The organism is Flavihumibacter sp. CACIAM 22H1, assembly GCF_001601815.1.
Classification (GTDB): Bacteria; Bacteroidota; Bacteroidia; order Chitinophagales; family Chitinophagaceae; genus Flavihumibacter.
On sequence record NZ_LUKG01000031.1, the window covers coordinates 1 to 43,989 of the forward strand.

Below are 43,989 nucleotides of genomic sequence, written 5' to 3' on the forward strand. Positions count from 1 at the left end.
CAATATTGTTGGTGAATTAACAAATAATAAAAAATTATATATATAAAAATAAGTCTAGATTTTTTAGAATCAAACAGCAGAATGGCGGGTAAAACATGTCTTGTTTGAAGGAATTTGAATTTTATTAACAAAAAATCGGAATTTCGCCGGATTATTCTTTTAATAATCAAATAAAAACTTTAGAAAAACACAGTTATTTTAGTTTAACATTCTCTTAACCGCCAATATATTTGGCAAAACTAACACACGTGAATATGGCTGCAACAAAAAACCTCTCCGGTTGGATCTGGAGTCTCCTGCTCCTTTTCACTGCACTGACGGTGCAGGCGCAGAACCGGCAAATCTCAGGAAAAATTACGGATCGGACGGATGGTACTCCTTTGGTAGGTGCTACCATTACTGTAAAGGGTACTACTATCTCAACCTCTACCGAGGTAGATGGTACGTTCAGATTGTCAGTTCCTTCCACTGCCAAAACGCTTGTAATTACTTCCGTTGGATTTCAATCAACTGAAGTAGCTATAACTGATAATGTATCAGTTAGCTTAACTACAGGTAATGATGCCTTAAGCGAGGTAGTGGTAGTAGGTTACGGTTCTCAGATACAACGGGAATTAACCGGAAATATTTCCAGGGTTAAGTCTAAAGATATTGAGAACCTTCCATTACCTAGTGTTGACCAGGCGCTGCAAGGTAAAGCTGCCGGTGTTTATGTAAACGCGCAGTCTGGAAAACTTGGTCAGGCTGTAACTGTTCGGGTACGTGGTAATTCATCAATTAGTGCAAGTAGTCAGCCCCTGTATGTACTGGATGGCGTTCCCATCACATCAGACGACCAGAGCTCCTATGGTGGTGCAATGAACCCCCTTATTGATCTTAACCCGAATGATATTGAATCAATGGAAGTGCTGAAAGATGCGGCAGCCGGAGCAATCTATGGTTCTCGTGCTGCTAACGGCGTAGTACTGATAACTACCAAAAGAGGGAAAACCGGAAGAACTAATGTATCAGCAAATTTTCAAACGGGTGTTGCGGAAGCTACCCGTCGGGTAGAATTTTTAAATGCCCAGGAATATGCACGTATGTTTTTTCAATCCGCCGGTTATCGTGATAATATCGGTGGAATTGATCCGAATGATCCGGATAGCTGGACTTCCTACGCACGTAGTTTTCTGGATTACAACAGTTTTGGAGAATGGTCAGAAACTTCTACCGCAAACTATGACTGGCAGGATAAAGCATTTCGCAGAGGAAATTATAACCAGGCTGATTTTCAGATCAATGGAGGAACGGATAAAACCAAATTTTTTGCATCTATGCAGTATTTGGATCAAATCGGAACCATTGTTGGAAATAACCTGAAAAGATTGGCAGGTAGATTAACGGTTGATCATACCGCTAACAGCTGGTTAAATGTTGGATTTACAAGTAGCTTATCCAGGACCACTACCCGTCGTTTGCCGGGTGATAATGCATTCTCCAATCCTGTACAGGCATCTGCATTACCGAATATTACGCCATTTACCGATCCTGAAACCGGATTATTAACTGGTACACCTCCAGGTGACGAATTCAGAACGCTTTATTTCAATCCATTTATTTCTATTCAATACGCTAACTACGTTCAACAGAGTTACCGGAATTTCTCTAATGCATACGCACAGGCTAAAATTTTACCCGGATTAAATTTCCGTTCTGAATTTGGTCTGGATTTACTTGCACAGCAAGAAGAAGGGTATTGGGGAAAAGAAAATAACAGAAATACTTCTGCGCCAAATGGTGTTGGAGAATACCGTTCTACATTTGTATTTAATTACAACACCAATAACTACTTCTCTTACACCAAAGAGTTCGGTAAAAGTAATATCGAAGCCGTTCTGGGTATGCAGTTTCAAAAATCAAGAGCAAACTACAGTTTTGTAGAAGGCCGTGATTTTCCCTCCAATGCTTATCAGAAAATAGCTAGTGCTGCTACTAAATCAGATGGTAGTTCCTCTCAAACAGAATTTTCATTCCTCTCTTATTTTGGAAGGGTGAATTATAAGTTTGATGATAAGTACCTGTTATCCTTAAGCTTAAGAAGAGATGCTTCTTCAAGATTTGGTACAAATTCCAGAAATGGTTATTTCCCGGCAGCATCTGTTGGCTGGATCATCTCTGAAGAAAACTTTTTGTCAAAAAGTGATCTGCTTTCTTTCCTCAAGCTCAGAGCGAGTTATGGAATTGTGGGTAACGCAGAAATTGGCAATTTCCCTCAGTTAGGCTTGTATATTGGAGATGCTGGATATGCGGGTTCTGCCGGTCAGCGTCCATCGCAAATTGCTAACCCTGACCTGAAATGGGAAACAACCAAACAATTCGATATTGGACTTGATTTCGGATTATTTAATAACCGAATTAGTGGTGAGTTGGATTACTACGTTAAAAATACATCCGGACTGTTGTTGAACGTGAACGTTCCAGCAACCAGTGGTTTCCTGTCTCAGGTGCAGAATGTTGGTAAACTGGAAAACAAAGGAGTTGAACTCGTATTAAATACACAGAACTTAACGGGCGCATTTAAGTGGTCTACAAATATTAACCTTGCCCGAAACAAGGGTAAAGTTATCAACCTTAACGGACAAGTTATTGAAGGTGGTGTGGGAAGCATGAACCGTGTTATGGAAGGCCAGCCTGTTGGTGTTTTCTATACCGTGGAGTACGCAGGTGTTGATCCTCAAAATGGAGATGCCTTATTCTACCGCAATACCAATAACAATGGCCAGGTAGATAAAACAACAGTTAATGCATCGGGATATAATTCTGCTCAAAGAATTGTAACAGGAGATCCTAACCCTGATTGGGTTTTTGGATTTACCAATAACTTTTCTTACAAAGGCTTTGACCTGTCTGTTTTCTTTAACGGAGTAACAGGTAACCAGATCAATATCTATGGTATGGGTCGTTACTCTTCTGCAAACTTCCGTTTCGAAGATAACCAGACACGTGATCAGTTGGATGCCTGGACTACCCCCGGACAAATAACTAAAATACCTCAAGCTCGTTTATACCAGAATAATGGTGCACAAATAAGCAGCCGTTATATTGTAAACGGAGACTTTATGCGGTTAAGAAACTTAACCCTTGGCTACAATCTTCCTTCTTCTGTTGTAAGCAGGTTAAAACTTAATAAACTGCGCGTTTATGTAAGTGGTCAGAACCTCTGGACAATAACCAAATATCCATATTGGGATCCTGAAGTTAATGCTGATGACTTCGATTCCAATATTGCAAAAGGGAATGATTTTTACACAGCTCCTCAGCCGAGAACTCTTTTGTTTGGAATTAATGTTGGTTTGTAATTGTTAGTTGAAGTTTTAAATCTTAATTAGATGATTATGAGAAGAATCCTTTCAATATGTCTTGCAGTGGTTTTCCTGACCGCCTGTGAGAAAAAGCTGGACCTGAGTCCAACGCAAAGCATCTCCCAGGAAAACGCACTCCTGACAGAAAATGATGTGAAAGTAACCCTGATTGGAGCCTATGATGGTTTGCAATCGGTAACCTTATACGGAGGTGATATTCAGGTAATGAATGAATTGCTGGGTAACACCGATAATATTCTGTTTACCGGAACTTTCGCCGGTTTAGCTGATATTCATGCACTGGAAATTACCGTTCAAAATACGTTTGCACGCGATACCTGGCAGGCTGCTTACAATACGATAAATCGTATCAACAATGTATTGACAGCACTTGACAAAGTAACTTCTTCAGAAGATGAGCGCAACAGAATTGAAGGAGAAGCGCTGTTTATACGGAGCGCTCTCTATTTTGAACTGGTAAAACTGTATGCAAAAACATGGGGTGATGGTGATAATAATACCAATCCGGGTGTTCCCCTGGTGTTGACACCAACAACAGGAATTACGGAAGAAAACTATGTTTCACGAAACAGTGTTGCTGAGGTTTACACAAAAATTATCACGGACCTGACTCGTGCAGAAACATTATTGCCTGCTAGCAATACTATTTTTGCCAGCAAAGGAGCTGCCGCTGCAATGTTATCAAGAATTGCATTGATGCAGGGTGAATATGCTGCTGCAAGAGACGCTGCCAACAGGGTTATCACAAGCGGAGAGTATCAACTGGAAACTAATTTCAGAAACCTCTGGTATCTCTACATGAACAATGGTGGAGCAAATCCTGCGGAATATATTTTTTCCATGACAGTTACACAGCAGGATGGGGCCAACAGTCTGAATACTTATTTTGGAATTAGTACCGGTTTAGCAGGTACCGGCGGCCGCGGAGACAGTAAAATTTTAAGCGCACACATTAACAAGTATGAGGAAAATGATGTACGTGGTGAATTCTTTGTGCAGGTGGGTGCAAACTTCTATACACAAAAACATCTCGACATCTTTGGGAACGTTCCGGTTGTTCGGCTTGCCGAAATGTACCTGACACGCGCCGAAGCTAACCTTCGTCTGAACACTACCGTTGGTGCTACACCACTGGATGATGTAAATGAAATTCGTGAGCGTGCAGGACTTGAGCCACTTGCAGCGGCTACACTCCAAAACATTCTTAATGAGCGTTTTCTGGAGCTTGCATTTGAAGGTCAAGGCCTATCTGATGCGAAAAGAACCCGTAGTAACTGGTCTGGAAGACCCTGGAATTCAGAATTGCTGATTCTGCCTATTCCCCAGCGAGAAATGGATGTGAATAAAAACCTGGTACAAAACGAAGCATACGATTAATACAGGTGATCTCTTTATAAAAAAAGCCGGCTTTTCAAAAGCCGGCTTTTTTTATAAAGAGTTTTCTACAGTTTAATCTCCTCTTCGTGTGCATCAAAAAAATGAAACTCAGTGAGATGATAGTTGGTGTTGGCCTGTAGTTTGATATTTTGTTTGAAATGACGTTTCCACTTCCAGAATTTACTGAATATCCAACCCTTGGTAAGATAGGCATGCATAATCGGGTGTACCGCAAGGGTAAGATTACTGTGTTTATGTGTAATCAGGTAGTTCAGGTTCTTTTCAATCTCATCTTCCAACACCAGGGACGAAGAAATTTTTCCTGTGCCATTACAACTTGGGCAAACCTCCATGGTATTGATGTTCAGTTCCGGCTTCATACGCTGCCGGGTAATCTGCATCAATCCGAATTTTGAAATGGGAAGAACAGCATGTTTGGCCCGGTCGGGTTTCATCATGCTTTCCATGGCATCCATCAGCTTCTTTTTATTCTCTGGTAACTTCATATCAATGAAGTCTACCACAATTATTCCTCCCAGATCACGCAACCTCAACTGACGGGCAATTTCCTCTGCCGCTTCCATATTGGTTTCCAGCGCATTCTGCTCCTGATTGTTGCTGACACTTTTATACCCACTGTTTACATCAATTACATGCAGTGCTTCAGTATGTTCAATGATCAGGTAAGCCCCACTTGGCAGATTTACTGTTTTACCAAAAGCCGCTTTTACCTGTTTGGTAACCCCGTATTGATCAAATATCGGCGCTCCATTATGATAAAAAGATACAATATCGGCCTTGTCCGGGGCAATTCGCTGTATATAGGTTTTGGTATCGTTGTAAAGATTCCGGTCATTTACCACTATCCGGTTGAAATCTTCATTGAGCAGATCCCGCAACATACTGGTTGTTTTGGTTTGCTCACTCAGAATTTTTGCCGGGGCAACCGCATTTCTGAGGTTCTGCTGTATGGTTTTCCAGGTTTCTACCAGCGCCAGTAAATCTTCATGTAATTCTGCCGTATTCTTGCCTTCTGCTGCAGTACGTACAATTACCCCGAAATTCTTAGGTTTAATAGCTTCTATGATCTTCTGCAGGCGCTTGCGCTCATCAGCAGAATGAATCTTACGGGAAACCGCTACCACATCATTAAAAGGGGTAATCACTACAAATCTGCCCGGTAGAGAAATCTCACAACTTAAACGCGGACCTTTGGCAGCTATAGGCTCTTTCAGGATCTGCACCAGTACATTGGGCTTTCCGCCCAATACTTCGTTGATTTTACCGGTTTTTACGATTTCAGCCTCCACTTCGAATTTTCCGAAGTCAAAACTGCCATTGGTGTCTGCAATGGATTGCTGGGTAAATTTGAGGAGGGATTTGGCGTAGGGACTAAGATCCGTATAATGCAAAAACGCATCCTTTTCGAATCCTACATCCACAAATGCAGCATTCAAACCAGGTATGAGTTTCCGTACCTTTCCTAAATATAAATCCCCGACCGCAAAACTGGCATCTGCTTTTTCATTGTGCAGTTCTACCAGTTTTTTGTCTTCCAGGAGAGCTATCTCTACACCCTGTGGTGCCGAGTTGATAATTAATTCCTTGTTCAAGCGAGTAATCTTTTAACATCAGTCCAATCTCACCAAAAGGAACTCAGCCGTGTTTGATAGGAACGATGGTTGTTGAGAATTTGCAATAATCACTTACAACCACGTAAAACGAACAGCTGAAAGGGAATAAAGCCGGAATAAGTTAGTTCATTCCGGCTTTATATAAAGGCGTTGAAAGAAGGAAATTATTTCTTCTTCTTATGACGATTCTTTCTCAATCTTTTTTTCCGTTTGTGCGTCGCAATCTTATGACGCTTTCTTTTTTTACCACAAGGCATCTTCAGTACTATTTACAATGTTAACAATTCAAACTATTTCAGTTGCTTAATGCGCTTTTCCAGTTCTGCTTTTAAAGCCGGATTCTGAATATGCTCGGCAGCACGCTCATACCAATTGCTGGCTTTCGCTTTATCTCCTTTCCGCTCATACCCTTCGGCCAGCATCAGCAATACTTCCAGATCATGTGGTTCAGCCTCGGCTACCTTCTCCAGGCGTTCTACCGCTTTGTCGTACTGACCGGAAACAATACCTCCGATGCCCAACATTTTCTGCGCATACAAATTGGTTGAATCTTTTCTGCTCACTTCCAGGATCTTCTGAATTCCCTGCATTACAGCCTGCGGATTTTCAGCGGAAGCCCCAAATATATAAGTACTTCCTAACCCTACCTGCAGCGAATCACTGCCCGGATTCAACACAATTGCCTTTTCAAATAACTCCTTCGACTCACTGGCCAGCCAGGTTTTTAAACCCGGTTGATCTACTCCGCGTAGATTATCCAGTAAGATTCGGGCTGCAAATGTGAGACTTTTTTCAGAATTTTCCAACTTGGCAGCTTCTGCCGTATAATATGCGAAAGGAATAAACGCCCTGGCAGTGTCACTCCAGAAGCTGGCCAGCTGCCTGTAATTCTTGATTTTTTGCTCCTTTACATCGCCCCGTACAACAGCTTCCGAGAGCCCGTTTACATAAGCTTGCTGACTTTCTGTTAAATTGGCCGTTGCGCCTTTTATAACTGTTTGAATATCAAACTTTTCGACTGGTACAGACGCGGTTGCACCCGTACCTGCTTTTACCGGCGGTTTCATATTGCCAAACAGGAGCAGTACCACTAGTAGTACCACACCACCTCCCACTACAATTATTTGCTGCTTTTTCAAATCAAGTAATTAAGGCAGCAAAATTACATCTCTTCGTCGGGGTTTGGTTGCCCTTCCTTAACAGTTTTAAGTTTTTTAACCTCCTGCACAAACTCTTTGGCAGGTTTGAAGGCGGGAATAAAATGTTCGGGTATTTCCACCGCAACATTCTTTTTAATGTTACGCCCGATTTTAGCAGCTCTTTTCTTGGTAATAAAGCTGCCAAACCCGCGGATATAAATGTTCTCTCCCTGCGATAACACATCCTTCACCTCTTTGAACATTGCTTCCAGGGTTACCAGCACATCCACCTTGGGGATGCCGGTTTTTTCTGCAATTTGATTGATGAGGTCGGCCTTTCTCATAATTACACCTGTTTTGAATCTTTTGTCAAGTGGCGGAATGCTGGCCAGTTAACCCGGATTCCACAACAATGCGGTTTTGTTTTGTTAATATAAAATAAACTTCTAATCCGTGCAACTCTTATGCAATTTATTGATTTTGAATTAAATTGAAATATTTTTCCAACATTGTGAAGAACCTGCCTGAGTTTACCAAAAACCTGCTGGACTGGAACCAGCAATTTAATACCCGCCAGATGCCCTGGAAAGGGGAAACAGATCCTTATAAAATCTGGCTGAGCGAAATAATTTTGCAGCAAACCCGCGTGGAACAAGGACTTGCATATTATGAAAAATTCATAAATCGCTTTCCAACCGTGCGAGATTTAGCCCTCGCGGAAGACAGCGAAGTATTCAAATACTGGGAGGGACTTGGTTATTATAGCCGGTGCAGGAACCTGTTGGCTACCGCCCGATGGGTTGCTTTCGAAAATAAAGGCCAATTTCCGTCCTCTTACCAGGGCCTGTTGCAGCTCAAAGGGGTAGGGCCTTACACCGCTGCTGCCATCGCCTCCTTTGCCTTTGGTGAGCACAAAGCCGTGCTGGATGGGAATGTTTTCAGGGTGCTTGCCCGCTATTTCGGCATAACTACACCCATTGATAGTGCCGCCGGAAAAAAATTATATGCCTTGCTTGCTGATTCTTTACTGCCCGACCAAGGTACTGGTGCCTATAACCAGGCTATCATGGATTTTGGTGCGGTAATCTGTAAGCCCCAATTACCGCTCTGCAGTTCCTGTATTCAAAAAGCTGATTGTGAGGCATTAAGGCTGGGCGTGGTGACAGAGCTGCCCATTAAAGAAAAATCCATTCAACGCCGTACCCGCTATTTTTACTATTTCCTGCTCAACTGGAAAGGAGCATTTTATGTCCGGCAGCGGCAGGGCAATGATATCTGGCAGGACCTGCATGAATGGGTGCTGGTCGAAAGCCCGGCGCAGCTCAATGATGACCCCCAAACCTATGTTAAACTGCTTAAAAACGCAGTAGGACCGGTGAAACTGAAAAAAATACAGCTTTCCGGGGAAGTAAAACAGCAGCTTTCTCACCAAACTATTACCGGGCGTTTTATTACGGCTGACCTTACCGCCCCGCTGTCACCGGCTACGGGTTATCAATTGCGCTCGCCCCAGGAATTGTCCAAACTTGCCTTCCCCCGCTTTATTACGGCCTTCTCACCCAAACTATAAGCTCTTCAGCGGTTGGTTAGCACCGGTTGGGGTATACCCGCCCGGCGAAGGTTAAAACTGCTTTAATATAGCTGAAAAGCGGGTTTTCCAATGAAAAAAAATTAATTTTAAAGAGTCCGAACAGGTAGCAGACGATTATAAACTCAAATGGAACAATATGAGAGGCGTTAATAGGGTGATGTTGATCGGAAACCTGGGTAAAGATCCCGATGTTCAGTACCTGGAAGGAAATATTGCAGTAGCAAAATTTTCTCTGGCAACCACTGAAACCTACAAGGATCGTACAGGTAAACTGATCTCACAAACTGAATGGCATACTGTTGTTTTGTGGAGAGGACTGGCGGAGCTGGCGCAGAAATACCTGCATAAAGGAAGCCTGGTCTATATTGAAGGCCGGCTTCGTACCCGAAGCTGGGAGGATAAAGAAGGAAATAAAAAATTTGCTACCGAAGTGGTGGGGGATAACCTCATTATGCTCGATAAACGGAACGATGTACACGGTCAGGGCTTTAATGGAGGTCCAGGAGAAGGACTGGAAGGCTTTACCGGAGCAGATGCTCCCCCGGAATCGAATCCGGATCTTCCTTTCTGATTTAAGAAAATAGTGCAATTTTGCTTCTATTGTAAACAAAACCCACTGCTTTGGACTACGCATCGGTTGATCCCTTATTGAATTCTGTGTTAAGCCTTATTTTTCTTGCTTCCAATGTGCAGGGAACCACTTTCCTGGTGATCATGATCCTTGTACTCCTGGTTGTTTCCTATTTTATTTCCGGCTCCATGGTGGCTTTTTTCAGTCTTACCCACCGTGATATCAATATGCTTAAAACCAAGCAGGGGGCTGCCTGGAAAAGAATCGTACATCTTCTTGAGGAACCAAAAATTTTACTGGGTTCAATGCGTATCGGGAATGCCTTTGTCAACATCGCTATCATCATGTTGTCAAATTTCCTGATCGATCAACTAATGACCCTCCAGGATATTTACTGGGTATTTGAACTTAGTTTGAAAGTTCTTATCGTAACTTTTTTTCTTATCCTCTTTGGCGAAGTACTGCCCAAAGTATATGCTGCCCAAAATAACCTGCGCTTTGCCAGGGATGCCTCCTTCCTTATTGAAATTGTGTATTACCTGTTCCGGAGATTCAGTAAATGGCTGGTGGGAATGTCTGAGGGCGTTGAAAAATCCCTGGGTTCTGACGACGGAACCAGCCAGTTTGAAGAACTGGAAGACGATGCTACGGCTTCTGAAGAAGAAAAAAATATTATGCGCGGTATTGCCAAATTTGGCAACATAACCGTTAAACAGATCATGCGTACCCGCCTTGATGTAAGCGGAATCAGTTACGGCGCTTCTTTTCCGGAAGTAATTAAACAAGTGGAAGCCCTCCATTATTCGCGTATTCCGGTATATCGGAACAGCCTGGATGAAGTGATGGGTGTGCTCCACTCCAAAGACCTGCTTCCTTACCTTAAAGAAACCGCCTCCTTCAATTGGCATTCCCTGCTGCGTCAGCCTTATTTCGTTCACGAACAAAAACTCATTGAAGATCTCCTGCAGGATTTCAGGAACCGCAAAACACATTTTGCCGTTGTGGTAGATGAATTTGGCGGAACCAGTGGAATTGTTACCCTGGAAGATATTATGGAAGAAGTAATCGGAGATATTAGAGATGAATTTGATGACGAAGAAACGATTAACCGCCAGATTGATGAACATAACTATCTGTTTGATGGACGTACCATGATTTATGATGTTTGCAAGATCATGGACCTACCCATTTCAACTTTTGATACAGTTAAAGGTGAAAGTGATTCTTTAGCCGGCCTGCTTCTTGAAGTAGCAGGAAAAATTCCTGCTGAGAACGAAGTCATTGAAGTAGGAGATTTCCAGTTTACCGTACTGGAACTCGATCGAAACAGAATCAAAAAAGTAAAAATTACTATCCGACCCGTTTAAGCATTTCCTATGTTATTGAACCGAATTACCGGCAAACCGCTTGCATTTCTCCTGCTTCTGCTGATCGGCATTGCTTTGTTCCCGATCCTTGGCTGCAACAGCCCCTACACCCCCAAACCGCGTGGTTATTTTAAAATACAACTTCCTGAACATACCTACCAGGTTTTCGACCGGCCGGGCTTCCCCTATAGTTTTGAATATCCAGGCTATGGAGTTATCAGCCAGGATAGTACCTATTTTGAAGAACAGCCTGAAAACCCCTATTGGATAAATATTGATATCCCTTCCCTTAACGGACGCATTTATATTAGTTATAACCAGATCGGTGGTAAGGCCAGGTACAAAGTGCAGAGCGGCAATGGTACATACAAAGATTCTCTGGGGGTAAATACCTTCGACAAACTATTAAACGGCTCGTATACCCTGTCTTTCAAACATTCCTATAAAGCCAGTTCTATTGACGATAGTGCGTTTGTTTCTTCCAACGGTATAGATGGTATTTATTTCCGAATCGGCGGCAATACAGCTACCGCCAATCAATTTCTTTTAACCGATAGTACCCGGCATTTTTTGAGAGGCGCCCTGTATTTCGATGCGGCTCCTAATGAAGATTCACTGCGACCCGTAAATAATTTTCTCAAAGAAGACCTGAAGCACCTTATCAATACCCTGCGTTGGAAAAATTAATCCACTGCACTGTTTACCAGGATTTTAAATTTGGTGTGTACCTCTCCATGGCTGTTGGGCCACTGGTTGATAAACAGTTGTGCAGCGATTTTTTTTACCGGATCTATCCAATAGGAGGAACTGAAAGCTCCGCCCCAGTCGAAACTTCCCGGAGATACGCCGTATTTGAGTGACTCTTCTACCGAGGTAATACCGAAACCCAGCCCAAAGGAATTATAGCCGGATTTCAAATGGCCTATTTGGTTCGAGGTCATTAGTTTTATTGAATTAGGACTGAGGATCCTCTTCCCGTTTGCCCTGCCATTATTCAGGAATAGCTGCATAAACAACGCATAGTCATAAGCGGTAGAAACAAGCCCGCCGCCACCTGAATAGAGCCTGCCGGCTTTATTGGGGTAATTGATGTCCATTTTTACACCGCCAAAATCAAGCAGGGGTTCAAGTGTAGTTACGTGCTTAAGCGAATCTTCTCCCTGTAGCGCCACCAGTCGTTTGTGTTTATCTGCAGGTAAATAAAACCAGGTATCTTTCATTCCAAGCGGTTCAAAAATTCTTGTCCTGAAAAAATCAGCCAGTGATTGTTTGCTAACTACTTCCACTAACCGCCCCAGTACATCACTGTTCAGCCCATAAGAGAATCGTTCGCCTGGTTGAAATTCCAGTGGCAGGGCCGCAATTTTGTTCACCTGGTCTTCCAGCGACGCATCGGGTATGCCAATTTGCGCAAATACCCCCGCTTTGCTGGCAATTGCCTGGTATGTGGCTGTACCAATCTGAGCATAGCCGATACCGGATGTATGTGTCAGTAATTGACGGATGGTGATTTTGCCCTTCATGGGTTTAGTACTGTAGCTGGTATCTGCTTCATTGTATTTATCCAGTACAACTGTTCGGGAAAAAGCAGGAATATATTTTTCGATCGGGTCATCCAGCATCAATTTACCTTGCTCCAGCAACAGCAGCACCGCCATACTGGTTATTGCTTTTGTTTGAGAGGCGATCCGGAAAATATGATCTGTTCGCATTTTCTCCCTCGTAGCCAGGTTACTGGTGCCAAATGCTTTATGGTATACAATTTGCCCGTCTTTTACAACAATGGCAGTAGCCCCGGCTATCCACTGACTATCTATATATTCTTTCAGCAGGGTATCTATGCGGGCAGCTGCTGAAGATGAAAAGCCTTTTTGGGAGGAAAGGGTGGCAGATTGCGAAAATGCCAATTGCCCGATTAGTAGGCATAAAAGCAGAAATGGCTGTTTCATATACCCTGATTTATTAAAAAAAGATACTATTAATTTTTCGAAGAATTAACTTTGTCAAAATGCACGCATGATTGTTATTGAACATACCCTGGTGAGCGATGAAGTGCTGGAAGAACAGTTTGTATGCGATCTTTCCAAATGTAAAGGTGGCTGTTGCGAGGATGGTGATACGGGAGCTCCGCTGGAAACAAAAGAGCTGGATATAATTAACGAAGTCTATGAAATCGTAAAACCTTACCTGAATGCAGACGGTATCCGAGAAATTGAACGGGTGGGTCGCTACCAGTACGATAAGGAGTTCGGGTGGGTTACCCCCGCCGTAAATGGGGGTATCTGCGCTTATGGATACCATGATGAAAAAGGGATTCTGAAATGTGCGTTCGAACAGGCCTATTACGACGGTCGTATCGGCTGGAAAAAACCGATCAGTTGCCATCTTTTCCCGATCCGTATCAAGTCTGGAAAAGAATACGATATGCTAAATTATGAACCCCGTGAACTTTTGTGTGCCCCGGCCTGTGTTTTGGGAAAACAATTAAAAGTACCGGTTTACCAGTTTCTGAAAGAAGCATTGATTCGAAAATATGGCCCCGAGTATTATGAGGGATTAGATGCCTATTACCAGCAATACCATGGAAAAAACAAACCGGCATGAGTACAGATAATAAATCGGGCTTCCTGGCCAGAAGCACAATCAAAGCTGCCGATCTGGACCATCGCCGGAAAATCAATTTTAATATTGGCCGCTATAATGCCGTGGTTCCACAGGGAAAACTCCAGTATAGCGACCTGGAACTTGCCCGGGAAAGGGCAAAAAATATCAAATGGCGGGCTATTGAAACCCTGGATCAGCAACTTGAAAATTTTGAAGCAAACTTTACTGCAAGAGGAGGGAAAGTGATCTGGGCAGAAACTGCCGAACAGGCCAGGGACGCTATTCTCCGCGTTTGCCAGGAGAAAAACTGCAAAACCCTGGTTAAGAGTAAAAGCATGGTTACCGAAGAAATCAAATTGAATGAATTTCTGGAAACCCATCACATCGAAAGCGTTGAAACAGACCTGGGAGAATATATTCAGCAACTGGATGGAGAATCGCCTTATCATATTGTTACCCCAGCTATGCATAAAAGCAAGGAGGATGTGGCCAAGCTTTTTGCAGAAAAGCTCGGAACAGAACCTGGTCTTAGTCCGAGGGAACTGACGCTGGAAGCACGTGCCCGGCTCAGAGAAAAATACATACAAGCCGAAGTTGGCGTAACCGGTGCCAATTTCCTGATCAGCGATATAGGTGGCATTGCCGTTACAGAAAACGAGGGCAATGCCCGGTTAAGTTGTGCCTGGCCATCTACGCATATAGTAGTGGTAGGCATAGAAAAAATGATTCCTTCCGTCCAGGATCTTGCAATTTTCTGGCCCTTGCTGGCTACCTACGGTACTGGTCAGTGGCTAACGGTTTATAATTCTATTGTGAGCGGGCCCAGGCAACCGGGTGAAAAAGATGGTCCGGATGAAATGATTGTTATCCTGCTGGACAATGGCCGAACGAATCTGCTAGCCAATCCCAAAACCAGGGAAAGTCTTTACTGTATCCGATGCGGAGCCTGTCTGAATGCCTGTCCGGTTTACAAGAATATCGGTGGACATGCTTATGGTACTACCTACAGTGGTCCGATTGGCAGCGTTATTACCCCTCATCTCAAAAGCATGGAGGAATGGAAACACCTGAGTCATGCTTCCTCGCTCTGTGGTAACTGCACGGAAGTATGTTCGGTAAAGATCAACCTACACGAGCTTTTGTTGGAAAATCGCGCCGAAGCCGTACAGGAAGGGTTCAGTCCCTTTGCCGAAAAAATTGCCTGGAAAGGCTGGAAATTTGCCATGATGCAGCGCAAATGGATGAACAAAGGAAAGGCAGGTATGAAAGACTGGGTGGTGAACCGGGTGGTAAAAGGATGGAATGCACATCGATCCGATCTGCATTTCCCGGAAAAATCGTTTAACCAGCTTTGGCGCGATAAACACCCAACGGACTAAGCATGCTGATATACTGCCCTGAACCATCTCCAAGACTTTCCTATGTGATTGATTTTATCAGTCAGGAGATCTTGTTTGAAAAGGCCGTGGTTTGTACCGATGCGGAGGTATTCCGTTTTTATGAGGGTGTACGGATCAATTACAGCGAAACTGTTTTTCAGGAACCGAATTATCAGATTTATCCGCATGGTTTATTAAAAGAAACCGGAATCGCCAGCCAGCCCGTCAACATGGGTGCCTGGAAGGAATTGCCGGTTTTTTTTGCAAACGGACAAGGGGCCGGGTTTGATTTGTTTGCAGCAATCTTCTATTTACTATCCAGGTATGAAGAATACCTGCCGCATGAGAAAGATGAATACGGCCGGTTTTCGCACCGTTGTTCACTCGCTTTTAAAGAAGGTTTTTTGGACCGTCCATTGGTAAACGAATGGTTGCAACAATGGGAACAGGAGTTGCTGCAATTATTTCCTGCGGCAATATTTCGGAGAGGCAGCTATCGTTTTATTCCAACTTATGATATTGATATGTTATACAGTTACCGGGGCAAACCCTGGTGGCGCAACCTGGGAGGCGCCCTGCGGTCTGTTTTGCAGGGATCATACGCTCAGGCAATCGAACGCTGGAAAGTGCTTCGGGGGCGGCTTCCCGATCCTTACGATGCCTATGAGTGGCTCGATGCCCTGCATTTGTACTGCCGGGTAAAACCCATTTATTTTTTCCTGGTGGCGCAAAGGCAGGTCGGATGGGATAAAAATATTCCTACTTCCTATAAGCCTTTCCAGGAGATGATAAACTATTATGCGTCGGTCTATAAAATTGGTTTACACCCTTCCTGGCAAAGTAGTGTGGAGGACAATCCTACCATTCTTAAAGAGGAGAAAGAGTGGCTGGAAGTGGTGGCTGATATCGAAATAGATAAAAGCAGGCAGCATTATATCAAATTTAATCTGCCCGACGGCTACCAGCGTTTGCTGGATGCCGGAATCAGGAAAGATTATTCCATGGGGTACGGCTCCATCAATGGGTTTCGGGCATCTGTAGCTTCTTCTTTTTACTGGTATAATCTGGAAACCAATGCCCCCACTTCTTTACGGATTTACCCCTTTTGCTTTATGGATGCCAATGCCATTTTTGAGCAACAACTCAGCCCGCAACAAGGTTATACGGAACTGATGAAATATTATGCAGCTGTAAAAAAAGTAAGGGGTTGCTTTATTACCATTTGGCACAATATATTTTTAGGAACCGATCCGCAGTTTAAAGGCTGGCGAGAGTTGTACGAGATCTTTATGAAAGAAGATGCTTACTGGGATGCCACCGGCTGATCAGGCCTGTTAGTTGCTTTTTTCCGGAAAGCTTCGTTTACGAGGTATACGCCCACCAATGCAACCAATCCGCCTATCAGAATATATCCATTCAGTTTTTCATTAAACAGCCAGCTACCCAGCAATAATGCTACGATTGGGTTAATGTATGCATAAATAGACACCTGTTCGGTGGGCAGGTGTTGCAGGGCATACAAATAGGCAATGAAAGCCAGTACGGATCCTGCTATGGCCAGGTATAATATGGCGATCCAGGAAGGCAGGGGAATTTCTGTAATCGGGATATGTTCCCCTGTTATTTGGGTTACGCCAAATAAGGCGATTCCTGAAATCATCATTTGCAATCCGATGGAGAAGTAGGGATTAAAGGCAAGCACCTGCTTTTTAGTATAGAGGGTGGCGAATGCCCAACATAATGTACCTAATACAGAAAGAAAAATGCCCAGTCTGAACCCGGGATTCAGAAAGTCGTGCAAGTGATCGTAAAAAATAATACAGATCCCTAGAAAACCAAGTACAAAGCCGATAATGGATTTTGCGGTCAGTTGCGAATTACCTGCTATCAGGGCAATAATCACCAGCCAGAGTGGAAATACGGCACCGATGATGGCACCTAAACCGCTTGAAATATACTTGACGCCCCAGGTAGATAAGCTATTGCTAAGAAAAAAATTAAGAAAACTCAGGATCAGGATGGGCCACCATTCTTTTCCCCTCGGAAATGCCCTTCCCTTAAAAAGGAAGAATATTATATAAAAGGCTCCTCCAAGCAATTGCCGAATGCTGGCTAGTTGCAGGGCAGGCATGTATTGTACACCTGCCTTGGAACCCACCCAGGTTGTACCCCATAAAAAACTGACCGCTGCCAATGCAAACAATGCTTTGGCACGGGTACCCTTTTTATGAAGGGCCAACGGGTTCATAGCTGCCAGCAGTTTTGCCAATCGGGGAATAAATAGTTTAGTGTTTGAAGTGGCGCATGCCGGTCATTACCAGGGCTAACTGGTTTTGCTGGCAATACTCCACGGAATCTTTATCGCGGATAGAACCTCCTGGCTGAATAAAGGCTTCAATGCCCGCTTCATGCCCCAGTTGAACGCAATCATTAAAGGGGAAAAATGCATCACTCGCCAATACGGCCCCTTTCAGATCAAATGCAAACTGTTTTGATTTTTCAATAGCCTGGCGAAGTGAATCAATCCGGCTGGTTTGTCCACATCCTTTTCCAATAAGTTGCTTATTTTTTACCAGTGCGATGGCATTACTTTTCAGGTGTTTACAAACCAGGTTGGCAAATGCCAGATCGGCTTTTTCCTTTTCGGTAGCCGGACGGCCACCTGCTTCTTCCCATTTTTCGAAATTACCTTCATCATTTTGCTGCATCAATACGCCGTTTAACATAGACTTGTATTGGTAGCTGTTATTAACGGCCTGTTTCTGTTGTAAAAGGATCCGGTTCTTTTTGGTTTTGAGAATATCGAGGGCAGCTTCTTCGTATTGGGGAGCAATCAATACTTCAAAAAAGATTTCATTGATGGCGTTTGCCGTGGTACTGTCGATCGTGCCGTTGCAAACCAATACTCCGCCGAAAGCACTTTCGGGATCTCCTGCAAGCGCAGCGTCCCAGGCTTCTTTAACGGTAGATCGGGCAGCAATACCACAAACATTCGTGTGTTTTATGATGGCAAAAGTGAACTCTTTGGTATCTGCCGCCGGAAATTCACGGATCAGTTGAACTGCAGCATCCACATCCACCAGGTTATTATAAGAAAGTTCTTTACCATTCAACTGATTAAACAGTTCGTTGAGTTGACCAAAATATACCCCCTGCTGATGCGGATTTTCGCCATAGCGCATGATTTTGGGATTGGGAACAGAAGCCAGAAAATAACTATCCTGCTGCGGAGTGAAATAATGAGAAATAGCTACATCATAATGCGCGCATACTTCAAATGCTTTTGCGGCGAAATGACGACGTTGCTCCAGCGTGGTGGAACCGTTTTGATCGCGTAACATATGCTCCAGCAGGCTATAGTCCTGTTTGGAAGCTATAACTACTACATCGCGATGGTTTTTTGCCGCGCCGCGGATCATGGAGGGGCCGCCAATGTCGATTTTTTCGATAATGGAGGATTCATCACTGGTGTTGGCAACCGTTTCTTCGAATGGGTAGAGGTCAACAATTACCAGGTCGAGCTCCGGAATTTCAAACTCCTTCATTTCCTTCAGATCCTGCTCATTGGCCCTTCTTCCAAGAATACCTCCGAAAATTTTGGGATGCAGGGTTTTAACCCGTCCGCCGAGGATGGATGGATAAGAGGTTACAGATTCCACCGGAACACAGGGAAGATTCAGTTTTTCAATGAATTGCTGGGTACCACCCGTTGAATAAATGGTTACTCCCTGTTCATGCAGCAGACGAACGAGGGGTTCTAATCCGTCTTTGTAGAAAACGGAGATCAATGCAGACTGAATCTTCTTGTTCATACCAATGGAATTAACTGTTTAAAGATGGGGCAGGCAAATTTTCAATAGAAGGCGCAAAGCTACGGTTTAGGATTCATTTTTCCGGTAAAGGATTGGGGTTTTACGGCCTGCTGGGTTGGCAGAAAGCTCCGTTTTGCCAGGTATTGTGAACGCCTATTCCGCTTGCCTGCAAAAGGCCCGACCAGGTGTTTGCACGTTTTTCGGGAATTGATCCATCCAATAGTACAAAGGGAGACTTTTTGGGTGAAATAAGAAGGGGCTGAAGGCTGTTGACCTGTTTGGTGAGCACCAGATAAGTGGGCCGGAGTGCCAGGATAGCTCCTAATTCTTGCTGGTTAGCCGGAACTCCGACGAGTTGATGCTGCCAGTTGAAAACGGTTTGGGTGGAATAGCTGCTTTCTTCACAGCCAAAATACCGTAAGCCGGATTGAAGGGCAGGATGGGAGGCGGGAGAATACCTGTTCAGGTAAAAATAGCTTTTTCTGCCGCTGATAACGGTTGTTATAGATTTTCCGGGCAGGTGGTATATGAGCAGGACTTCCTGCTTTTGTTGCCGATATTGCCGGCTGGCTTCAAGCGCCACAAATAAGAGGCAGGCAACCAGCCCGAAGCAAAGCAGTCGGAAAGAAGGTTTTTTCAGCCAGCCACTGAACAAAAATAAGATCAGGTAGGCGCTTAGTACCTGCGGAATGGTCCAGTTTATTTCCTCCACTACCGCTCCGGGTAGCTGGCTTATATGTGCAATTCCCTGGTTCATCCAACTTAGCAGGCAGGAAGTAAGCAGGCCGATCAACGGAAGGGAAATGCCAATGAGCTGGCTGATCCAGAGTATAAGGGCTCCGATTAACGCACAACTGGATAAGGGCACGGCCACCAGATTAGCCGGTAGAAAATATACCGGGGCCTGGTGAAAGAATGCGATGCAGAGCGGGAGTGTCAGGACCTGAGCGGCCAGGGTTACAGCTATAAGCTCCCAAATGAGTTTCAGGAGCGGGTGCGCTGGTTCAGCAAGGGCGGCAATTTTAGGTTGATACAATACTATACTTATAAGTGCAGCAAAGGAGAGCAAAAAGCCGGTATCCCATATCCAGTAAGGGTTTAACAGAAGTAATAGGAAGGCGGTAAGTGAAATGGACTGAAGAATCACAACTGGTTTCCGGATCAGTTTAGCGAAAAGTATAAAACTGAACATAGTGGCAGCACGGATAATGGAGCCGGCGCTTCCTGTTATTGCGGCAAAAAACCAGGTGAGGCATATCACCAGCAGGAATTTTATCCATTTGAAGGCGGGAAAGCGGGTTTCCGGGAACACCAGTACCTTTTGCAGGAGCAAAAAAATGAGCCCCAGGTGCATTCCAGAAACTGCAATTACATGAATTACCCCAGTTTGGGAATAGGTGTTAAGTAAATCATCATCCAATTCTTCGCGATAGCCGATTAGCAATGCTTTTGCCAATTGGTTGTATGGCTGTTGGATGGTTTTATCCATGGCATTTAGTGCAGCCAGTTTTGCTTTAGTGCGCCAATGAATTATGCTGTTGGTGGTAAAGGGCGGGTATTCAATAAGTTGGCTGCTATCCAGATAAAGCTGGTGGAATATGTTTTTCTTACGGTTGAAGGCGGCGAAATCAAAGCTACCCGGATTACCGGGGGAGATCAGGGCTTTCAAGCGTTTTGCCGGCAGGAGATAGAGGTATCCGGGTTGGAGGGAAGCGGCCTGGTTTAAGGGCGTATATAGCAGGAACTTACCGCTTGCAAAATGAAGTTGTCCATTTTTTAGGACCTGTGATTTAACCTGCATCGTAAACCTGGCAGATTTTGCACCGAGTGAGGGGAGGGCTTCCGGTTGTGCAACCAATAGCAGGATGTCTTTTGCCTGATGTCCGAACCAGTGCGGCTGACGCCGTTGATCTTGTTGGAGGGCCAGCAGTAGCCCCATGCAGAATAATAACAGGTACAGGCAAGTCCCAAAGAGCGAGGGAGCTGACTGTACCTGTTTTTTTATCATTATGTGCAAACCGGTGGCGGTTCCCAGCAGGATCAGCAGGATTATACCACCGGTTTGCAGGCCTATTTGCGCGGCATGTGGAGCCGTAAGGACACCTGCACAAAACGGTATTACCAGCCTTACAAAGGGGGCTGCTATCCAGGGGTGGGCAGTTTTCTGCATCTCAGAAAACTACTGTTTACGGGGCGGTGGGTCAAGGGTTTTTACACCCGTTTAGGTGTCAGACAGGTGTTAGAACGCTCTTAGACATGTGTCTGACGTCTAACCGTCTAACTTTCCGTGCCCTGGCCAATTTATCTTTTTCTTCATCCCGGAAACCAAGTGCCAGCAGTAGTACTGCGCTGGTTCCCTTTTGTGCCAGGCCCAGTATTTCATCCACCGCGGCAGGATTAAATCCTTCCATGGGGGTGCTGTCGATTTTTTCGAGCGCAGCGGCAGCTGTTGCAAAACCTAGGGCAATGTAGGCCTGGCGGGCATTCCATTGGAATAACTGCTCTGGTGTTTTGGCACTGACTGCAGTTTCAATCATCGATTTAAATTCATGCAGCGAACTTACCGGTACCTCTCTGGTGGCTGCCATGTTGTTGATATAGGCATCTACCTGCGCGGCTGTTACGGATTTCCAGGCTGCAAACACTAATAGTGCCCCGCTCTCCAGTATCTGTGGCTGGTTAAATGCAGCGGGTGCCAGTTTTTCCCTGATCGCTCTATCCTCTATTAACAATACTTCAAAAGGTTGTAAGCCAAGTGAGGAAGGTGCCAGGCGAATGGCTTCCAGGATATTTTCCAAGGCTTCCGCAGGCACCGGTTGACCATTGTATCGTTTGGTCGCATATCGCCAGTTCAGTTGATCTAAATAACTCATATACTGATTTTAGTATTTTAATTGTATGTACAATGTTCAAACATCATTCCAGGTTTAGCGGCCTGCCAAAATTGCCGTTTCGGCAGTAGGAACGGCCAGGCATTGACAGGTCTGCTACCAGCACAAAAAACCCCTGAACCAGGAGGCCAGGGGTTTCGTCAACAGCATATGCCGTTTATTTACTCAGGTACATAGAGCGGTCCTTATACAATTGCCTGAAATAGGGGTCTCGAAGGTCTTTGATAAAACGGATTGCCTCACCGGTACTCTTCATTTCCGGACCGAGTTCCTTATTCACGCCCGGGAATTTGTTAAAACTGAATACCGGTTCTTTAATCGCAAACCCTTTCAGTTTTTTCTCAAATTTGAAATCGGTTAGCTTATTCACCCCCAGCATTACTTTGGTAGCCACGTTCAGGTAAGGGATCTGGTAAGCTTTTGCGATAAAGGGGGTTGTACGGGAAGCCCGGGGATTGGCTTCAATTACATATACTTTCCCATCTTTCACAGCAAACTGGATATTGATAAGTCCCTTGATATTCAGTGCGCGTGCAATTTTCTCAGAATAATATTCAAGTGTAGTTACTTCCAGCGGTGTCAGGTTAAAGGCGGGTAGTACGGCATTCGAATCGCCGGAGTGGATCCCTGCCGGCTCAATATGTTCCATCACCCCCATTACATGAAAGTTTTCACCATCAAATATGGCATCCACTTCCGCTTCCTGGCAGCGGTCTAGGAAATGGTCGATCAGGATCTTGTTACCGGGGATATGTTTCAACAGACTCACCACGGCTTTTTCCACCTCTTCATCATTGATAACAATCCGCATTCTTTGTCCACCTAGTACATAGGAAGGCCGCACCAATACCGGATAACCTACCCGATTGGCAACTTCAACGGCTTCATCCACATCAAATGCGGTTCCATAATCGGGGTAGGGAATGCCGAGCTCTTTCAACATATCGCTGAAGCGGCCCCGGTCTTCGGCGATATCCATATTATCGAAGGATGTGCCGATGATTTTAATGCCTTTTGCATGCAGGCGTTCCGCCAGTTTAAGCGCTGTTTGTCCGCCCAGCTGTACAATTACGCCTTCGGGTTGTTCGTGCTCAATAATTTCCCACAGGTGCTCCCAGAAAACGGGTTCGAAATAAAGTTTATCCGCAATATCAAAATCGGTAGAAACAGTTTCCGGATTACAGTTCACCATAATAGCTTCAAACCCGGATTCTTTAATAGCCAGTAAGCCGTGTACACAACAATAATCAAACTCAATTCCCTGGCCAATTCTGTTCGGACCAGATCCCAATACGATTATTTTTTTCTTATCACTTACTTTACTTTCATTTTCACCACCTTCTTCAAAAGTGGAATAGAAATAAGGTGTTTTTGCTTCAAATTCTGCAGCACAGGTATCTACCATTTTGAATACCCGGCGAATGCCGGCTTCTTTGCGTTTAGCGTATAAATCATCTTCATGACCGTCCTGCATAATGCGGCAAATCTGCTCATCACTGAAGCCATGAATTTTTGCTTCGCGAATCAGGTCCATGGGGATGGTTGCCAGTTTGTATTTGGCAATCTCCTTTTCCATGTTTACGATTTTCTGTATTTCATAGAGGAACCAGCGATCAATGCCATTGGTTGCTTTTACGATGGTATTGATACTTACTCCCAGCATGAGAGCATCTTTAATGCGGAAGATGCGATCCCATTTCGGTGTTTTAATATATTCGATCAGCTCTTCGGCATGCATCTGGCTTTTACCATAATACCCTAATCCAACCGCGTTGTTTTCCAGGCTTTGGCAGGCTTTCTGTACGGCCTCAGTGAAACTCCGGCCAATTCCCATTACTTCTCCAACACTTTTCATCTGGAGACCAAGCGTATCATTCGCACCTTTGAATTTATCGAAATTCCAGCGGGGAATTTTTACGATAACGTAGTCCAGTGCCGGCTCAAAATAGGCGGAAGTACTTCTGGTGATCTGGTTTTCCAGTTCGTCGAGTGAATACCCGATAGCCAGCTTGGCTGCAATTTTTGCAATGGGATAACCCGTTGCTTTGGATGCCAGCGCAGATGAGCGGCTTACCCGCGGATTGATTTCAATAGCGATAATTTCTTCCGTTGCAGGGTTCAGCGCAAACTGAACATTACATCCGCCTGCAAAGTTGCCGAGGTCGCGCATCATGGCGATGGCCGTATTCCGCATCAGTTGAAAAGCGGTATCTGAAAGGGTCATTGCCGGAGCCACAGTAATGGAATCGCCGGTATGAACACCCATTGGGTCAAAATTTTCTACGGTACATATAATCACCACATTATCATTGGCATCACGCAGTAGTTCCAGCTCAAACTCCTTCCAACCCAGCACGGCCTGTTCTACCAGTACTTCATGAATGGGGGAGGCCTGTAGTCCGCGGTTCAGCGCTTCATCCAGATCATCCTTGTCATGCACGAAACCGCCGCCTGTTCCACCCAGGGTAAAAGACGGACGGATAACAAGCGGGAAGCCGATTTGCTGGGCAAACTCCTTTCCTTCCAGGAAACTGTTAGCGGTTTTAGCGGTGGCAACCGGAACCCCCATGCTAATCATCCATTGCCGGAATTTTTCGCGGTCTTCCGCTTTATCAATTGCCTTAATATCTACACCAATAAGGCGTACGCCATATTTTTCCCAGATTCCCAGGTCCTCCGCTTCTTTCGCCAGGTTAAGGGCAGTTTGTCCGCCCATTGTGGGTAACACAGCGTCAATCTGGTTTTCTTCAAGAATTTGTTCGATACTTTCCACCGTCAGCGGGAGTAGGTAAACCCGGTCGGCCATCATGGGGTCGGTCATAATGGTAGCCGGATTACTATTAATAAGGATCACTTTGATTCCTTCTTCCCGTAAACTACGGGCAGCCTGGGTTCCTGAATAGTCAAATTCGCAGGCTTGTCCGATAATGATGGGTCCTGATCCTATGATCAGCACTGATTTGATGGAATTGTCTTTTGGCATGGTTGCGGAAAAATAAATTGCGCAAAAGTACGGCCCGGAAAGGAATTTTCCCGATTATTTTTCCTGTAGGGGTTCAAAGCCCCTGCTGGTGCGGCCTGTTTACCGGTTGGGTGATACCCGATGGACAAAAAAAAGCCTCCACCGTGGTGAAGGCCTGCTTTATATAGATGAGGTGCATCAGCTATTGTGATAAGCCGCCATCTCGATATCGTCCAGCAATACCTTTCCTTTCCGCATTTCTGCCTTGCGGACCGCGCGGGTTTGTTTCTCATCCTGCTTGCTAAGCATTTTAAACATCCATTTCTGCCGCGCTTCCTGTCCCTTAAAAGCACCTATCAGGGAACCTGCAACCATTACAATCATCACTACTGCTTTTTGTTGGAATCTTTTCATACCATTCATTTTAACCTTTAACAAATACTTGCTGCCAGATCAATGCCTCTACTTATAGACACTTAAATAACAACAAACGCTGTTCCATGTTTGCAAAAGGCATACCTAAACAGGCAATTTATTTTTATTTAACAAGTTGTTTAAACAACTATTCATTTTCTGGCATTCTCTATTCCCCCCTCACTTCTTTATCTTTGCCCCTTTATCAAAAAATCAAGGATGATTCGACTAACCTTTCTTTGCGTTTTCCTGGGTACGATGGTGCAGGCTCAGTTTTCAGAAAATCCGGCTTATCCGAAAGGTTATTTCAGAAATCCCCTGGGTATTTCCATGAGCCTGAGTGGAAATTTCGGAGAGCTTCGTCCCAACCATTATCATATGGGACTGGATCTGAAAACGGAAAGAAGGGAAAACCTCCCGGTCTATGCTGCAGCAGAAGGGTATATCAGTCGCATTAAAGTGGAACCGGGAGGTTTTGGCCGGGCTATTTATGTCAACCATCCCAATGGATTTACCACCGTTTACTGCCATCTCAATAATTTTTTTCCGGCCCTGGAAAACTGGGTAAAAGAGCTGCAGTACCAGAAAGAATCCTGGTACCTTAATGATGAGGTGGCTGCCCATCTTTTTCCGGTTCAAAAAGGACAGTTATTAGCCTATAGCGGTAATACCGGCGGCTCGCAGGCCCCTCATCTCCATTTTGAAATCAGGCGGAGCACGGATGAAGTGAACCTGAATCCGCAGTTATTTGGTTTCCCGCTTGCCGACAATACACTTCCGACCATCCTGCGCTTAGCCATCTATGATAGAAACAGTTCGGTGTATGAACAAAATCCCCGGCTGATCTCCGTTGTCAACAAGGGAAATGGCAATTATTCGACGGCGCTTCAAACAGTAAATACACCTAAAATCAGCCTGGCTCTAACCACCTATGATACCCATACCGGCTCTTCTAACCTGAATGGGATATATGAAGCGGTGTTATTTGATGAGCAGGAAGCAATAATCGGGTTTCGGATGGACCAGATCGGGTATGAAGCCACCCGGTACCTGAATGCTCATATCGATTATAAAACAAAACAACAAGGTGGCCCCTATCTGCAGCACCTGAGTGAACTGCCGGGGTACATTCAATCGATCTACACCAAGTTTAAAAATGACGGAGTAATAGATTTATCGGATGGATTAGTGCATGAATTGTCGATCGTCGTTAAAGATGCCAATGGGAATGCTTCTACCGTAACTGTTCCGGTAAAATACAGTGGCCGTATGGCTACGCAAGCCATTCCTGCCGGGAAACGTTTTTACCCATTGATGCTGGATATCTATGAATCGGAAGATTGTGAATTTATAATTGGTGAAAGAACCCTGTATGATTCTGTTAGTATTCTTCATCGAAAGCTTCCTGCAACAGGTGCGGGCGTTGTATCTTCTCTGCATACCATTGGTTCCGTTTCAATTCCCCTACAGGATGCCATGATGGTTCGCATCAAAGTGCCGGATACGTTCCGGAAAGAAGAGCAGGCAAAGGTGGTAATGCAACGAATTGCGGGTACCAAAAAAGAGGTACAAAAAGTAAGCTGGGAAGAAAACTGGGCAATGGCCGGGTTTCGTGATTTTGGCGCTTTTCAACTGGTACTTGATACCACCCCGCCGGAAATAATTCCGGTAGGCTTTAAAGACGGAGCCAACCTTTCCGGGGCTTCGCGTGTTGTGTTTACCGTTCAGGATAATTTAGGAAAATGGAAGGTACTGCGCACTGAACTGGACGGGGCCTGGGTGCGCTTTACCAATGATAAAGGCAGAAACTTTATCTACAGTTTTGATGAACGATTTGGGCCTGGCGAACACGAGTTTAAAGTGGTGGCTGTGGATGAGGCGGGAAATGAGCGAGAAGTGAGGTGGAAGGTGAGGAGGTAGGGGAAAGGGTAAAAAGGGAAAGGAGAATATTACTATGAATAAATTAGCAGAAGGTACAAAAGCACCGGCATTTAGTGGAAAAGACCAGGATGGAAATACAATCAGGCTTTCCGATTTTAAAGGGAAAAAAGTTGCGCTTTATTTTTATCCGCAGGATATGACCCCGACCTGCACCGTACAGGCATGTAACCTGCGTGATAACTTTTCCTTGCTGCAACAGCACGGTATCCAGGTAATCGGTGTGTCTCCAGACGACAGCAGCAGCCATAAAAAATTTGAGGAAAAAAACCAGCTTCCTTTCCCGCTTATTGCTGATACCAAACACACCATCATTGAAAAATTCGGCGTTTGGGGAGAGAAACAATTATACGGAAGAAAATACCTGGGATTACACCGTACTACTTTTCTGATAAATGAAAAAGGGATGATCCAGAAAGTATTTCTGAAACCGAAAAGCAAGCAGCATGCCGAGGAAATACTGGCTGCGTTTAAACAAGCCGGCTGATTACCGGCACAGGAAGCCGGGAGTTTTCCCGCCTTATTCGTATTAAAACTGGCAGGTTTAAACAGATATTTGTAGTCTAAAAACCAGCCAGCCATGAAAATAGTAAGCACACTGTTACTGGGTCTGGGTTTGAGCTATTTTTTTTTAACGAATGATGCACCCAGGCAGTACTCCCCGCTGCCCGCTGACCCAATTCCGTTTTTCTGCGCACCCTCCCTTGATTGGTCAAAGATGAAGGATGATCATGGACCCCTAATCCCTGCCTTTACCCTTACCACATTCAAGATCAGCAGCCGGGTAGATTCTGCGCAGCTTTATTTTGATCAGGGCTTGAGCCAGCTTTATGCGTTTAATCATGGAGAGGCAGGCCGTTCCTTTAAAACCGCCATCCGGCTGGATCCGGTAACACCCATGCCTTATTGGGGGTTGGCCATGGTATTGGGCCCTAACTACAATGCGGCCCTTAATCCGGCTGCCCTGGATGAAATCAATGCCGCTCTTAAAAAAGCGAAAGCACTATTAGGGTCGGCTACCCAGGTTGAGAAAGGCCTGATTGCAGCATTGGACCAGCGTTTTCCGGACGCGCCGGTGGAAGATATGACGCCTTATAATGAAGCCTACACGGCGGCCATGTATAAATTGTACCAGACCCACGCTACTTTGCCGGATTTAGCTGTTTTATACATCGATGCCCTGATGAATGAACATCCCTGGAATTTTTGGCAGAAAGATGGAAAGCCCCAGGCCTGGACCGCTGCAACCGTAGCAGTAATAGAAACTATATTAAAGCGGTGGCCCAATCATCCCGGGGCTATTCATTATTATATTCATGCAACGGAAGCATCGCAACAGGCAGAACTTGCCCTGCCTTTTGCCGATCGGCTGGGCGCTATGGTGAAAGGGAATGGACATCTCCTGCACATGCCCTCACATACCTATATCCGAACGGGAGATTATCATAAGGGTGTGCTGGTAAATGAAGCTGCCGCTGCATCGGATAGTGTGTATATCAGTCAGTGTAATGCCCGTGGATATTATCCGATGTTATTGTATCCGCATAATATCCATTTTTTAGCCGCTTGTGCTTTCCTGGAGGGAAATAGTTCCAAAGCCATCGAAGCTGCCTGGATGGTGTCCAAGCTGGCCGACAGAAAATACCTGGCCGAAAATGTTACCGTACAGCATTTTTACAGCATTCCCTATTATGTGCTGGTACAGTTAGAGAAATGGGAGGATATTCTTCAGTTGCCCATGCCTGGTGAAAGCCTGCTTTATCCAAGGGCCATCTGGCATTATGCAAGGGGTATGGCCCTGGCTGCAACCTCGGATTTTCAGCAGGCAGACCAGGAATTAAGGGCGTTGGAAAAGATCGCCTCCGACAAAACCCTGGAAAAACAGTTGATCTGGGAACTGAATACAGCACAGCAACTGGTTAGCATGGCAGGCTTAGTGCTAAAAGGCGAGCTGGATGCCCGGCAAGGAAATATAACGGCCGCCATTCCTGTTTTTAAAGAGGCAATCGGGTTGGAAGATCAGCTCAACTACAATGAGCCACCCGACTGGTTTTTTTCGAACCGGTTGCGATTAGGAAGCTGGTTGTTAAAATCGGGGGATTTTTCCGGTGCGGAAAGAGTTTATTCCGAAGATTTACAGACCTTTAGAGAAAATGGATGGGCTTTGCATGGTCTGCATAAAGCTCTTCTTGCACAAGGCAAAAAATCTGCTGCAGCAAACGTGCAGGCCAGATTCATAAAAGCCTGGCAATGGGCGGATGTTAAACTGAACTGACGTGTCAGACAGGTGTTCTAACATCTACCTGGATTTGTTCTAACACCCTCCTAACGTATGTCTGACGTCTATCACATTAAGGAAAACTCTATATGGGCAAAGCTGGCTGCAAAACGAATGAAAGCTGAAAAGCTGGCCATGGTTTTGGGTAATACCATTCATCTGCATAATACCAGCTACCAGGAAATGTTACAAAACCGACGATGGCTTCGGCACGAACTGGCCCATGTTCAACAATTTCAACACTATGGCTGGGTCCGTTTTTTACTACTCTACCTGGTTGAATCTATCAAACGGGGCTATTATAATAACCGGTTCGAAGTAGAAGCCAGGGAAGCGGAACAGGATTTTTCTCTCGAACAACGCTATACTTTTCAGCCCAGGTGGGGCCAGGAAAGCCAGGTTGCCTGAATTATAGCCACTCTATTTCACCCACTTTAAACTGGCGGTCTACCTGGTCCTGTGTTTGTAATTCACCGGTTATACTCACCCCTTTTATACGGGTTTCAAAAACAATATTGTTTTTTCTGAGCCGGCAAAGCTGATCCCTGCCAAATAAATACCGCTGATAATCACTGAAGATCTCTTTATATCTGCCGTGTAAAAGCTGCTGCCACCTCAGTTCCAGGGAATTACATAATCGTCTTAATTCCTGCAAAAGATCCATTTCCCGACCTGTTATCTGCCGCAGAGACACAGCTTTTCTGGGGGTGTCCGGAAATACTTTCTGGTTTATATTTATCCCTATTCCAACCACGGCAAACTGCCATTCTGCACCAAGCCACTTGTTTTCAATCAAAATGCCGCCTGCCTTTCTGTCACGCCAGTAAAGGTCATTGGGCCATTTAACCAGGGTTTCCTCCCCGGCATATTCTGCAAACCAGTGGCGGCATCCAAGGGCCATGGCCATACTCAGAAAAAATTGGTCGGAATGCGCCAGCCCGCTGGTTTCCAGTACAATACTTGCCATGATATTGGAAGCGGGCTCACTGATCCATTGTTTGCCCATCTGACCCTTTCCGGCAGTTTGTTCAAGCGCAAAATAGACCTGCCCATGTACTGCCTTCTGTTCCTGCAGTTGCCCCATGGCATAGTTGTTGGAGCTGTCTACCGTCTCCAGTATCGTAAGCTGGTGTCCAATGGTATAAATGGGCATTGGTTTGCGCAAAAGATTAGTACTTTTGATCGGGACGAAAGTAGTATTTTCAGTTTTTAGTTCACTAAAAGATTAGATTATTGGAACCATTGTCAGTTTTAGCTTCACGTCAACGTAGTAGTGTAACCCGCCTTACAAAAAATTCCAGGATTCTGACTACCATTATAAAGGCCATCCAGGAAAAAAAAGGAGAAAACATAGTTTCCCTGGATCTCAGAAAGATTCATGAAGCTGTTTCCGATTTTTTTGTGATTTGCGAAGCAAGCTCCACCACCCAGGTTAAAGCAATTGCAGATGCAGTAGAAGTTGCTGTAAAAGAAGCAATCGACGAAACGCCTTACCGGCATGAAGGGCATCAGGCTGCTCAGTGGATCCTGATCGATTACGTAAACGTGGTAGTACATGTTATGCAACCAGAAACCCGCCGGTTTTATAAACTGGAGGAAATGTGGAGCGATGCACCCATGGCAAACTTTGAATCCTAAGATTTTACCGGGCTTTTGAACAAAGACAGGGTATAAACATTAATTATCTATAGCTATCTAATAAATATGTCACAAGAAGATCAGAAATCAAACGACAGGGGCGGATTTAACCGGATGAGGCCAAGAATGGAGGGTGGTGGAAATGATCCCCGGCGCGGCCCCCGTTTCAATATCTACTGGGTATGGGGTGCCCTGGCAGTAATTCTGCTGGGATTTAACCTTTTTAGCTCTTTTGCGCCAGATGCCAAACGCATCAATTTTGATGTGTTTAAAAATGAAATGCTGGCAAAAGGAGATGTTGCAAAAATTGAACTGGTCAGCAATAAAAACCTGGTCAGGGTCTATATTAAGCCAGAAAGCCTGAAAAAACCCTTCTACAAGGACAAACTTCCTAAGGGTTATAACCCTGCCTCGGGTGATAAGGCTCCTCAATTTGAATTTACCATTGCCAAACCGGAAATTTTTACGGATGACCTCCGTGATTTTTATACCAAGAATCCCGAGGTCAAAGAAGTGCCCCGGTACGATGAGACAGAAGGCGATTGGCTGGCTCCCATCTTCCAGTTTATCTTACCAATTTTCATAATCGTACTTATTTGGGTACTGCTTATGCGAAAAATGGGTGGAGGTGCCGGAGGAGGTGCAGGACCTGGTGGTATTTTTAATATCGGTAAATCAAAAGCACAGCTATTTGATAAAGGCACCAAGGTCAATATCACCTTTAATGATGTAGCCGGTTTGGATGAAGCAAAAGTGGAAGTGATGGAAATCGTTGATTTCCTGAAAAATCCGAAAAAATATACCAACCTGGGTGGTAAGATTCCAAAAGGAGCCCTGCTGGTAGGCCCTCCGGGTACGGGTAAAACCTTGCTCGCAAAAGCCATGGCCGGGGAAGCGCAAGTACCGTTTTTTAGCCTGAGCGGTTCTGATTTCGTGGAAATGTTTGTAGGTGTTGGTGCTAGCCGGGTAAGAGATCTCTTCAAACAAGCCCGTGAAAAAGCCCCCTGTATCATATTCATTGACGAAATTGATGCCATTGGCCGCGCCCGCGGAAAAAATGCTATCATGAGCAATGATGAAAGAGAAAGTACCCTCAACCAGTTACTGGTGGAAATGGATGGCTTTAGCGGCGAAAGTGGCATTATTGTACTAGCCGCAACCAACCGTCCGGATGTGCTGGATACGGCCCTTCTGCGCCCGGGACGTTTCGATCGGCAAATTACCATCGACAAACCCGATGTAAAAGGAAGAGAAGCAATATTCAAAGTACACCTTAAACCAATCAAGGTGTCTGAACAGGTAGATATTCATAAACTGGCTGAGCAAACACCCGGGTTTGCCGGTGCCGATATCGCCAATATCTGTAACGAAGCCGCCCTGATTGCAGCCAGGAAAGGAAAAGAAGCGGTAGACATGAGCGATTTTCAGGATGCGGTAGACCGGGTAATCGGTGGACTGGAGAAGAAAAACAAAATCATCTCTCCGGATGAGAAAAAAATAATCGCATATCATGAAGCTGGTCATGCCATTTGTGGCTGGTACCTGGAGCATGCGTATCCCTTATTGAAAGTTACCATTGTTCCCCGCGGAACGGCTGCATTGGGGTATGCCCAGTACACGCCGAAAGAACAATACCTCTACAATACCGACCAGTTATTGGACCAGATCTGTATGACCCTGGGCGGAAGAGCAGCGGAAGAAATTTTCTTCAATAAAATTTCGACCGGAGCACAAAATGATCTGCAGCAGATTACCCGGATAGCCTATTCCATGGTAACTGTTTACGGAATGAATGATAAGGTAGGGAATGTAAGTTTTTATGATCCGCAGAATGAAAACTCTTTCACCAAACCCTACTCGGAAGAAACCTCCAAAATCATTGATGAAGAAGTGCGGAAGCTCATTGATGTTGCGTACGATCGTACCAAGCAATTGTTGTCGGATAAAAGACAGCAGGTGGAAATTCTTGCAGAAAAACTGTTAGACAAAGAAGTGCTTTTCCAAAGTGATGTAGAGCACCTGATTGGCAAACGCCCGTATGAGGAGAAAAAGACCATTGAAGTAGACGAGACACCGAGTATTGCCTGAGGCTATGAAAGCATCCACTGCAAAAGAAAGTATCTTAAAAAAAATAAGGAAGGCGTTGAGTGAATCAACGCCTCTTCCATTTCCATCAAGCGAAGGCAATCAGTCGGTCTATCAGCCGCCCCCGGAAGACCTCGACCTCTTGTTTGCGGAGCAGTTCGGAAAATTACAGGGCAAATTTGTTTTTTGCCTGAACCAGCAGGAATTACAGGCCCAACTGGAGCTGCTTGCCCAACAGCAGGGCTACACAAAAATTTATTGCAGGGAAAGCAGTTTCCGGGCGGCTTTCAGTACGGGTTCTCTGAAAACCGCGTTGCTGGAAGATAGCTCGCCGGAAGCACTTAAAAACTGCGATGCGGCAATAACAGCTTGTGAATGCCTCGTAGCCAGGACCGGTACTATTGTTTTGAGCAGTGCAGAAGAAAGCGGCCGTACATCCAGCGTTTATGCCCCGGTTCATATCTGTATAGCCACAACCAGCCAGTTGGTATATGATATCAAAGACGGATTAAAGTTGCTGAAGGAAAAATATGGAAACAGGCTTCCTTCCTTTATTAGTTTTGCAAGCGGACCAAGCCGTACGGCCGATATCGAAAAAACATTGGTAGTAGGGGTCCACGGTCCTAAAGAAGTGTATCTTTTCCTGGTCGATAATTCATAAACCATTTATCCATGCAATTATTCGTATATGGTTCTTTACGCAAAGGGTTTCATCACCCAGCGTATGCGTATATCAGTCAGCATTTTGATTTTCTTTCTGATGCAAAAGTGAGAGGGGTTTTGTACGATATGGGAGATTATCCGGCTGCCTTGGCCACCACAGACGAGCGCTGGATTGTGGGAGAACTGTACCAACTTAAACCGGAAGCGGAATGGGATTGGGCTATTGCACAATTAGACGATTACGAAGGTGTTGCACCGGAGGAAGGAGAACCTGCTTTGTATAAAAGAGAAAAAGCCCCTATCCTGAAAGCGGATGGTACCTGGTCGGAAGCCTGGATTTATTGGTACAATGGAGAAGTGAATGGGAAACCAGCCATCAACAGCGGCGACGTACTACAATACCGTCGCGAAAAGGGATAATAGTATATTTGCGACCATGCAATTGGAAGCCGGAAAGAAAATTTATTTTATCTCAGATTTCCACCTGGGTGCACCAGATCATGCCCAAAGCCTGAAGCGGGAAAAAAAAATTGTCCAGTTCCTCGACAGGATTGAGCCTGAATTAGGACAACTTTTTATTGTTGGCGACCTCTTTGATTTCTGGTATGAATACAAAACAGTCGTTCCGAAAGGATATGTTCGCCTACTCGGTAAACTGGCCTCCCTGACCGACAAAGGTATTCCCGTCCATTTTTTTGTCGGAAATCATGACATGTGGATGGATGGATATTTTGAAAAAGAGCTGAATATACCGGTTTACCAGGAAGAAAAACGATTTGAGTTTAACGGAAAAAAATTCCTGATCGGGCATGGCGACGGACTAGGACCGGGTGACCACGGTTATAAATTCATCAAAAAAATTTTCCGTAATCCCGTATGCAAATGCTTGTTTGGAGCCTTGCACCCTAGCTGGGGCATGGGTATCGCTAATTATATGAGTCGCAAAAGCAGGGCTGCCACCGGGCAGGCTGATGAGGTATTCCTGGGCGAGGAAAATGAATGGCTGATCCAATATTGCCGCGAAGCGTTAAAAAAGGAATCCTTTGATTATATGATTTTTGGACATCGGCATCTTCCTATAGATTTTAAGCTAAACGAAAGAAGCCGTTATATAAACCTGGGTGATTGGTTGCGCTATGATTCCTATGCGGTATTTGATGGTAAAGATCTACGACTCGAATATTATACACCATGAAAAATTTGCTGCTTTTTGGTTTACTCCTGATTCACCTAACCGGGTTTTCCACGGGCAGTAAGGAGGGGATTGATAGCCTTCCGCTCAAAACTATATTAGGTGAAAACCTGACCGGCTTCGCAGTTGATAACCTCGGTTATATATACCTGTTAGATGGAACCGGTCAGTTAAAAAAGCTGTCTCCAACCGGTGATTCCATTGGTGTATTCAATGATGTACGCCGATTTGGTAAACTATACAGTATGGATGTTTCCAATCCCTTAAAAGTATTGTTATTCTACAAAGATTTCGGAACCATCGTAGTATTGGACCGGTTTTTGAACAATCGCTTAACCATTGATCTGAGAAAACACCAGATATTCCAGGCAAAAACAATTGCCCAATCCTTTGATAACGGCGTTTGGGTATATGATGAACTGGAAGGAAAATTAAAAAGGCTGGACGATGGCGGTACGCTTAAAGGAGAAACCGTTGATTTCAGGGTAATTTTTTCCGATGCCCCCGCGCCGGTATTTATTTCAGATGCCGATCGGCTGGTATATTTGTATGACCCCTTAAAGGGGCTGTTTGTACTGGATTATTTTGGAACGGTTAAGAATAAAGTGGCCCTGATGGGGTGGACAGATGTGCAGGTTATTGGGAACAGGGTGCTAGGAAGAAAAGGAACAATGCTTGAAAGTTATGTGCCCGGAACGCTTGAACTAAAAGAACAAGCGGTTCCGGAAATTTTGGAGGGAGCCGTAAAAGTGCAGGTTTCCATGGAGTTTTTGTATGTATTGAAAGCAGGCAAACTGCATATTTACAGGTTATAAATCAGCTGGCGATATGAACGATGTATTGGATTATATTTTTTTGGAAAACACGGTTCGTGCATATCTCATTTGCTTTGGAGCAATTTTACTGGCAATATTCTTTAAGCGTTATTTATCGCGCGTGTTATCGCGGGTAATATTTAAGATTATCAAAAACAGGTCCTGGAAAATAGACCAGCATTCCTTCGTAGAGCTGGTATTTCAGCCCATGCAGGTTTTTCTGATTATTTCCATTACAATGATCTCTCTCGAAAACCTCAATTTTCCCCAGGCATTAAATGCAAAAATTTATCAGGTAGAACTGAGGACCATTGTAGCCAGTATAGCCAAAGGAATTTGGGTTATTACTTTTATCTGGCTGCTGCGGCGAATGATTGAGTTCATTGCCATGCTGATGGAACAGAAAGCCAATCTCACAGAAGATATGGCCGATAACCAGATGGTTGTTTTCTTCAAGGATTTTTTTAAAGCAGTGCTGCTGATCGTAGGTATTCTTTTGGTGATCCGGTTTTCCTTTAATAAAGATATTACAACTTACCTGGCTGGTTTATCCATTGTTGCGGGTGCATTGGCCCTTGCTGCCCGCGAAAGCCTGGAAAACCTAATTGCCTCCTTCATCATCTTTTTTGATAAACCGTTTCATGTGGGAGATACCGTAAAGGTTCAGCAGATTACCGGTACCATTGAACGGATCGGGCTTCGCAGCACCCGGCTCAGAACCGACCAAAAGACCTATGTAAGTGTTCCGAATAAACAGATGGTGGATAGCATCATGGATAACCTCAGCTTACGATCGCAGCGAAGAGCCGATCTAAAACTTGAATTGTCGCTAAAAACCTCTTCAGTTAAACTGGACCATGTGGTAGCCGGAATTAAAGCCATCCTAAGTCATCCTGCCATTGAAAACTACACCTGTTTTTTAAGTGATATTACCGCTAATTCCTTCCTGATTCATGTAGAATATTATTCAGGCATGATTCCCGTTGTTGAATTCAACCAGTTAAAACAGACCATTAACCTGGAGATACTTCGTTTGCTGGAATCACTGGATGTTGAACTGGCCGGTGAAATGAAGGAGGTGCTGGTAACCACGAAGCCTTAATGGATGTATCCTTATAAGTTGGCTTTGAGTTCGAGCAGGAATGCTTTTAATTGCTGTAGTTTCTGAATTACCTGGAATTGCGATTCCATCTTTTTTTTCTGGCCTTTTAAATGTTCCCGTGCGCCTTCCAGCGTAAACTTCCGGACTCTTACAAGGTGGTAGATCAGGTGCAGGAATTTAACGTCTTCCGGCCGGTAAAAGCGATCGCCTTTTCTATTTTTCCGGGGTTTCAGCATTGATTCAAATTCATTGCTCCAGGTTCGAATTAAGGAAGGGTTCATCCGGAACATATTAGCAACATCACCAATGCTGTAATATTGTTTACTGAACAGGACCTCATCCGGGGGTATTTCAACCAGGTCGGCTTCGGCAGCAATTTCCTTTAAGGATTTTCTTCCTCTTTTTCCGGGAGTGGCTGATTTCCAAACTTTTTCTTTCTGTTTGCGGCCAGGCTTACGTCGGATGGTGATAGCCGTTGATTCGGTCGTAAGCTCAATTTTTACGGGGGCTTCCTGTGTTTTAAGAGCAGGTGCCGGTTCATTAAGAACAGGAGGGGCTGGTTCCTCCAGACCAAAATCAAGCGTTATTTGTTGAAATACCTTTGCCATCAGTGGATAAAGATACAATGGTCGTGCCGCAATTCAGAACACCATTAGTCGAAACTTTGGTTGCTGGCAGCCGCCATTTTCAGCAAGCGGTCGTATTGTTCGGGGGTAAGATCGTTGTAAAAGAAGTATACCGGATCCAGGCGTTTCCCGTTTTTGTGCACCTCGTAATGCAAGTGGGGACCAGTAGACTTGCCTGTACTGCCCACGTACCCAATAATTTCACCGCGTTTTACTTTTTGACCAGAGGATGCCTTGATTTTAAACATGTGTCCATATAAGGTTTCATACCCATACCCATGGTTAATGATTACGTGGTTGCCATAACCGTTTCCGGTGTTGCCGGCAAGCTTAATAGCGCCATTGGCAGTAGCGTAGATAGGGGTGCCCTGAGGAGCAGCAAAATCAAGCCCGGCATGCATTTTTACCGTTTTATAAACCGGGTCGATCCGGTACCCGAACCCGGAGGCAATTCGGCGAAGATCTGTATTACTAACCGGCTGAATGGCCGGGGTGGCGGCAAGAAGTATTTCCTTGTTTTTAATAAAACCATCAATATCGTCGTAGGACTTGTGCTGGAAGGCAGCTCTTTTAATAAGGTTGTTCAGGTTGGTGACAATATCTGTATACAAAGCGTCGGCATCCATGGCCTGCACCAGCTGAATTTCCTTTTGTTTCTCCATTTCTTTTACCCGCGCACTGTCCGGAATGGGGCTTGCTTCAAAAATTGACCGGTAGATTTCATTGTCTCTTTTCTCCAGTTCGGTCATCTGCTGCTTGAGTTTTCCCAGCTGCATATTGAGCAGGTCATAATTATCCCGGGCCCGTTCGTAATTTTGCCGAAGTATCTTTTCTTTGGGGGAGTCGAGGTACTGAAATGCTATTGAAACGATAATCAGGGCGGTAACCAGGGAGCCGGCAATAAACCCAAGAGCACGGAGCAGTTTCACCCGAAGCGGGGTTTCCAGCTTCTCGTACCGAAGGGTTGTAGGGTTATAATAGTATTTGATTTTTTTCATATATGCCTGCACAGCCCATTTCCTTAGCTTTGCACCACTTTCACCGGCTATGCGCAAATATAGCGGCGGAAGCTAAAAATACGCTCAAGAATCATTCCGAATTATGTTGACAAGTGCTGAAATACGTAAAGCTTTTTTAGATTTTTTTGCTTCGAAGGGCCACACCATTGTGCCATCTGCGCCTATTGTAGTGAAAAATGATCCTACCCTTATGTTCACCAACGCGGGTATGAACCAGTTCAAAGATTATTTCCTGGGCAATAAAAAAGCCCCTTTTACCAGGGTGGCGGATACCCAGAAATGTTTGCGGGTGAGTGGAAAACACAACGACCTGGAAGAAGTAGGGGTAGATACCTATCACCATACCATGTTTGAAATGCTGGGTAACTGGAGCTTTGGCGATTATTTCAAAAAAGAAGCAATCGAATGGAGCTGGGAACTACTCACAGATATTTATAAAATCCCCAAGGATCGGTTGTACGTTACCGTATTTGAAGGCGACCCGGCTGAAAACCTGCCGCCCTCTACAATAGCACTGGCAAAATGGAAAGAGCTGGTGGCAGAGGACCATATCGTTTACGGTAATAAAAAAGATAATTTCTGGGAAATGGGCGATACCGGTCCTTGCGGCCCCTGTAGTGAGGTACATGTAGACTGCCGCCCCGATGCAGAACGTGCCCTGGTACCAGGACGTGAGCTCGTTAACAAAGACCACCCCCAGGTAATTGAGATTTGGAACAATGTATTCATTCAATACAACCGTAAGAAAGACGGTAGCCTGGAGCCATTACCATCTACCCATGTAGATACCGGTATGGGCTTTGAACGCCTGGTGCGGGTATTGCAGGGTAAGCCATCTAACTATGATACGGATGTTTTTACAGGCACAATAGCCGCTACCGAAAAAATAACCGGTAAAACCTATGGATTCAGCGATAACCGCGCGGATATCGCGTTTCGCGTAATAGCAGATCATATCCGGGCAATTGGATTTACCATTGCGGATGGACAGTTGCCTTCCAATACCGGTGCGGGTTATGTCATTCGTCGTATTCTTCGCAGAGCGGTGCGGTACTATTATTCTTATCTTGATTACAAGCAGCCTTTATTGTTCCAGCTCATTCCGGTATTAGCCAAACAATTTGAAACGGTATTCCCGGAACTAGCACAACAGCAGGATTTCGTATGTAAAGTGGTAAAGGAAGAAGAAGATGCTTTCCTGCGTACACTGGAGAAAGGATTGAAAAAAATGGACGATATCATAGCCGGATCTCCTTCCGGGATCAATGGCGCGGCTGCGTTTGAATTATATGATACCTATGGTTTTCCGCTTGATCTAACCATGTTGATTGCCAGGGAAAACAAGCTGGAAGTTGATGAGGAAGGATTTAAAAAAGAGATGCAGGAACAAAAGGACAGAAGCAGAGCCGCAACAGCAGTAGATACCGAAGACTGGGTTAGTTTTCAGGATAATCAGTCGTCCGTTTTTGTCGGATACGACCAATTGGAAGTGGAAACAAAACTGATCCGGTACCGTAAGGTTACGGCTAAAGGCAAAGAAGCATATCAACTGGTATTGGCAACCACCCCTTTTTATGCGGAAAGCGGAGGGCAGGTGGGCGATACCGGCATTTTATCCTTTGAAGGAGAGGAAATTCGCATAGTTGACACAAAAAAAGAAAACGACCTGATTATACATGTGGCGGAAAAATTGCCCGTTAATATCAGTGGTATTGTACGTGCCCGGGTAGACCAGGTTCGGCGTCAACATATTGCCGTACACCATTCCGCCACCCATTTATTGCATGCAGCCCTGAGAGCAGTATTGGGTGCGCATGTTGCGCAAAAAGGATCCTTGGTGAATGCAGAGCAGCTGCGGTTCGATTTTTCGCATTTTGCTAAAGTTGGAGAAGATGAACTACTTCGGATTGAAGCCCTGGTAAATGATAAAATACGGCAGAACTGGCCGGTGCTTATTCGTGAAATGGCCAAGGAAGAAGCGGTGGCAATGGGTGCAATGGCATTGTTCGGAGAAAAATATGCAGACCTGGTTCGGGTGGTTACCATAGACCCGGCCTATTCCATAGAATTATGCGGCGGCACGCATGTAAAAGCGACGGGCGAATTAGGCTATTTTAAAATTGTGGGCGAATCCGCTGTGGCGGCCGGTGTACGCCGGATGGAAGCAGTAGCAGGGGTGGCCTTTTCAGCCTGGTTAACAGAACAGGTAAACCAGCTCGACGCCGTAAAACAGGCTTTCCGGAATCCCAAGGAATTGGGAAAATCCATTGATGCTGCACTGGCCGAGAACCTGCAGTTGAAAAAGCAGTTGGAAAGCCTTGAAAACAGGGCCTTGGTGGGTATTCGGAATGAATTACTGGCAAAGGATGAGATTATAAACGGTATTACGTTCATTGGTGATATTGTGGAGGTCGGCAATGCGGATGCCTTAAAAAAATTATGCTTTGATCTTAAAAATAACCTTAACGATTACCTGGTGGTGCTGGCAGCTAATATCGGCGGCAAACCTTCCGTAGCCATTTCAATTGCAGATACCGTGGTGGCTGCACATGGACTGGATGCCGGTAAACTGATCAAAGAAAAAGTTGCACCTCTCATAAAAGGTGGAGGAGGTGGTCAAAAAAACCTGGCTACAGCCGGTGGACAGGAAGCAGGCAATCTTCCGGCTGTCATTGAAGCCATTCGTGCCGTCCTAAACGGTCTGGTACCACCCGTTGGTTGAGGCAGGGGATTTAACATTTCCGAAATATTTCGTAGATTAAAAACTTCGCTTATATTTGATCTACGAAAATCACCGTAAATGAAAAATAGTATGAAATCAATGTATTTGGTAGCTGCCGGGTTGGGGATCTTCCTGGCAGTAGGACAGCCGTTAACTGCCCAGCAAAAAGAGAAGGATGGCTTGGGGGAATATGACCAGATTATTATAAAGAGGAAAGGAGGAAAGGGGGAAAAAGGGGAGAAGGGTGAAAAAGGGGAAAAGGGTGATAAGGGGGATAAGGAGGTAAAACTGACCATTGTTATTAAAGAAGATGACGTAGAGGTAAATGGTAAGCCCCTGGCCAAATTCGATAATGACCGGGTGGCCATTATTAAAAAAGATATCGTGGTACGGGATGGTAATTCAGTACGGGTTACCGTTCCGCGTCAACCCCGGTCACCTTTTCAGGATGGCGGCTGGCAGGGTTGGGATAATGAAGAGCGGGTTATCACGGTTAATAGCGGAAATAAAGCTTTCTTGGGTGTTTCTACTGAAAAGTCGGATAAAGGAGCGTTGATTTTGCAGGTAACAGAAGGCAGTGCAGCAGCCAAGGCAGGTTTAAAAAACGGAGATATCATAACTCGGATCAATGATAGTAAAATTGAAACCCCCGATGCCTTAACCAAAGCAATTGGAAAGTTTAAACCCGAGGATAAAATAAAAGTGGGATACCTGCGTGATGGTAAGGCTGCTGAACTTACGGCAAGCCTGGGAAAAAGGCCAGCCACCTATTCAATCAATGGCCGGGAGCCCATGATTTTGCCATTTGATTCGGAGAATTTTGAGCTGGAAGGCTTGGCCGATCGTAATTATAATTTCAACTGGAACTTCAATCAACCCAAACTGGGTATCAAAGCCCAGGATACAGACGATGGAAAAGGGGTAATTGTGCTGGAAGTAGATGAAGAATCTGCAGCAGAAAAAGCCGGCCTGAAAGAAGGTGATATTATCACTTCCTTTGATGGAAAAGCTATTAATAGTGTAGGTGAATTGGTAGATGGCAACCGATTGGCCCGTGAAGCCAAAAAGATGGTATTGCCGATTGAATTCCTTCGCAACGGGCAATCGCAGAAAGTAGACTTGAAAATGCCTCGAAAATTACGCACAGCAGAGCTGTAACACAATAAAAAGCAGGAAAATAAGGCAAAGCAGGTAGAATTTCCACCGGCTTTGCCTTATTCTGTTTAGGGCCTTTACCCCTGTTTGATGCCGTAAACGCCCTTTCCTCCTATTTCTGCTTTTCCACCTACCTTTGCGCCATGGAAGAAAGCATTGTTGATGCCCAGGCTCAACTTCAGGAAAAATATGAATTGGTGATTGGCCTGGAAGTGCATGCCCAGTTATCTACGGTTACAAAATTGTTCTGTGCTGATTCAGCCAGTTTCGGGGGGGAACCAAATACGCATATAAGTCCCATTACGCTTGCCTACCCGGGTACTTTACCGCGGTTGAACAAGGAAGCAATGGTTGCTGCTGTTAAAATGGGATTGGCATGCGGATCCCGTATAACGGAAACAAATTGGTTTGCGAGAAAGCATTATTTCTATCCCGATTTACCCAAAGGGTACCAGACTTCCCAGCATATCAATAATATTTGCCAGGGAGGAACGGTACGAATTCAGGTAAATGGCCAGGAGCGGAATGTACAGTTACATCATATTCACCTGGAGGAAGATGCCGGCAAAAGTATACATGATGCCCATGAGCTGAAAACGGCTATCGACCATAACCGGGCAGGAGTACCCCTGATCGAAATTGTATCAGAACCGGATATGTTCAGTGCAGAAGAAGCCTATACCTATGTTACCGAGGTGCGTAAACTGGTTCGTTTCCTTGGCATCTGTGATGGTAACATGGAAGAGGGAAGTATGCGTTGTGATGCCAATATCTCCATTCGTCCGAGGGGGCAAAAAGAATTGGGTACCAAGGTAGAGGTCAAAAACCTGAATTCCATCAGGCATGTAAAAAAAGCGATAGAACTTGAGGCGCAGCGAATGATGGAGATGGCTGAAAGAGGAGAGCCGATTATTCAGCAAACCCGCAGTTTCGATGCAGACAGGATGATCACTTTTGCATTGCGAACTAAGGAGGAAGCCAATGATTACCGGTATTTTCCAGATCCTGATTTGCCTCCGTTTAAAGTAACCCAGGATCAGCTTGCATTCATCCGGTCGTCTATGCCGGTTTTACCCGACGAACTTCAGCAGCAGTATATCACAGAATACCAGTTACCGGCCTACGATGCCCGATTGATCAGTGATGAAAAGGAACTGGTTCAATTTTTTGAAGCAACTATAGCATTTACCAAGCAGTATAAAGCAGTGGCCAATTGGCTGTTGGGGCCGGTTAAGGCATGGGTAAATGAATCTGGTCGGTTATTTGATGAGTTTCCTTTAACACCTGCTCAATTAGCCCGTTTAACCGAATTGGTTCAATCAGGTAAGATCAGTTTTTCTTCTGCATCCTCGCGTTTATTCCCCCGGTTATTAGAGCAGCCCGAAAAAGATCCGGAAGAACTGGCCGCCTCTCTTCAATTACTGCAGGATGCCGGAGCGGATCAAATTGAGCAGTGGGTCATGGATGTATTGACAAAAATGCCGGATAAAGTAGCCGAGTATAAAAAAGGAAAAAAGGGATTGATCGGCCTGTTTATGGGGGAAGTAAAAAAGATTTCAAAGGGTAAAGCAGATCCCGAAAACCACCACCGTTTTATTAGAGCAAAAATTAAATCAATAAATAATTGTGTATGAAGATTTCCCGGATTAT

General features: G+C 44.9%; 37 protein-coding genes. 23 read left to right on the top strand and 14 right to left on the bottom strand.

Going from position 1 to position 43,989, the window contains the following annotated elements; all coding sequences use genetic code 11:
• Nucleotides 1-254 precede the first annotated feature (254 nt).
• Together A1D16_RS10365 and A1D16_RS10370 are read left to right on the top strand one after the other, a co-directional pair.
• Nucleotides 255-3,341 (top strand): TonB-dependent receptor, encoded by a 3,087-nt coding sequence (locus A1D16_RS10365; RefSeq protein ID WP_290709293.1) that lies wholly within the window; start codon nucleotides 255-257, stop codon nucleotides 3,339-3,341.
• 36 nt (nucleotides 3,342-3,377) lie between these two features.
• Nucleotides 3,378-4,742, top strand: coding sequence for a RagB/SusD family nutrient uptake outer membrane protein (locus A1D16_RS10370; RefSeq protein WP_290709294.1), 1,365 nt, complete (start codon nucleotides 3,378-3,380; stop codon nucleotides 4,740-4,742).
• A 65-nt stretch (nucleotides 4,743-4,807) separates the two neighbouring features.
• Here A1D16_RS10370 and A1D16_RS10375 read toward each other — a convergent pair whose 3' ends face one another.
• The 4 genes from A1D16_RS10375 to A1D16_RS10385 all read right to left on the bottom strand — a co-directional run bounded on the left by A1D16_RS10375 (nucleotide 4,808) and on the right by A1D16_RS10385 (nucleotide 7,859).
• Nucleotides 4,808-6,355, bottom strand: a complete 1,548-nt coding sequence (locus A1D16_RS10375; RefSeq protein WP_290709295.1) for an Rne/Rng family ribonuclease — start codon at nucleotides 6,353-6,355, stop codon at nucleotides 4,808-4,810.
• 185 nt (nucleotides 6,356-6,540) lie between these two features.
• Complete coding sequence (locus A1D16_RS21705) at nucleotides 6,541-6,633, bottom strand: AURKAIP1/COX24 domain-containing protein (protein ID WP_229687964.1); 93 nt, start codon at nucleotides 6,631-6,633, stop codon at nucleotides 6,541-6,543.
• 33 nt (nucleotides 6,634-6,666) lie between these two features.
• Nucleotides 6,667-7,515 (bottom strand): tetratricopeptide repeat protein, encoded by an 849-nt coding sequence (locus A1D16_RS10380; RefSeq protein WP_290709296.1) that lies wholly within the window; start codon nucleotides 7,513-7,515, stop codon nucleotides 6,667-6,669.
• 23 nt (nucleotides 7,516-7,538) lie between these two features.
• Entirely contained in the window at nucleotides 7,539-7,859 is a 321-nt protein-coding gene (locus A1D16_RS10385) for an HU family DNA-binding protein (RefSeq protein WP_039136824.1), read from the bottom strand.
• A 167-nt stretch (nucleotides 7,860-8,026) separates the two neighbouring features.
• Between A1D16_RS10385 and A1D16_RS10390 the strand changes: the two genes are divergently transcribed.
• The 4 genes from A1D16_RS10390 (at nucleotide 8,027) to A1D16_RS10405 (ending at nucleotide 11,731) form a co-directional block, all read left to right on the top strand.
• The gene (locus tag A1D16_RS10390) at nucleotides 8,027-9,085 is read left to right on the top strand and encodes an A/G-specific adenine glycosylase (protein ID WP_290709297.1); all 1,059 of its coding nucleotides are present in this window, start codon (nucleotides 8,027-8,029) and stop codon (nucleotides 9,083-9,085) included.
• Between the two features lie 157 nt (nucleotides 9,086-9,242).
• Nucleotides 9,243-9,677: a single-stranded DNA-binding protein gene (locus tag A1D16_RS10395; RefSeq protein WP_290709298.1), complete on the top strand. Its 435-nt coding sequence runs from the start codon at nucleotides 9,243-9,245 to the stop codon at nucleotides 9,675-9,677.
• A 50-nt stretch (nucleotides 9,678-9,727) separates the two neighbouring features.
• Entirely contained in the window at nucleotides 9,728-11,044 is a 1,317-nt protein-coding gene (gene gldE / locus A1D16_RS10400; RefSeq protein ID WP_290709299.1) for a gliding motility-associated protein GldE, read from the top strand.
• 9 nt (nucleotides 11,045-11,053) lie between these two features.
• Nucleotides 11,054-11,731: a hypothetical protein gene (locus A1D16_RS10405; protein ID WP_290709300.1), complete on the top strand. Its 678-nt coding sequence runs from the start codon at nucleotides 11,054-11,056 to the stop codon at nucleotides 11,729-11,731.
• Here A1D16_RS10405 and A1D16_RS10410 read toward each other — a convergent pair.
• Nucleotides 11,728-12,993, bottom strand: coding sequence for a serine hydrolase domain-containing protein (locus tag A1D16_RS10410; RefSeq protein WP_290709301.1), 1,266 nt, complete (start codon nucleotides 12,991-12,993; stop codon nucleotides 11,728-11,730). The two genes, A1D16_RS10405 and A1D16_RS10410, sit on opposite strands and share 4 nt — an antisense overlap.
• A 67-nt stretch (nucleotides 12,994-13,060) precedes the next feature.
• Here A1D16_RS10410 and A1D16_RS10415 point away from each other — a divergent pair, with 67 nt between their 5' ends.
• The 3 genes from A1D16_RS10415 to A1D16_RS10425 are packed head-to-tail and all read left to right on the top strand — an operon-like array spanning nucleotide 13,061 to nucleotide 16,352.
• The gene (locus A1D16_RS10415; protein ID WP_290709302.1) at nucleotides 13,061-13,648 is read left to right on the top strand and encodes a DUF3109 family protein; all 588 of its coding nucleotides are present in this window, start codon (nucleotides 13,061-13,063) and stop codon (nucleotides 13,646-13,648) included.
• The gene (locus A1D16_RS10420; protein ID WP_290709303.1) at nucleotides 13,645-15,027 is read left to right on the top strand and encodes a LutB/LldF family L-lactate oxidation iron-sulfur protein; all 1,383 of its coding nucleotides are present in this window, start codon (nucleotides 13,645-13,647) and stop codon (nucleotides 15,025-15,027) included. The genes A1D16_RS10415 and A1D16_RS10420 overlap by 4 nt, the downstream gene beginning before the upstream one ends.
• Nucleotides 15,028-15,029: 2 nt before the next feature.
• Complete coding sequence (locus A1D16_RS10425) at nucleotides 15,030-16,352, top strand: polysaccharide deacetylase family protein (RefSeq protein ID WP_290709304.1); 1,323 nt, start codon at nucleotides 15,030-15,032, stop codon at nucleotides 16,350-16,352.
• Here the strand turns inward: A1D16_RS10425 and A1D16_RS10430 are convergent.
• From A1D16_RS10430 to A1D16_RS10455, 6 genes are all read right to left on the bottom strand, one after another.
• Nucleotides 16,331-17,296 (bottom strand): EamA family transporter, encoded by a 966-nt coding sequence (locus A1D16_RS10430; protein WP_290709305.1) that lies wholly within the window; start codon nucleotides 17,294-17,296, stop codon nucleotides 16,331-16,333. The two genes, A1D16_RS10425 and A1D16_RS10430, sit on opposite strands and share 22 nt — an antisense overlap.
• A gap of 16 nt (nucleotides 17,297-17,312) precedes the next feature.
• Complete coding sequence (gene purH, locus A1D16_RS10435; RefSeq protein ID WP_290709306.1) at nucleotides 17,313-18,839, bottom strand: bifunctional phosphoribosylaminoimidazolecarboxamide formyltransferase/IMP cyclohydrolase; 1,527 nt, start codon at nucleotides 18,837-18,839, stop codon at nucleotides 17,313-17,315.
• Nucleotides 18,840-18,939: 100 nt separating this feature from the next.
• Nucleotides 18,940-21,009, bottom strand: coding sequence for a ComEC/Rec2 family competence protein (locus A1D16_RS10440; protein ID WP_290709307.1), 2,070 nt, complete (start codon nucleotides 21,007-21,009; stop codon nucleotides 18,940-18,942).
• Nucleotides 21,010-21,067: 58 nt separating this feature from the next.
• On the bottom strand, nucleotides 21,068-21,712 hold the full coding sequence (locus A1D16_RS10445) for a nitroreductase family protein (protein WP_290709308.1): 645 nt from the start codon (nucleotides 21,710-21,712) through the stop codon (nucleotides 21,068-21,070).
• Between the two features lie 175 nt (nucleotides 21,713-21,887).
• Nucleotides 21,888-24,713, bottom strand: a complete 2,826-nt coding sequence (carB, locus tag A1D16_RS10450) for a carbamoyl-phosphate synthase large subunit (protein ID WP_290709309.1) — start codon at nucleotides 24,711-24,713, stop codon at nucleotides 21,888-21,890.
• 177 nt (nucleotides 24,714-24,890) lie between these two features.
• Nucleotides 24,891-25,106 carry a hypothetical protein gene (locus A1D16_RS10455; protein ID WP_290709310.1) on the bottom strand — a complete coding sequence of 72 codons (216 nt, stop codon included), beginning with the start codon at nucleotides 25,104-25,106 and terminating at the stop codon, nucleotides 24,891-24,893.
• A 219-nt stretch (nucleotides 25,107-25,325) separates the two neighbouring features.
• On the opposite strand from A1D16_RS10455, the gene A1D16_RS10460 reads away from it, so the two are divergent.
• The 4 genes from A1D16_RS10460 (at nucleotide 25,326) to A1D16_RS10475 (ending at nucleotide 29,730) form a co-directional block, all read left to right on the top strand.
• Nucleotides 25,326-27,026 carry a peptidoglycan DD-metalloendopeptidase family protein gene (locus A1D16_RS10460; protein ID WP_290709311.1) on the top strand — a complete coding sequence of 567 codons (1,701 nt, stop codon included), beginning with the start codon at nucleotides 25,326-25,328 and terminating at the stop codon, nucleotides 27,024-27,026.
• A 34-nt stretch (nucleotides 27,027-27,060) separates the two neighbouring features.
• Nucleotides 27,061-27,531, top strand: a complete 471-nt coding sequence (gene bcp / locus A1D16_RS10465) for a thioredoxin-dependent thiol peroxidase (RefSeq protein WP_290709312.1) — start codon at nucleotides 27,061-27,063, stop codon at nucleotides 27,529-27,531.
• A gap of 93 nt (nucleotides 27,532-27,624) precedes the next feature.
• Nucleotides 27,625-29,319: a hypothetical protein gene (locus A1D16_RS10470; protein WP_290709313.1), complete on the top strand. Its 1,695-nt coding sequence runs from the start codon at nucleotides 27,625-27,627 to the stop codon at nucleotides 29,317-29,319.
• Nucleotides 29,320-29,376: 57 nt separating this feature from the next.
• Nucleotides 29,377-29,730, top strand: a complete 354-nt coding sequence (locus A1D16_RS10475) for a DUF4157 domain-containing protein (RefSeq protein WP_290709314.1) — start codon at nucleotides 29,377-29,379, stop codon at nucleotides 29,728-29,730.
• Between the two features lies 1 nt (nucleotide 29,731).
• Here A1D16_RS10475 and A1D16_RS10480 read toward each other — a convergent pair whose 3' ends face one another.
• Nucleotides 29,732-30,475 (bottom strand): biotin--[acetyl-CoA-carboxylase] ligase, encoded by a 744-nt coding sequence (locus tag A1D16_RS10480; protein WP_290709315.1) that lies wholly within the window; start codon nucleotides 30,473-30,475, stop codon nucleotides 29,732-29,734.
• An 89-nt stretch (nucleotides 30,476-30,564) separates the two neighbouring features.
• Here A1D16_RS10480 and rsfS point away from each other — a divergent pair, with 89 nt between their 5' ends.
• The 7 genes from rsfS to A1D16_RS10515 all read left to right on the top strand — a co-directional run bounded on the left by rsfS (nucleotide 30,565) and on the right by A1D16_RS10515 (nucleotide 36,817).
• Entirely contained in the window at nucleotides 30,565-30,960 is a 396-nt protein-coding gene (rsfS, locus tag A1D16_RS10485) for a ribosome silencing factor (RefSeq protein WP_290709316.1), read from the top strand.
• A gap of 66 nt (nucleotides 30,961-31,026) precedes the next feature.
• Entirely contained in the window at nucleotides 31,027-33,048 is a 2,022-nt protein-coding gene (gene ftsH, locus A1D16_RS10490) for an ATP-dependent zinc metalloprotease FtsH (protein ID WP_290709317.1), read from the top strand.
• A 4-nt stretch (nucleotides 33,049-33,052) separates the two neighbouring features.
• Nucleotides 33,053-33,706 (top strand): LUD domain-containing protein, encoded by a 654-nt coding sequence (locus tag A1D16_RS10495; protein WP_290709318.1) that lies wholly within the window; start codon nucleotides 33,053-33,055, stop codon nucleotides 33,704-33,706.
• 11 nt (nucleotides 33,707-33,717) lie between these two features.
• Nucleotides 33,718-34,128, top strand: coding sequence for a gamma-glutamylcyclotransferase family protein (locus tag A1D16_RS10500; protein WP_290709319.1), 411 nt, complete (start codon nucleotides 33,718-33,720; stop codon nucleotides 34,126-34,128).
• 16 nt (nucleotides 34,129-34,144) lie between these two features.
• Nucleotides 34,145-34,903, top strand: a complete 759-nt coding sequence (locus A1D16_RS10505) for a UDP-2,3-diacylglucosamine diphosphatase (RefSeq protein ID WP_290709320.1) — start codon at nucleotides 34,145-34,147, stop codon at nucleotides 34,901-34,903.
• On the top strand, nucleotides 34,900-35,715 hold the full coding sequence (locus A1D16_RS10510; protein ID WP_290709321.1) for a hypothetical protein: 816 nt from the start codon (nucleotides 34,900-34,902) through the stop codon (nucleotides 35,713-35,715). The genes A1D16_RS10505 and A1D16_RS10510 overlap by 4 nt, the downstream gene beginning before the upstream one ends.
• A 13-nt stretch (nucleotides 35,716-35,728) precedes the next feature.
• Nucleotides 35,729-36,817 (top strand): mechanosensitive ion channel domain-containing protein, encoded by a 1,089-nt coding sequence (locus A1D16_RS10515; RefSeq protein ID WP_290709322.1) that lies wholly within the window; start codon nucleotides 35,729-35,731, stop codon nucleotides 36,815-36,817.
• 11 nt (nucleotides 36,818-36,828) lie between these two features.
• On the opposite strand, the gene A1D16_RS10520 is transcribed toward A1D16_RS10515, so the two are convergent.
• Nucleotides 36,829-37,425, bottom strand: a complete 597-nt coding sequence (locus A1D16_RS10520) for a MerR family transcriptional regulator (protein WP_290709323.1) — start codon at nucleotides 37,423-37,425, stop codon at nucleotides 36,829-36,831.
• 44 nt (nucleotides 37,426-37,469) lie between these two features.
• A complete protein-coding gene (locus tag A1D16_RS10525; RefSeq protein WP_290709324.1) occupies nucleotides 37,470-38,441 on the bottom strand; it encodes a M23 family metallopeptidase in 972 nt (323 codons plus the stop codon).
• A 103-nt stretch (nucleotides 38,442-38,544) separates the two neighbouring features.
• Here A1D16_RS10525 and alaS point away from each other — a divergent pair, with 103 nt between their 5' ends.
• The 3 genes from alaS (at nucleotide 38,545) to gatB (ending at nucleotide 43,973) form a co-directional block, all read left to right on the top strand.
• Nucleotides 38,545-41,184 (top strand): alanine--tRNA ligase, encoded by a 2,640-nt coding sequence (gene alaS, locus A1D16_RS10530; RefSeq protein WP_290709325.1) that lies wholly within the window; start codon nucleotides 38,545-38,547, stop codon nucleotides 41,182-41,184.
• 90 nt (nucleotides 41,185-41,274) lie between these two features.
• A complete protein-coding gene (locus tag A1D16_RS10535; RefSeq protein ID WP_290709326.1) occupies nucleotides 41,275-42,342 on the top strand; it encodes a PDZ domain-containing protein in 1,068 nt (355 codons plus the stop codon).
• 140 nt (nucleotides 42,343-42,482) lie between these two features.
• A complete protein-coding gene (gatB, locus tag A1D16_RS10540) occupies nucleotides 42,483-43,973 on the top strand; it encodes an Asp-tRNA(Asn)/Glu-tRNA(Gln) amidotransferase subunit GatB (RefSeq protein WP_290709327.1) in 1,491 nt (496 codons plus the stop codon).
• The last annotated feature ends 16 nt before the right edge of the window (nucleotides 43,974-43,989 follow it).

Excerpts from the sequence above, each read along its gene's own strand:
- A1D16_RS10365 (WP_290709293.1), top strand. The coding sequence starts at position 255 with ATGGCTGCAACAAAAAACCTCTCCGGTTGGATCTGGAGTCTCCTGCTC.
- A1D16_RS10370 (WP_290709294.1), top strand. The coding sequence starts at position 3,378 with ATGAGAAGAATCCTTTCAATATGTCTTGCAGTGGTTTTCCTGACCGCC.
- A1D16_RS10520 (WP_290709323.1), bottom strand. The coding sequence starts at position 37,425 with ATGGCAAAGGTATTTCAACAAATAACGCTTGATTTTGGTCTGGAGGAA.
- A1D16_RS10475 (WP_290709314.1), top strand. The coding sequence starts at position 29,377 with ATGTCTGACGTCTATCACATTAAGGAAAACTCTATATGGGCAAAGCTG.
- A1D16_RS10415 (WP_290709302.1), top strand. The coding sequence starts at position 13,061 with ATGATTGTTATTGAACATACCCTGGTGAGCGATGAAGTGCTGGAAGAA.
- A1D16_RS10385 (WP_039136824.1), bottom strand. The coding sequence starts at position 7,859 with ATGAGAAAGGCCGACCTCATCAATCAAATTGCAGAAAAAACCGGCATC.
- A1D16_RS10460 (WP_290709311.1), top strand. The coding sequence starts at position 25,326 with ATGATTCGACTAACCTTTCTTTGCGTTTTCCTGGGTACGATGGTGCAG.
- A1D16_RS10480 (WP_290709315.1), bottom strand. The coding sequence starts at position 30,475 with ATGCCCATTTATACCATTGGACACCAGCTTACGATACTGGAGACGGTA.
- A1D16_RS10395 (WP_290709298.1), top strand. The coding sequence starts at position 9,243 with ATGAGAGGCGTTAATAGGGTGATGTTGATCGGAAACCTGGGTAAAGAT.
- A1D16_RS10515 (WP_290709322.1), top strand. The coding sequence starts at position 35,729 with ATGAACGATGTATTGGATTATATTTTTTTGGAAAACACGGTTCGTGCA.
- A1D16_RS10445 (WP_290709308.1), bottom strand. The coding sequence starts at position 21,712 with ATGAGTTATTTAGATCAACTGAACTGGCGATATGCGACCAAACGATAC.
- A1D16_RS10535 (WP_290709326.1), top strand. The coding sequence starts at position 41,275 with ATGAAATCAATGTATTTGGTAGCTGCCGGGTTGGGGATCTTCCTGGCA.
- A1D16_RS10410 (WP_290709301.1), bottom strand. The coding sequence starts at position 12,993 with ATGAAACAGCCATTTCTGCTTTTATGCCTACTAATCGGGCAATTGGCA.
- A1D16_RS10455 (WP_290709310.1), bottom strand. The coding sequence starts at position 25,106 with ATGAAAAGATTCCAACAAAAAGCAGTAGTGATGATTGTAATGGTTGCA.
- ftsH (WP_290709317.1), top strand. The coding sequence starts at position 31,027 with ATGTCACAAGAAGATCAGAAATCAAACGACAGGGGCGGATTTAACCGG.
- A1D16_RS10510 (WP_290709321.1), top strand. The coding sequence starts at position 34,900 with ATGAAAAATTTGCTGCTTTTTGGTTTACTCCTGATTCACCTAACCGGG.
- A1D16_RS10425 (WP_290709304.1), top strand. The coding sequence starts at position 15,030 with ATGCTGATATACTGCCCTGAACCATCTCCAAGACTTTCCTATGTGATT.
- A1D16_RS10420 (WP_290709303.1), top strand. The coding sequence starts at position 13,645 with ATGAGTACAGATAATAAATCGGGCTTCCTGGCCAGAAGCACAATCAAA.
- A1D16_RS21705 (WP_229687964.1), bottom strand. The coding sequence starts at position 6,633 with ATGCCTTGTGGTAAAAAAAGAAAGCGTCATAAGATTGCGACGCACAAA.
- alaS (WP_290709325.1), top strand. The coding sequence starts at position 38,545 with ATGTTGACAAGTGCTGAAATACGTAAAGCTTTTTTAGATTTTTTTGCT.
- bcp (WP_290709312.1), top strand. The coding sequence starts at position 27,061 with ATGAATAAATTAGCAGAAGGTACAAAAGCACCGGCATTTAGTGGAAAA.
- A1D16_RS10500 (WP_290709319.1), top strand. The coding sequence starts at position 33,718 with ATGCAATTATTCGTATATGGTTCTTTACGCAAAGGGTTTCATCACCCA.
- A1D16_RS10440 (WP_290709307.1), bottom strand. The coding sequence starts at position 21,009 with ATGCAGAAAACTGCCCACCCCTGGATAGCAGCCCCCTTTGTAAGGCTG.
- purH (WP_290709306.1), bottom strand. The coding sequence starts at position 18,839 with ATGAACAAGAAGATTCAGTCTGCATTGATCTCCGTTTTCTACAAAGAC.
- carB (WP_290709309.1), bottom strand. The coding sequence starts at position 24,713 with ATGCCAAAAGACAATTCCATCAAATCAGTGCTGATCATAGGATCAGGA.
- A1D16_RS10405 (WP_290709300.1), top strand. The coding sequence starts at position 11,054 with ATGTTATTGAACCGAATTACCGGCAAACCGCTTGCATTTCTCCTGCTT.
- A1D16_RS10495 (WP_290709318.1), top strand. The coding sequence starts at position 33,053 with ATGAAAGCATCCACTGCAAAAGAAAGTATCTTAAAAAAAATAAGGAAG.
- A1D16_RS10505 (WP_290709320.1), top strand. The coding sequence starts at position 34,145 with ATGCAATTGGAAGCCGGAAAGAAAATTTATTTTATCTCAGATTTCCAC.
- A1D16_RS10470 (WP_290709313.1), top strand. The coding sequence starts at position 27,625 with ATGAAAATAGTAAGCACACTGTTACTGGGTCTGGGTTTGAGCTATTTT.
- A1D16_RS10525 (WP_290709324.1), bottom strand. The coding sequence starts at position 38,441 with ATGAAAAAAATCAAATACTATTATAACCCTACAACCCTTCGGTACGAG.
- gatB (WP_290709327.1), top strand. The coding sequence starts at position 42,483 with ATGGAAGAAAGCATTGTTGATGCCCAGGCTCAACTTCAGGAAAAATAT.